Genomic DNA, 57,671 nt, shown 5'->3' with positions numbered 1-57,671 from the left:
GAGTTCACTGTTTAGTCGGTCTATGAATTCCCAACGTCGTTGGGGTTTCCCCCGCTGTGTTGGCAAATCTCTTGTTTGGCATTTATGGCAACCAGACACCATTCTAACCATCAGCAATTATGGCATTGCTGAACCAGATCCCTGTTCTCCTACCATAGACTCGACGGAAGCTGACCTCATCCTGGTTCCCAGTGTGGCCTGCGATCGCCAAGGATACCGTTTAGGTTATGGTGGTGGTTACTATGACCGATTTTTGAGTTCTCCCACCATATCCCACATACCCACTAGAGGGGTAGTTTTTGATTTTGCCTACTTACCAGAAATACCCTGGATTGATCCTTGGGACCAACCATTGGGAGGGGTTTTTACTGATCACCAGGGTTCTTAAAGAAACTGGAATCGGAGCGGCGGGATTCGAACCCACGACCTCCACTACCCCAAAGTGGCGCGCTACCAAGCTGCGCTACGCCCCGTTAACTAAATTAAATCACTTTCCTTAATATATCAAAGGTGAGAAAAAAAAGCAAGGGGTTTTCAAAAAACTTTCAGAGTTGCCACGGCCTTGACTAACTCTTGGACAGCATGGTCACTCAAGTATCCTTGAACCGATCTTCCATTAGTCAGGATAAATCGCATGCTATACAGATGAGCATCTCCTTCTACTTCCATCCACACTAGATCGGATTCAGCTTCACAGGTAATTTTTTCTTCATCCATGAGTTCCGATGTCAAAACCCTGATGGTCTCCACTAGTTGGGTTAGTAAACGGCAAAAATGTTCCAGCTCTAGTTGGGTTAGTTCGACGGCCCAATCGTCACTTCCTACCAGACCATTAAATTGGGTAGAGTCTGGTTTCCAACCTATTTGCCAACCAGTTCCCCGTTTAACTACCTTTTCCATTTTCCGTAGTATTACAGCCAATCACTAGGTAACTCACCAATAATTTCTGGCTGAGTTAACTCATCAGACATTTCAATGATTGCTCTAAGCACCGGTTTCATAATGCTATCTTCGTTATTCTCAAAGTCTTCATAACGGCGACGTTTAGCACGATTAGCCACCTGCACAGTGATTCTATAACGATTTGATGCGGCGTTAATCAAATCCTCTGAGCGCTGCATAACTTGAGATTGGGTGGTCTCGAACCTGGAACGTTTGAGCATAGTTGTTTTGGGTTGAATTTTTGACGTTCGATTCACTTACTCACCAAATACTAGCACAATTATCAAAAAACGACTAAACCCACAAGATAATTGTTGGATAATTTTAATGAATTTTTTGAACACTTGTGATACCCTATTTGTGTTACAATCCTTACTTGAACCTAGGAAAAGATCATGAACGAGCTAACAAAGTCCGATCTCAGGGAACGCTTAGGCAACATAGATCAGATCCGCGACATACTAATTGGACCTCATTTGAGAGAGTATAATAACCGTCTAGAACAGCTGGAACGTGGTTTGGCATCGGTTCAGTATGAATTGCGCAATCGAGGTGAGGAAACTCGTCAAACAATCTTAGTGGAGTTAAACGCTACTGCTGATCTATTAGAAAAAAAGATTCGCAATCTAATTATTAAGGATGAGGAGGAGAAATTTAACCTCAATCAGCAAATAGATAATATTAACAAGCGCATTCTCACGGCCACCCAGGAACTACAAGATTCCGTAACAGCTGAATTAGACGAACTAGCGGAAAATGCCGATAAGCGGTTTAAATCAATACAGACAAAAGACGAGGAGGAAAAGCTAGAAATTCGTCAGCAGATTGAGCTAGTGAACAAAAGGCTAGGGGGTAACATTGAAACGGTGAAGGAAACATTTCAACAGCAGACGAAGACCTTGCAGGAAAATTTGCAGGCCACTCGGAGTAAGTTGCAGGATGAAATCACCGAGCTACGTGCCCAAACCATTGAGGAGTTGGAAAGGTACTCCTCCATATTAACTCAAGAGAAGGTTTCTAAGGATGATATGGCGGAATTGCTGTTCGAGCTAGGTCTAAGACTCCAAGGAAAGGAATTTGTTCCCGAGCTCCAGCAGGTTGCCAATTTCACAGAAGAGCTGCAAACAATTATAACTGAGTCCCCAGACCAATCTGCAACGGACTTGATACCTGAAAATCCCCCAGAAGTAACGTCAGAATCAAAACCCACGGTTTCTAGTTCTTCCCCACGCCCTAAGGTAGAAGGTTCTACTCCCCGTCGGACTAGAACCAGTCGTCTTAAGGGAGGTAATTAGCTAGGTGGGTGGTGAGAATTCGGCTAGCATCAGAGATTGTTTAGCCAGTTTTCATTTTTAAAAACAATTCCTCGTACTGGTTTATACTTTCTAAGGATAAGGGTTTTAAGAACTCGCATTTTTCTAGTAATTCCTGCTCAATTAGGAGTAAGTTTTGTATGGAATCACTTATACCCTGAACCTTAGAAGTATTGATAAAAGTAGGGGTGTTGGTTTTACCCAACATCACAATTTGTCCAGCAATGTCTGGTTGCCAACAAAAGTCAATCCATTGTGATATTAAATTATCTGTTTCCTCAGTCATTAGTGTATTTGCTGGTTGCACCCATAAATCTGCCCAAATTGCTGTTCCTGACTGGGGTATAACTGCTCTCAATTGGGGATAACGACTTAAAATAGGGATAATGTCATTTGACCAACCTACTGCTAACCATGTGTCTCCAGTAATTAGGGGTTCTAGATAGTTAGTGGAGTCATAGAATTTCACCTGCTGATTTAAACTCTCCAGTTCTATGTTTAAGTTGGGAATTTCTAGTAGATTTACTGTGTTGTAAGATCTGCCCAGTTTCTTTAAAACCAATCCAATCACCTCTCTGGGGTGATTGGGTAAAGAAATTCGAGAGCGCAAATCACTTCGCCATAAGTCACTCCAATCTCGTGGTTGCCAATTAAGGGTCTGTAACTGTTTCTGATTATATACAAGCACCGTATTTCCCCAACGATAAGGTGCGCCCCATACTTTACCTTGAGAATCCCAATTACCCTGATCATCCCGTTTCACCAACTGCTGCCATTTTTCCTGTAAGGATGACCATTGTTTACTTTTTTTTATTGGTAAGGGTCGAATTAATTTCTGCTCAATAGCTGGTTTTAACCAATAGTCTCCCAAGGTTACTAGGTCACAATGGGGTGATTTTTTCTCTCCCGGACTTTTATCTCTTGTTTCTCGCCAAGTTTGTAACTGTTTAAACAAATCATATATCTGATTTTTTGGTACGAAACTTAGTTTGACATGGGGGAGTGTTTTATCTGATTGTAATCTTTTGTTAAATTGATTGACCACATAGCCTGGTATAGAATCCTTTAAAAGCAATACCTGGAATTCTGATTGATTTTTCCCGTTACATCCTATGAGTGTTTGACCAAGCAGAATTCCACCCACATTAAATAGAAAATTCCTTCGTTTCATTTTGTTTCCCCAATTCCTGTCCCCATTTTTGCATACCAATACCAATATGATATCAGCAGTTGAATTGTTGAATAATTGTGTCAGCAAATTCAGAGCATTTTAGTGGTTCCACTGGAGGTTCCATTAGCCGTGCTAGGTCATAAGTGACTTTACCATCAGCTATGGAAGCACCTAGCCCTCTTTTGATTAAATCCGCTGCTTCCTGCCATCCCATGTATTCTAGCATCATCACTCCTGAGAGGATAACAGAACCAGGATTAATTTTGTCTAATCCTGCATGTTTTGGTGCTGTGCCATGGGTAGCTTCAAAAATGGCACAGGAGTCTCCAATGTTTGCTCCTGGACCCATTCCTAAACCACCGACAATGGCCGCAGCAGCATCGGATAAATAATCTCCGTTTAAGTTCATCGTGGCTAAAATAGAATACTCATCTGGCCGTGTCTGAATCTGCTGAAAAATGCTGTCAGCAATCCGATCATTTACCATGACTTTATCTTTCCATTGTCCATCCCCGTGGGTAGACCATATTGAATTGATTACTGTTTCTACTTCTTTGACAATTTGTGCTTTTTTCTCTGGTGTCAAATTGTCAAATCCCGGGTCAATCATTCTGGCATTTTCTTCCAGGGAAATTTGGGGATTTTTCTCCTTATTGCCTAAAATCCATGATTCCCTTTCTGTAACACACTCTGCGCGAAATTCCTGGGTCGCTAACTCATAACCCCAATCTCTAAACGCTCCCTCGGTGTATTTCATTATATTCCCTTTATGCACCAAGGTTACCTGTTGTTTTTCTTTGGGTAGTTGTAAAGCATGCTTTAGGGCACGTCTCACCAGTCTTTGGGAACCACTCCTACTAATCGGTTTGATTCCTATTCCCGCATCCAGGGGAATCTGTTTTTTGCCATGCTCTGGTGTCGCTGGTATGAGATCTTTGTTCAGGATGTTGATCAATCGCTCTCCTATTTCACTACCTTGCTTCCATTCTATCCCCAAGTAAATATCTTCCGTATTTTCCCTATAAACAATTACATCTAGTTTATCTGGACTTTTATGGGGAGAAGGAGTTCCCGCATAGTAACGACAGGGACGCACACAGGCATATAAATCAAATATTTGACGCAATGCCACGTTCAACGAACGAATTCCACCACCTATGGGGGTAGTGAGTGGACCTTTAATGGCAATACCATATTCCTTAATAGCTGTAAGAGTATCCTGAGGTAAGTACTGGTAGGTTCCATATAAATCGCATGCTTCATCTCCAGCATAGACCTTGAACCAACTAATCTTTCTTTTGCCATTGTAAGCCTTAGCCACTGCTGCATCTAGCACTTTCTCCGTAGCTGGCCAAATATCTATACCTGTTCCATCACCGCGAATAAAAGGGACAATGGGATTATCCGGAACTATGGGTTCCCCGTTCTGGAAGGTGATTTTTTCGCCGGTCGGGGGAGGGGTAATTTTTTCGTACATGGTTAACACATTCCAAAATAAGGTGAAGCTAATTTAACGCAGGAACCCATTTGTTTTGGTAATTTCATGATAGCATGAATCCATCAACGGTAAACCTTAAAAGTATGGAGTCCCAAGGAATTCTACCCCTCAAATCGGCCTGTGGTATTAGTTATGATTCTTTGGCGCAGTTGCTCGTCAAGCAAGATTTTCAGGCTGCTGACCTATTGACAATTCAACAAATGTGTGAAGTGGCGGGAACCCAAGCAGTGCGCAGAAAATGGTTATATTTCACTGAAGTGGAAAATTTTCCCATCCAGGATCTGCAAACTATTAATAGTCTTTGGTTGGCTCACTCCCAAGGCAAATTTGGTTTTTCTGTGCAGCGGGAACTTTGGTTGGGAGTAGGTAGAAATTGGGATAGGTTATGGCCTAAAATCGGCTGGAAGCAGGGTGAAAAATGGACTCGCTATCCCCATGAGTTTACCTGGGATTTGACCGCCCCTAGGGGTCATTTACCCCTATCTAACCAACTACGGGGGGTGCGAGTTATGGCCTCTCTCCTATCTCACCCCGCATGGACTTCTTCTTAGTTTTCTCCAACTGTCCACCAAGCTAGGGCGTAGTCTTGTTTTGATCGGTTAACTTGGTTTTTAAAATCTACGCGTACCTTATACTTACCACCTTCACGGATGCTGCAAAAAATATGCTCCACGTTGTCAATTTGACTTGTGGAAGAGCAATTGGAAATTTTTATGTTCTTTTCATCGTCTTTTAAGAGGTAAATATCTAAGTTATTTATTCCTTTGTCTATAAATGTTTCGTCCGTATCATATAATTGGTTTTGGTTGGTATCCTCTAGTTCTACTAGTCTGTCCCAGGTCAAGGTAATAGCTACAAAACTATCTTTTTTTAAGGGTTTTCCCAGGCTATAGTCTATTGATGAGTTGGCACTAATCCTATGATAATCCCAACCAATGGTTGGTACTTCATTACCGGGCCCCCATTGTCCCCACATAAATTGTTGGTAAGCACGAAAAACATTTAAATGACCTGAACCCATTTGGGGATCCAAGGGAATTCCCGGATTTTGATAGGCCTGGGAAACTAGCCAATCTCTATTTTGTTTATCTACTAATGTCCTGGTCATTCCCAGTCTTAGTCCATTACCATTATCTAGGATTTTCTCCGCTGAGTTTAATAGTACGGCTTTCATGACTTGATGTCTCCTGGCATCAATTCTCCAATTTACAGCCTGCTTTCTTATTTGTCTATCAGCAAATTCTTGTAACAGACCTATGGCAGCCGTTACCTGGGGCGCTGCAAAACTTGAACCAGTAGATTTATTTAATTTACCATCCGGGTTAATTAACGGAATATTTGTCCCGGGCGCTACTAAACCTACAGAACTACGCCCATCAATGTTAAATTCCTTCCCTAATAGGCGATCGCTCACTTCTTGGTTATTTCCTGCTAAATTAGAAACATGGAGTTTATCAAAAATTCCTCTCCTTGCTGATGAAAAGGCCACGTTAATGGCGTTAAAATTGTCCGTAGGAATAGAAATTCCTCCTTTACCCTGATTTCCAGCAATTACATAGGTTACATCATGCACTCGACTTGACCAGTCAACACACAAAGTTAGTAGAGCTTTACCATCTAACACCGGTTCTGGTCTAGGATCGCGATTAAGGGGTTCGCCAAAACTAAAATTAATGGCTCGTACATCCCCACCATTTTGAAGGGCAACATGTTGTGCTGACAAGCACTCCTCTGATTGACCTAAGTTACGGCTAAATCCAACAGCAGAGGAGTATAATCTTGCTTGAGGTGCCACTCCTGGAAGAGACTTGTCTTGACTAGTCATCACTCCAGCTACATTGTAGGCGTGAGTATCAACACCAAAATTAGACTGAGCGGGTGCATTCAGTGAAAATACGGCAGTTGGGGTAACGGCGCGGTTTTTAGATACGGCTTTATCCAAGCCAAATAAACCGGGACGGCCGATTTCTACCTGACCCAGGGCAATTTTACGACCGGTTAATTTATAGGGTGGTTGGTGTAAAATCAGAGCATTAATACCATTAGTTCCCAGAAAACTGCTAGATTGGAAAGATGCAAGTGCTGGTATACCTAGTGAGTAAATACCCAACACGCATACAATCAAAGTTTTCTTCATAGCTTTCAATAACCCATAATCGTGTTCACACTTACACACTACAGTAGGAATGAAGAAGTTCTACTTTTCGCCAAGGAAAAAATTCCCAATTTGTAATTGAAAGGAATTGCACCATATTCTGTTACCATACTTACAGACGAAGACGATAAAAAACCCACTAGCCATGACTCAAAACCGATCTCAAAAGCCCATAGTTATTGCTCCATCCATCCTATCAGCAAACTTTAGTCGTTTAGGCGAAGACATTCGTGCGGTAGATGCAGCAGGAGCAGATTGGATTCACGTTGATGTAATGGATGGACGTTTTGTTCCCAATATTACCATTGGTCCTCTGGTTGTGGAGGCGATTCGTCCAGTTACAACCAAACCCCTGGATGTCCACTTGATGATTGTGGAACCAGAAAAATATGTAGAAGGCTTTGCTAAAGCTGGTGCGGATATTATTTCCGTCCATGCTGAGCATAATGCTTCACCTCATCTGCATCGGACTTTAGGACAAATCAAGGAGCTAGGTAAACAAGCCGGGGTTGTGCTCAATCCTGGGACACCTTTACAACTAATCGAGTATGTACTAGAACTGTGTGATTTAGTGCTGATCATGAGTGTTAACCCTGGTTTTGGTGGACAAAGTTTTATTCCTAGCGTGGTGCCCAAAATTCGTCAATTGCGTCAGATGTGTGATGAAAAGGGTTTGGATCCTTGGATTGAGGTTGATGGTGGTTTAAAAGCTAATAATACTTGGCAGGTATTAGAAGCTGGAGCTAATGCCATTGTAGCAGGTTCAGCTGTATTTAATGCTCCTGACTATGCTCAAGCCATTGAAAATATTCGTCATAGCAAACGTCCTGTCAAGGAACTGGCCGTTTCTCTATAACGATTTGCCATCAAAGGGGATATGGTCAATTATCTAGTTGTGTCTGGTTGTAAATCAACGGCATACTGTTTGAATCTTTCTAAGTCTGCTTGGAGTGTTGATTCCACCACCCGACCTAAAAACAAATTGTCCATCAACTTACCAAGGATTCCTGGTATAGCGTAGGCGACCGTCATCTTGACAATACTACCCTCTTGATGGCGGTCATAAAAGCGAATAGCTCCCTGATTTGGTAGGCCATCAACCGATTCCCACTGAATAATTTGCTGGGAGGTAATTCGGAGGATGCGGGATTTCCAGGTGAATTCCAGACCGCCCGTGCTCAGTTTCCAAAGGGAGATGGTGGGGTCATCGGTGGAGATATTCACCGAATCAATCCATTTCATCCATTTGGGCATTTGTTGTAAATCAGACCACAATTCCCATACTAGTTCTATGGGAACTGGAACTTCTATCTGTACACTATGCTCTAACCAGTCAGCCATGGGATTTGAGTTTTGTTTGAGACTTTACATCTTAAATTTTAGACTGCCCAGATGCTAAAATTGCCTTAGCTGCTCGTTTACCGGAAATAGTCGCCCCCTCCATACTATCAATATAGTCTTGTTGCGTATAACTACCAGCTAGGAAAAAATTGCCCACAGGTGTTTTCTGATCCGGACGGTATGGATCCATCCCTGGTGCTTCTCTGTAGAGAGATTGGGCCAACTTAACTACACTGTACCAGGTCATGTTTAACTCCCTAGAAGAAGGAAACAACTCATGAACTTGCTTGAGTACATGGTGAGCGATCGCCTCATTGCTTTGTTTAATGAAGGGATCACCAGGTGTGAGAACCAGCTGCATGAGGGAACCTTGTCCGGGGCGATAATAATCTGCGGGACTGGTTAGGGCCAAATCAGCAAAACAGGAGAAGTCAGCATCAGCGGTATATAATAAATTATCTATACCGACAGCTTGATGGAGCTGGTGACGTTTTTGAGAGTCTTGTAGTTCTGTGACCCATCCATCGAACCGGAGTTGCACAGTAGCAACGGGTACTGCGTCTAATTTGTAAATATTGTCAAATTCTGACCACTTGCGCCAGGATGGGGGAAGTACGCGCTGAATTCCTGGCACATCACAAGCAAAAACATAAGCATCTGCTGTGATTAGTTCTTCCTGCTCACCCTGAGCGACCAATATACCCGTAACCTCAGCTTGGGAGTCAGACTCGGTAAATTTAATTTCTCGCACTTGACGACGGGTGTGAATTTTGGTTCCCCTATCCGTCAAATAATTAACAATAGGTTGATGTAAATATTCTTGAGGTGAACCTTCCAGCATGCGTAGAATAGAGGCTTCGGTTTTAGCTGCAAAGAACTGGAAAATTGTCAACATGCAACGGGCAGAAATATGGTCACAATCGATAAAACCCAAAGCATAAGCAATAGGATTCCACATCCGTTTGATGCTCCCTTTACTCCCTCCATGACTGTAAAACCACTCAGAAAAGCTAATCTTATCCAGATTGCGGATATCCTTCATAGCTCCTTCAAAGTCAATTAGACCTCGAACGATAGGACTAGTGCCCAGAGCAAGAGCATTTTGTAACTTATCTTGTAATGAAAGTTGGGAAGTGGTAAAAAATGCCTTTAATCCATTAAAAGGCGCACCAGTAATAAATCGAAAGTCCAAAGCTCCCGTATTTCCACCCTTATTGACAAATACGTGAGTATGTTCCTTGAGACGTAAATTATTGCCTGCTCCCACCTTTGCCATCAGCTCAAATAGATTGTAGTAGCATCCAAAAAACACATGCAGTCCCATTTCTATGTGATTGCCATCAGCATCCACCCAACTGCTGACCTTACCACCGACAAACGGGCGAGCTTCAAAAATTTCCACCTCCCAACCCGCATCAGCTAAATCTACAGCAGTAGCTAATCCAGCCAATCCTGCTCCTACAATTACAACACGCATTCCCAAAAAATTCCTTTATTGCTTAGACCCAGTTATCAGTTTCCTTTATTTACAAATTGTAACTTGAATTGAGGTCAAAAATTTGCGAAGCTATAGCAAGCACTGCATCTAAGAATTTTTATTCTAAAATAAAGTTGTTAGGTCTATTCAGACAAATTTTTTTCATGTTTTGCCACTTACGGGAACAAGCTAAAACTCATTTAAACCTAACATATTTAAACTCACTAAGCTAATACTGAAATAATTTTATGACCGGTTTTAGTCCATCCACTATTCGTAGATTAAAGAAGTTGACCCAAGTACCCTGTGTATGGGAAGGAGATCGCCGTACACTTTTGTCACCAGTGGTCAGTGAAGAATTTGAATTACCAGCTGGGGAGTGCATTCTCTGGGTGGATGGTTCGGAGGGAGTGATTAGAAGTATGGAGGTAATAGGCTCAGTACAAGGAAGGGAAGCCATGGTACGTACTCTAATACAGGCGATGGAACATCCGCAAGGTGGAGATAAACGTGCCAGACCGCAAAAAATCCTCGTACGGGACAGAGAAGTTCAATTTTACCTGCGGGGGATTTTACAGGATTTGGACATTACAGTTGATTATTCACCGGAACTACCACTGATTGATCAAATTTTCCAGTCCTTTGGCGAAGCGATGGAAAGTTATGTGCCCCCTTTACCCCCAAAATACGCAGAAGACCTTACAAAGAAGGCTTACAAAATTTGGGAAATGGCCCCATGGGAATTCGTTCATCCAAATAAGATTATTTCCATAGAAATTAATAAATGGGATATAGAAAAACTCTATGTCTCAATTATGGGAGGTGCTAATTATACTTTATTGTTCTACCGTTCTGCGGAATCTCTGACAAGATTCTGGACAGATTTTTACCAGTCCTATGAAGAATCTGAGGACGATTCTTTGGAATCGGCTTTTCTCCAGCAGGATTGCCTATTTCTTACTTTTGATTCCATAGATGAGGATGATGAAGACTTGGACACAGAAGATGAAGATGATATAGATATAGGGTATTTACCATCCTCAGAAATTGAGCCCAATTTTGGCACCATCCATCCTCTGGAAGGATTAAGCCCCATTCTATACGAAGAAGAAGCGCAGATTATGTATGTTGCACTCGAAAGCGTCATCCGTTTTCTGCGTGACCATAAACGTCCCCTGTCCCAAAAGGATTTCCCAGTAATTACCCGACGCTATCGCATTTCTGTACCTGATTGTGATCAAGGCAATCAAAATGTATCTGTCAATATTTGTACTATGCCAGAAATATATTCACAGTTACATGGGATTGAAGATGCCAATTTAGTGGAAGGTGATTTCGAGCAGATAGATCAATTGCGGGATGACTTAATACCGAACGGTTGTTTACTGTCTATCGGAACCATAACCTGGAACAGCTTAACTTCCCTACCTCCTACCATTAGACATTTAGGAGGTCACCAAATTAAGACTAAATGTGACACGATACCTGTTGTCTTAGTACAAACTTCTCGTGCAAAAGCAAACACTATCATTAAAAATATTCGCGATGCAGGGGATATTACAGGGATTTGCTTTATTACTGTAGATAGTCACCAAGATGGAAAAAAATTTGACTTGAGTATCCTCCAAACACAAAATGAGGACCTGTTCTTAATTACGGAATTTTCACGCGACGATGAAAGTTATATTGCATCCCGAAAAAGATGGAACAGAGCATGTCGCCTAAATGGTGGCCATTGTGGATTAGTCATTACCAAGGGACTCTCCACCACCCGTGCTAATCCCGGAATCAATGATATTATGGCCTTCTTTGATGGAAAATGTATTACCCCTGAAGAATTAGGCATCGATTTTTCGGAAATATAAGTATTAGTTATTACTCAATACTACTGAGTCCAACAATTTTTATCCTAATCTGTGGTTTTCCGTAGTGCAGTTAGGCAACAATTGTTGTATGATTATGGTTTGGACAGTTTAACTTCATACAACCTTTATCTCCAAACTTCCAGGCGATAAAACCCGGAATTATGCAACTTTTTTGGGTATCATTTTCTACTCTTAACAAGCGGGAATTTGTGTCTGATGACTAACAAAAAATGGGCTGTTAAACGCATAACCGTCAATCTGGCAACACAAGAAGCCGAAAAACTGGAAAAATATTGTCAACAAACCGGAAGACCAGCTACAGATGTGATTCGTGAACTCATTAGGAGCTTACCCAATAATAATGAGTATAAGTCCTTAGCAATCGAAGGTCTATCCAGCTCTCACTTTTAGCCAGGTTTTGAGCAAAACAACCAAAATAATGGTACAGTTACATCAGAACTAGTTTAATTCTCAAAAAGGTCTATTTAGCTAAGGAGTTTAAATCAGATATGACACCAGTAGCTCAAACTCAACAACGCGGAATTATTCTCAGTGAAGCCGCATTACGTCAAGTAAAATCCCTCCAAGCTCAACAAGGCCAGGATCTATGCCTGAGGGTGGGAGTTCGTCAAGGCGGTTGTTCTGGAATGTCCTACATGATGGATTTTGAAGACCTCTCTAAAATTACCCCCCAGGATGACGTTTTTGATTACGATGGCTTTAAAATTGTTTGCGATCGCAAGAGTTTGTTGTATCTATATGGATTAATGCTTGACTACAGCAATGCCATGATTGGTGGAGGTTTCCAATTTACCAATCCCAATGCTTCCCAAACCTGTGGTTGTGGCAAATCCTTTGGAGTGTAATACAGGGACTCATAATTACTCATAATTACTCATAATTAATTCAACACCATGACCGTCACAGTTGAGGAACTATTTGATACGGGGTTACAGCGATATAAAGACGGTGAGTCTGCTGCAGATCTCATCCCTGTTTTTAAAGAGGTGTGCGATCGCTCACCGAAATCAGGTTCCGCATGGATATGTTTAGCCTGGTTGTATCTTTTAGAAGAGAAAGGGCAACTAGCCTACAAAGCGGCGAGTAAAGCCGTCAAGATCAACCCCCAAGATCCCCAAGGTAGGGTGAATTTAGCCCTAGCCATGTTAGAGACAGGTCAAAAGGGTTTAAGAGAACACATAATAGCTGCCCAGCAATTGATTTTCGTCAATAAAGAATGGGAAGAAGACCTGAGAAATAGTATTGAGGATGGTTTAGCTAGAAAGCCCAATTGGAACAATTTAGCTAAAGTGAAAACATGGTTATTTGACATCAGTTAAAGCATAATTCGATGAAAGAAAAAATATTAAACTGGGTCAACATAATACTAGTAGCCGACTTTTTCCTAGTGATTTTAGGATTTGGCTGGTTTACCATAGCCATTGTGGGTAATGCTTCAGGGGTGAACTTAGGATTAGACCTTTGGCACAGACTATGGATCCCCCTATTTAATCCAGCCATTGGCTTGCTAATGGGGGGAGCATTACTCAGTGGAATTAGCAGTTGGGTGAGTAAGAAATTTAGCAATTAGGGAATCAGGTCAAGATTTGCCGTAACGCGGAGGGAAGAAGGGGGTACTGATACTCAAAACCCAATGCTTGAGTACGTTGAGGTAGAACCCGTTGTCCTTCCAGAACCACCATGGCGCCCTCCCCCAAAAGTGCTTCCAGGGCGATTCCGGGTACTGGTAGCCAAGCAGGACGGTTCATGACCTGTGCCATTGTATTGCTAAGGTCTTTCATTTGCACAGGATGGGGAGCAGTGGCATTGTACACACCTTGTGCATTTGGATCAACCAAGGACTGAATGATTAGATTTACAATATCGTTGAGATGAATCCAAGAGAACCACTGATTACCACTACCAATGGGACCGCCCGCAAAAAGTTTGAAGGGAGTAATCATTTTACCTAAAGCACCACCATTACCCAGGACAATACCAAAGCGCAAAATGACCAACCGCACATCATAATTCTTCACCATTTGTGCTTGTTCTTCCCACTGTTGACAGACCTGAGCGAGAAAATCTGTACCTGTGGGGCTATTTTCATCAAAAGTAGCGGTTTGACTAGTGCCATAAAAACCAATAGCTGAAGCATTGATTAACACAGACGGTTTAGGGTTGGCTTCAGCTATCGCCTCGACAATTTTTTGGGTGCCCAACTTGCGACTATTAAGAATCTCCAGCTTGTGTTCTGGAGTCCAGCGTTGTTGTGCGATAGGTTCCCCTGCTAGGTTTACCACAGCATCACAACCAGCAATTCTATTTTGCCAGACTCCGGATACACCAGGTGTGTAAGCCAAAATTTCCACGTTGGGAAAAACCTCGGAAGGAAAAGTCCTAGCAGCGGATCTAGGATTACGACTCAACACTAATATTTGTTCACCTCTGTCATGTAGACATTGGACTAAACGACTACCGACAAATCCAGTTGCTCCAGTAACTGCTACTTTCATATAGTTTATTTTTCACATACCGATGGTGTTTTGGTTACTAATTGATTCCCATTCTACCACAATTACCTCCCCTTAATTAGCCAAACCAATTAGATGGTTCACAACCAGGATGAACTGGTTCATTCAAAATATGACTAATTACATCAGCTTTAGCTTGGATAATAGCAAAAACTCCCTGGTGGACTAAATTTTGCAGATGTAGTTGCTGCTCTAAAGAGTTACCTGATAAATGTCTATTAAATAATCTATTGTCACTATCTTCCTCTTCATTACCTACCGGCAAAATTTGGTCTTGATTAATCGTAGGATTAATACCTGGGAGATGATTCATCACGAAAACAATCAATTCCTGACGTAAATCACTAATTTGGAAAACTTGCTGATAGGGACTGTATGGGTACGTGCGCAAAATGCTTTCAATTTCCCCAATTACCAGTTCCTGTGTTAACTTAATCACAGTCTTCATAACTTTTGCACTCCATTTTATTAAAACGCCAAATTATCTATATTTATAATTATTTGTCATTTCACAAGAATATGCTAAGAAACTACACAAAACTAAGTATAAACATTAGGGATCAATTTTATAAAGGAAAAATAGGCAATAGGGGGGAGGGAATGGGCAGTTGATAGACAAACTTTTCGAGATATGTTACTATTGGTACAATCCGGTGGAAATCCATCAAGGAAGTAGAATATCAAAAAACCAAGTTAAACATGGGATAAGGAGGAAAAAAAATTGGATGAACTGAGGACAGTTCTGGAGTTGGCGACCCACGAAGAACTGCAAGACATCACCGCAATTCTGTTCAGTCGTAAATTTAACCCCTTAGATTACGTTCATACCCCGGAACCTGTTATGGTACAAAGCCAAAATCGTCAGGCCTGGTTAGATACTTTAGAGAGTAGATTTCGATTTTTAGCAGCTGATGGAATCACAGTATTGCGTAAGCGTACTGACAAAGTAACATATAGGCAAGCCCTAATCCAAGTTTGTAGACATTTAAAAATATCCTATTATGAAGAATTATCAACCGTTGATTTAGAAGCAGAAGTATTTTTGCATCTTCTAGGAAAAGTTTGGAGAAAATTACCACGACAACAACGGCAAAAAATCTCCTCTCGGATACAATCCCAACTACTAACATCAGATTTACCCAATTCGGTGTTACAATTGTTGCCTACAGATTCTCTAGGATTGATTTTCAAAGCTGGTAGTGCAGTAGCGGTTACTTCCGTGATTCAACCATATTTACTCAAACAAATTGCTTGTCAGTTTGCCACCCATTTAGCCACCTATCAGGTAGCCAAGCAAGCTACCATTGTTGGCACAGAAATGGCCAGTCGACAAATTAAAAACTATGTTACCGCCCAAATGGCCCGACGGGGAATGACCCTCAGTGCTGCTCGTTATGGTGCGGTACGCACGGTTTTTTCCATCGTAGGACCTGTAATGTGGGCCTGGTTTCTAGCAGACTTGGGTTGGCGGACAATTTCTACTAACTATGGTCGTATTATTCCCACTATTTTCACCCTTGCTCAAATTCGTCTCACTCGCACAGAATGTTGGCAGCCAACTTAAAACAAATTCAACAGTTTTTTGTCCATCCCCATTCTAGTCTACAACTACCATGGAATAGTTTGTTGCTGGGGTTACTGATTCTCCCCATTAATCCATTTTTTGGGGCCATAGCCATTTGTTGGGCATCCTATAAGACCTGGAGCAAAAAATACTCCAGTATTAAACACAAAACCTTGAATCATTTATTGGTAATTTTAAGTTTTTGGTTTTTAATTACTACGGGATTTACAGTATTTGCTAAGGATCAACCAGATACTCTTTTAGGATTATTCAATTTCTTGCCATATTTTGTGGTGTTCGCTGGATTAACTCCTTTAATCACCAGGGTTAGTGAATTACGTCAATTAACTTGGATTATTGTATGTAGTTCTTTACCTGTGGTGATGATTGGTTTCGCACAACTGTTTTTAGGTTGGCATGCAAGATGGCAATTTCTATCAGTGGTGATTAATTTGACAATTTACCCTGGGGGAGAACCCTTGGGAAGAATGTCCTCCGTATTCATGCACGCCAATACTCTAGCAGCTTATCTGATTACCGTATTGATTCTGGGCTTGGGTTTATGGTTAGAAAATTATCAAAAGATCCGCAAAAAAGCAGATCCCCTAGGGTTTATATTTTTAAGTGTAGTGATCATTGCTAACTTTTTAGCTTTGATTTTAACCAGCTCTCGCAATGGGTGGGGAATAGCAGTTGTGGCTTGTATTGCCTATTCTCTTTATAAACGTTGGCGACTAATTGTAGCTGGAATAACGGGGGTAACTGCCAGTATTATGTTAGCAGCCTTTGCAACTGAGAGAATCGCTTCCGTTTTTCGTAGTTTCATTCCCTATTTCATCTGGGCGCGATTAAATGATCAAATGTATCCTGACAGACCCCTGGCATTAATGCGTAAAACCCAGTGGCAGTTTGCTTGGGATTTGACCCTACAACAACCCTTAACCGGTTGGGGTCTACGCAGTTTTCCTCACCTTTATGAGCAAAAAATGGGTGTTGGTATTAACCATCCTCACAATCTGTTTTTAATGCTATCAGCAGAAACTGGTTTAATTACTACCTGCTTGTTTTTTGTCTTTTTGGCTTGGATACTAATTTCTGCTATTAAAATTTGGTATAAGTCCTCTTTACCAAAAGAAAATAGATTGGTCTTTTTGAGTTACCTATTAGCTTTTATAGGCTGGATAATTTTTAACATGGTAGATGTGACTACTTTTGACCTGATATTAAGTGCCCTATTCTGGGTAATTTTAGCAGCTTTATATGGTGTAGCTCATCGCTATGAAGGTTCCCATCATTAACTCCAACATGGAATTTTTGCGTAAATTCCAGATTTTATCCTATTCTATGGGATATCAGCAATTACAATTTTATGTTTAGTTTATGCCCACTACAGCAGACTTTCTTCAATACTCTCAATGGTCGGGAATCACGACCATAGCACTTGCAGCACTGACAATTTTAGCTCTTCTGTTTAAATGGGGGTTACGTTTTCGCTTGGTAGGTGCAACTGGTTTTATGCTTGTGCTTACAGCAGGACTCTTTTCACTATCCCTAGTTCCCCTGAGTCGTACAGTAATTCCTGGTGCTGCTAGATATACTTTAGTTTATGACAATGGTTCCAATCAGGCTGTAATTGCTACCAGTCCAGATATTACTCCTACCCAGCTGGAAGCAACCTTACGCCAAGCAGCCAGTAATCTATACTCCTACGGGCGCATGGGAGCTGGAGGTAACAACAGTTTGACAATTCGCGCTCGGACAGTTCTCCACCCAGAAACAGGTATATCAACACCTGTCTACTTGGGCAAAGTGGAAAGAACACTAGTTACCCGCGAAGACCCACAAATGTTGGTGGAAGTCTTCTTAGACAAATTTCGCCAGTTACCACCATCCTGAAATCATTTAGGTTTTGACCCATATAGTACATATTTATTATTAATATTTGTGATGGTTTTTGCCATACTATATCTATTATGTCTATCGTGTCTATCATGGCTAGTCTATTATCCACCCCCACCACTAGTTCTTTCTTGACATTAACTGTTGCTCCAGCAAAAGTAATCCGAGGTGCTGGTGTTCTCAGGTCAGCTGCTATTTCAGAAATTTCTACCTTAGGGAATCGTCCCCTAATTGTGACAGGAAAACATACTCTCAATATTTATCAGGAGAGTTTACAGACCATCTTCCAAAGTGGAGATTTGAATGCTTTTGCTACTTCCTATAGCCCAGATTGCTGTGAAGTCAGTTTGAAAGCGTTACGGAAAGCAGTTAAGGAACATAGAGCAGATGTGATTATTGGACTAGGTGGCGGCAAATCCATAGACACAGCTAAATTATTAGGACATCAATTACAGTTACCAGTAGTAACAATTCCTACATCTGCTGCTACCTGTGCAGCATGGACAGCTTTATCTAATGTGTATTCTGAATCGGGGGCATTTTTATATGATGTTCCCTTGTGTCGGTGTCCGGATTTGCTGATTTTAGATTATGATTTGATTAAAACCGCACCCCGGGAAACTCTGGTAGCTGGAATTGGAGATGGGATTGCCAAATGGTATGAAGCATCTGTTAGTAGTGGTAATATGCAGGATACACTGATTATTGCCGCAGTCCAACAAGCTAGAGTTTTACGCGATATACTATTACAAAAGTCCGCAGCAGCTTTAGACTCTCCTGGTAGTCAAATTTGGCAAGAGGTGGTAGATTGCAGTGTGATGTTAGCAGGTGTGATTGGTGGTTTAGGGGGAGCCCGCTGTCGTACAGTTGCTGCCCATGCAGTACATAATGGGTTAACTCACATTTGTGGACATGGTAGCATTCATGGAGAAAAGGTGGCATACGGAATTTTAGTGCAATTGCGATTAGAAGAAATGCTTCAGGGCAATCAATTAGCGGAAACCGCTAGACAGCAGTTATTAAAATTCTATACAGAAATTGGACTGCCACAAAAATTGGCGGATTTGGGACTGGGAAATATTTCTTTGACTCAATTGCAAACAGCAGCAGAAATAGCCCTAGCACCTAATTCTGATATCCATCGGTTACCCTTTTCCCTATCCTCGGAACAGTTAATGGCGGCGATGATTTCTACTACCGCTCCGGTTCTAAGACAAAGGGACTCATCATCGTTAACTACCCAAACGACTAGTTGACAATTGGCCATCATTAAAAATGCTTACAAAGAGTGACGAATTATTCCGAGGTTGAAGAATGAGTTTAAGTTGGATTACCCCCGCAGATAGGATAAAGAAACTACCACCCTATGTTTTTGCTAGATTGGATGAATTAAAGGCCAAGGCTAGAGAGCAAGGACTGGACTTAATTGATTTAGGAATGGGAAATCCTGATGGTGCAACTCCTCAACCAATTATAGAAGCAGCCAAAACAGCTTTGGCAAATCCTGCTAATCATGGTTATCCACCCTTTGAAGGTACTGCTAATTTTCGTAAGGCAATTACCGAATGGTATTATCGGCGCTATCATGTGCTGTTAGACCCTGACAGCGAAGCATTACCTCTATTAGGTTCTAAAGAAGGTTTGGCACATTTGGCGATCGCCTATATTAATCCGGGTGATATGGTTTTAGTGCCTTCTCCTTCCTACCCCGTGCATTTCCGAGGTCCAATTATTGCTGGGGGAGTAATTCATAATATCATTCTGCAGGAGAAGGATGATTGGTTAATTGATTTAGGGTCTATTTCCGATGAAGTAGCTCAAAAAGCAAAAATCCTCTATTTTAATTACCCTAGCAACCCCACAGGAGCAACTGCACCACGGGAGTTTTTTGAGGAAATAGTGGCTTTTGCTAAAAAGCATGAGATTCTACTGGTCCATGATTTGTGTTATGCTGAATTAGCTTTTGATGGTTATCAACCCACCAGTTTGCTAGAAATCCCCGGTGCCAAAGATATTGGTGTGGAATTTCATACCCTATCTAAAACCTATAATATGGCGGGTTGGCGAGTTGGTTTTGTAGTGGGTAATCGTCATGTTATCCAAGGTTTAAGAACTCTCAAAACCAATTTGGACTATGGGATTTTTTCCGCATTACAAACCGCCGCAGAAACTGCTTTACGCCTACCAGATTCTTACTTACATACAGTACAGCAACGTTATAGCATTAGGCGAGATTTTCTGATTGCTGGTTTAAGCAAGTTGGGTTGGAATATTAATCCTACTAAAGCAACCATGTATTTATGGGTTAAGTGCCCTCCAGGTATGGGTTCTACGGATTTTGCCCTCAACATCTTGCAAAAAACCGGTGTGGTGGTTACTCCTGGTAATGCTTTTGGGGTTGGTGGTGAAGGGTATGTGAGAATTAGTTTGATAGCAGATTGCGATCGCCTAGGTGAAGCTTTGGAGAGATTTAGGCAAGCGGGTATTTGTTATCAGTCGGATGTGGTTCCAGTATGTTTTTAAAAACTGGATAACACTCTTTCCAACCCCAAGAATTTTCCCCTTGGGGTTGACTAGTAGACTTGACCATGATATAATGAACTTTAAAATATGACCAAAATTAGTAAAAAAACCATATTAATTACAGGTGCAAGCAGTGGTATAGGTGCTGCTTGTGCGACAGTATTTGGGCGAGAACATTACAGACTAATTTTAGCTGCAAGAAGACTGGAAAATCTAGAATATCAAGCACACCAGCTATATGAATTATATAAAACAGAAACCCATTTGCTGCAATTAGATGTGAGAGATAGAGCAGCAGTAGAAGTGGCAATTAGTAGCTTACCTTCACCATGGTCGGAAGTGGATGTTTTGGTTAATAATGCTGGGCTGAGTAGGGGATTGGATAAGTTATATTTAGGCGATATTCAAGATTGGGAAGAAATGATTGATACTAATATAAAGGGGTTACTATACTTAACCCGTTATGTCTTACCGGGTATGGTAGACCGGGGTAGTGGTCATATTATAAATATTGGCTCGATCGCTGGTCATCAAACCTATCCTGGAGGGAATGTTTATTGTGGAAGCAAAGCAGCAGTAAAAGCTATTTCTGAGGGTTTAAAATTGGATTTATTAGGAACCCCTATAAGAGTAACCTCCATTGATCCTGGGATGGTGGAAACGGAATTTAGTCAGGTGCGATTTCATGGAGATCGGGAAAAAGCCAAGAAAGTTTATGAAGGAATAAAACCACTAACTGCTCAGGATGTAGCAGATGTAATATTTTTCTGTGCCACTAGACCTGCTCATGTTAATATTAACCAGGTGATATTAATGCCAGTAGATCAGGCCAGTGCAACTCTGGTAAATCGACAAAATTAGGGCTATTAAAACCTTTATCCCTTAAATATGTGTCAAAATCAAATCTAAAGTCTCAACTTGGAAACCTCTCACAATACCATGACAAACCTGACCCCTAATTCCAGTTTCAGTGTGACCCTACGTCTCAAAATTCCCAACCGGGTGGGAATGTTAGCATCTGTTACCCAGGCGATCGCTCTGACTGGTGGTAATATTGGACAAATAGATTTAATTGAACAAAATAGACATAACTCCATACGTGATATTACTGTAGATGCAGCAAGTGGTGAACATGGTGAAACTATTGTTAATTCAGTAAAAGAGCTGACGGATATTCAGGTGATTAATGTCTATGACCGAACTTTTAATTTACATGAAGGTGGAAAAATCAGCATTGCTAGTAGAATTCCCATCAAAACGGTCTCTGACTTGGCTATGGCCTATACTCCAGGAGTAGGAAGAATTTGTCAGGCGATCGCCCAAAAACCGGAGGAAGTTTACCGTTTGACTATTAAACAAAATACTGTTGCTATTGTCACCGATGGTAGTGCGGTTTTGGGGTTGGGTAATCTCGGTCCTGAAGCTGCTTTACCAGTAATGGAGGGTAAGGCAATGTTATTCAAGGAATTTGCCAATATAGATGCTTTCCCTATTTGTTTAGACACTCAAGACACTGAAGAAATTATCAGGGCTGTGAAAAATATTGCCCCCGTATTTGGCGGCGTCAATTTGGAAGACATCGCTGCACCTCGATGTTTTGAAATTGAACAGAGACTGCAATCGGAATTAGACATTCCTATTTTTCATGATGACCAAAATGGTACTGCTATTGTAACTCTGGCTGCTTTATTAAATGCCCTAAAACTAGTTAATAAGTCTATTAATCAAATTCGGATCGTGATTAATGGTGCTGGCGCTGCAGGAATAGCCGTGGCCCGCTTACTGCGCAAAGCTGGTGCAGAACAAATCTGGATGTGTGACTCTCAGGGAATCATATCTACTAATCGTACGGATTTGAACCCAGAAAAACTGGAATTCGCAGTTAAAGCTCAAGGAACCCTAGTTGGCGCTACCCAGGGTGCAGACGTGTTTATTGGTTTGAGTAAACCTGGGGTTTTAACACCGGAAATGGTCAAGTCCATGACCAAAGATGCTATCGTTTTTGCTATGGCTAATCCTATCCCGGAAATTCAACCGGAATTAGCGCCTAAAAACGTTGCGGTCATGGCCACAGGACGCAGTGATTATCCTAATCAAATTAATAATGTTCTAGCCTTTCCCGGAGTATTTCGTGGAGCTTTAGACTGTCGTTCTAAAGTTATTACTAGTAATATGTGCTTAGAAGCTGCTAAGGCGATCGCTTCTTTAGTGAATACCTCAGATTTAAACCGGGAATATATCATTCCCTCTGTGTTTGATAACCGCGTTGCTAGCGCTGTTGCTGCTGCTGTCAAACAAGCTGCACGAGCAGAGGGTAATGCCCAAGCTTAATCAAGACTTAACGTTTGTCCTTTTACATCCTTACAGGTTTTGTATAAACTGCATTCAATCTTGATTAAGGAACTTGGAATATGCTGTACTTAACTCTTCCACAGCCAAATCATAAAACTGCTTGCCATGTTCAGGAGTAGCTAAGTCAGGATGGGAACCCATGCGACCATCAGGATAACGTAAACGAAAATCGTTAGGTCCGTAAATTCTGTGACCACTTGCAACATCTGGTGCAAGAAAAGACTGTTTAATTGCTTGGGGATAAATATATTGGGTTAGTGCTACCTCACTGGGAGTAGCATGGGAACCCTCCTTATCTCCATACAACTCCTGGGCCAGTTTGTACACAGAAGTACATGTAAACCAATTACCAAGTTGACACTGCACTTTTTGGAAGTTTTTTACTTGTATATCTTCCAAATAGGCATAGGTTTCGGAAAAAGCTGTTTTTAAAGTGGCAATATTACCGCCATGTCCATTAATAAAATAAAACTTGGTAAAACCCGCTTTTGCTAAACTACTTATATAATCTCTCAACACTAAAATTAGGGTGCTAGGTCGTAAACTGATAGTACCGGGAAAAGCACTATGATGTAATGCCATACCAACATTAATGGTAGGTCCCACCATAGCTTGTGTTGCTTCCCCCACGCCATGGGATATGAACTCGGCGCATACTGCGTCGGTGCCAATTAAACCCGTTGGTCCATGTTGCTCTGTAGATCCAATGGGAATAATAATCCCCGAGGAAATTTGTAGATATTTTTCAACTTCTAACCATGTGCTTAGATGTAATAGCATTAATTAATTTACCTACTTCCTCATACTTAGCAGTAAAACCTAATGTCTTCCCCGCATTCATCAGCCAAATAACACAAAGCACGAAACCGCAACCCCACAAACTGATCATACAGCGGATTGAGTTTGCACAGAGGTGGAATGTGGCCGATTTTGCGATTAAACAATTTAATGTCTCGCTCAAAAGGACATTGAGCAGGAATCAATTTAGCTATCAAACGTGCAACTTGAGAGTTTTTTATTTCTATATCATCTAGCCATTGACGTATGGGCTTAAGTAAATCAAACTTATGTCTTGATTGTTTACCATTTACTTTATGGTCAACCAGGGTGGCAAAAATGATAGGTTGAGTATCTGTCGTGGTCATAGTTTTATATCCTCTTCTCCTGGGAATAACACAATTTCTTTGATTTAGTACCATAGAAATCTTTAGGGAATATTGTTATGCTGCTCTGGTTATTCTAGATAAGATGCTTAAAAGTTGAATCTGTCCAAAATATCCCGTATAACAGCTTAGGAACCCCCTAACTAATTGCCATTGAAACTCACGGTATGTGGAATAACTGTCCCGCTAAATACAAAATAACAAAGAAATAATAAAAATGGTATTACCTCAGCTTATCAATTACTCATATCTCATATTACTATCTCATATATCGACTCTAAATACTTGACAAAAAGACTATTATATGAACCAAATTTATGGAACGAAATGTGCATCCCCCAACAGAACATAGAATTAATATTCAGTCCAGGTAGAAAGCAGGTCTGGGTAGGTATTGGTTGTCAAAAGGGGGTTTCCTGTCTCTTGATTGAGCTAGGACTCAACAAAGTGTGCCAAAAATACAGAATAGATCCCCAGACTATAGATCGGATAGCCACTATTGAAACTAAAGCGTCAGAGCCAGGACTAGTCGAATTTTGCTTAAAAAACAATTTCAGATTACAAACCTTTAGCTCAACCACCCTATCAAGTATCAGTGTTCCCAATCCCAGTCAAATAATTACCAAAATTATGGGAACACCAAGCATAGCAGAAGCAGCAGCTCTTCTTTGTGCTGCTCAAAACAATTCCAGAGCCCAGTTGTTAGTTCCCAAAGAAATTTTCCGTCTACCGAACCAAGGATCTATGACTATAGCTGTTGCTACAAGAGCTTGAAATTCTCTCCTGCTCCCCCATACTAAACGATTAATCGCATAAAGTAGTTAATTAATGTGGAAGCAATTGACAAAACAATAGACCCTAAAAAAGCAGGTAAAAAACCATCAATCCGAAAACCAGAAGTAGCAGCTATCTTACTAGCTAACAAAAGACATAAAGCATTAATAACAAAACTGAATAGTCCAAAAGTGAGAAAGTTAACTGGGAATGCTAAAATATTCAAAATTGGACGAACAATAGCATTGACAAGCGCGATAATGACCGCCGCACTAAGCGCAGCTACCGGACTAGTAATCGTAAAGCCAGGAACAAATTTAGATGTGACTAACAGTGCCAAGGCAGTACCGATCCAAGTTAGTAAAAGGTGTTTCATGCTAGTTATTAGGTTGATGAGCGATCGCAACTTTCCAAATTCTACAACAAAAATCAAGGTAGTCTAGGTAATCGTTGGATAAAAACGTCCCAAGTCTGTCCACCTACTACACCATCTGCAGTCAAACCATAACGGAGTTGAGCTGCTTTAACTGCTCTCTCCAGAGTGACACTAAACTTACCATCTATGGGGGAAGGAAAAAATCCTAAAGCTCTGAGCAATCTTTGTAATTTTGTCACTTCTGCACCAGTATTACCCAAACGCAAAATGGCCCACCCAGATTGGGTATACTGAATTTTAGGATTTCGCTGACTAACAGGAGTAGGTTTAAAAACCATGATTGGTCGAGCAGGTGGCTGAGTAACAACTTGTTGAGGCTGAGTATTTTTCCTTATTATGTTGTTGTTACTGTTACCTTCTCTACCACTTCTTGTGGTAGGTTGTCTATTCTCAGGGTTATTACGGGGGGTAGTGATGCCAATATTTGGTACACTAGGAAAAAGTTTCTGCCAGGTTATGGTATCTACAATACCATCAGGAGCAAGACCAACTACTTGCTTGAACTGAGAAACTGCTTTGGCTGTGGAGTCTCGATAAACCCCATCCACGGGTCCTGAATAGAAACCCAAAAGTGCCAGTGTTGCTTGCAATTCTGATACCGATTCGCCTTGACTACCAATTTTTAGCATGGGACGGTTGATACTACCAACTCCAGTTACCTGGGCAATTGGCGTGTATGCTATGGATAGCATATTGCCACCCATTGGAACTAAAGGAGTTAAAATTAGTAATGGCCAGTGGTGAACCTTGGTGATGTGGGCGATCCAATTAGTCGAGTTGCTCAAGTTATATCGCATACAATTGATTGGGTTAGAAACTGATTCGGTAAAACTTACTAAAGGATTTAGCTCAAGAATTTGACATCACCATTTTATCTCATGCGGTAGTTAGGTCAATCGCCTCCCCAGGGCCAACCAAAGATAAGTAGGGTGTTTTTAAATAACTATTGGCTACTGTCATAGCTAATTCCGGACTGACCTGATTGATTAGCTGAGGAAACTCATGGTCGAATTCAATACCTAATCCCAAAATTTCATACCACCCATATATGTGGGCAATTTGTCCATTGGTTTGTTTCCCCAGGGCGTAGTGTCCTAAGATTTTATTTTTCGCGGTTTGTAATTCTTCCGGGGAAAGTTCAATCTGAGAAAGTCTTTCTACTTCTTGACCCAACTCTTTAATTGCCCTGCTAGTATTCTCTGGTGCAGTACCCATATACACTATAAATGATGCTGGATATGGTCTAGTAGAATAAATGGCTGAGATTTCGTAGGCTAAACCTCTTTTTTCTCGCAATTCTACAAATAGACGGCTAGAAAGTCCATTTCCTAGGTATGTGGATAACAATTTGAGGACGGGGTATGCGGGAGAATTTATGGAACTCCCCATATAACCCAGCATAATTATTGACTGTTGTGTATTTAAGGGTTGAAGACAAGATTTGGGAGCAATGGAAATTTTGGGTAAATCAAGTGCATGTCTTGCGGTGTTTGGTAGTGTCCAATCGCCAAAAACTTCTGTGACCATTTCTATGGCAGTTTTGGCTTTTGTCCTCCCAGCAATACTGATAACTATATTATCTGGACGAAAATGGTTTTGATGAAATTCAACCAAGTCTTTATAATTAATGCCATGTATGCTTGCTTCTGTACCCAGCACTGACCTACCATAGGGATGATTTTGGTACATTGCTTCGCGGATCTCTTTAAAAGCTAGGTTAAAGGGTTGTTCTTTCTGAGAACGAACATCCTGTATTGCTAATCGCTTTTCTAGTTCTATTTGTTTTTCAGGAAATGTGGGCGATTTTAACAATAAACCCGACAGAGCTAAAATTTCTGCAAAATCAGCACTGACTGTTTTTAAAGAGAGCAAAAAGTAATCTGTACTTGCATCCACGCTTAAATTTGCACCTACGGATTCAACTTTTTCAGCAATTTCTAGACTGGAAAAACCATCACAACCCTTGGTCATCACTGCTGATAATAAATTTGCCAACCCTGCTTTTTCTGGATTTTCATAACAGCTACCAGCACGAACAAAAATTTTGGCTGCTATAATATCCGCTATGGGGTTTTCAGCTATCAATAACACTATGCCATTTGCTAGTGTTGTACGATGGATGGAAAATTTACAATCATCTATATTGTTTCTGTTTTGCATTCTTACTCGTTAATACGGTTTCATTATAGTAACTGCATAATCTTGTAGCGAAAGATAATTTTGAGCCACTTTTTGCAGTTTTTTGGTATTGAAGGACTGAATCTGCTCCGGATAAGCAACAGACAATTGGGCTTTGGCAACTGTGTTATAGTAGCCATAAAGAGATGCTAGCTGATTTGGCGTTTCTGTGTTAAACGCATAGTCATTGCAAAGAGATCTTTGGGTTCGTTTAAGTTCTTGCTCGGTGACACCATGAATTTGCAACCTATGTAAATGTTCCAAAATCAGATTTTCTACTCTATCCAGATATTCAGGTTCTAAGTAGGCGGTAATTGTGAGCAAACTAGAGTCTTTTTGCACTGAAAAATTAGTGTAGATCTCCTGTACTAGTTGTTTCTCTTCCCTTAAATCATTGACTAAACGAGAAGTTCTTCCCTGTCCCAAAATGACTGATAGTATCTCTAAACCATTTGCTATGGCCAGTTCCTCCATTCCGGGCAAATTCCAGGCCATGATTAAACGCGCTTGCTCTATTCTAGGTAATATTAATTCTTGCCTTTTAACATCCCTAATTTGGGGTGGTGCTAGTTGATTAGATGTGGGAATAGATGTGGGAAAATCATCCTGGTTTTTAAAATTTTTAAATGTTTTATTGACAATTTCCCATGAAGTATCTCTTTCTATCCCTCCCACTATGACCACAGTCATATTTTCCGGTTGGTAATGACGACGATGAAAACATCGCATCGCTTCCGGTGAGTTTTCCATTAATTCCTTTTTTGTTCCCAAAATAGGTCTTCCGTAAGGGTGGTTCTCATAGACGGTTTTTAATAGTGCTTCAAATCCCATAGCATCAGGATCATCCGCACAACTACGAATTTCTTCCAAAACCACATCCCTTTCACGTATAAATTCATCTTCAAAAATAGCTGCATTGAGTAACAGTTCTCCCAAATGAGGAAGAGTATCTGCTAAATAGTGGTTAGCTGTGGCAAGATAGTAATGGGTATAGTCGTGGCTAGTAGCTGCATTGCTGATCCCACCCATACGCTCGATGTTATAGTCAAACTCCCCTGGACCCAAACTAGCTGTGCCCTTAAAAATCATGTGTTCTAAAAAGTGTGCCATGCCAAACAAGGGATCTGATTCCGAAGTTGCTCCTGCACGCACCCACACGTCCGCTACCACCACGGGGGTAGCTGCTATCTCCTGATGAATAAATGTCAAACCATTATCCAGTCGAAAAATCGAAGCTGGGAATAGGGTTTTGTTTTCGGTTATATGTGTTGTCAACTTTCCAGGGTTATATAACAATTTGACAGGTTTTTGTTATTTTAACTTTCAATTCCACCCGATTAGGAATCAAATAATACAGATTTAGTTTTTTATTCGCATTAATAGGTTTAATCGAATCCTTCTGCTGGGATATGAACAGCATTAACTTCAGCTTTTTCTTGAATCACAGCATATCCGTTATAAACAAGTCACAATCAGATAATTTTGTGGTTAGATATTTCAAGATCTGTAATAGAATAGTTTGTTGGGTTGAGTTATGTCTTAAGTCGTTTTCTAGCCAATCGGCGATCGCCCTAGAAAATGCTTAATACACATACACCAACAATGATAATAATACAACCTAAGAATCTATGTTTAAGGAAATAGCCATATCTTGCAGTCATCAATAAACACGGAATTTGCTGCTACTGTAGATGCGATCGCCATAACACTATTAACACTTCCTTCTTCAACCCAACCTACGTTAATCTTATATTTAATTCCACTGACCCACTTACTATCGTACCCGGTAACCTTAGGTGACTGGATTTTTTCAACGGTTATGGTGCGATCACTTATTCAGCGAATTCCCTGCAGCAGCGCTTGCACTATCCCCTATAGATAAATAGGTAATCTCAAAAATATAGTTCAAAACTCCGAATAACCGCTCTAAGTTAGATATACTATATTCTTCAATATTTTTGACAAAATTATCTTCTTCTAATTTGCTAAATTCCCAAATTTTACCATTAGAAACAATACCGTATAATGTTTGATTTAGTTGATTATTCAGTTTTTGTGCGGCAATTAATTCAGCTAAACATTGTCCCCAACCTTCTTCAAAGTTATCTTTTTTGGCTTCTACTAATATTAAATAAGGAGATTCAAAAATCACTTTTCCTCTCGAAGATCTTTTGGCAACAACATAGTCAGGTATTCCTGACAATTTTTCGTCATAGTTTAGGGGTTGATGACTCCAAATCAATAATTTATCTCGGTACTTTTGCCATATTTCTGTTAGAATGGGGAAAATAATACCTTCGCAAATTGCATATTCTGAGTTAAAAACAACTCCTTCTTTTAGCAGTAATTTAAAGCGATTAATGAAATAAACATCTGGGGAGAATGATTTTTCTTGTACAAAGTTTTCTTCTAGATAATTTAAGGGAAAATCATCCAAAACTTGAGCAATATTTTTATATTGATTAAAAGACATAACTAATTTTATCCTTCTGAGTCGGGTTTCAACTTTTGTGAAGGTAACCAACCGAAATCAAGCATTTGCTCCAGAGTATAGGGACAGATCTCTGGAAATATTGTCGGTGATAACCCGGATTTTTTGATTGCCAGTTTCCGAGCTTTGTCGTAGTCTTTTGGTAGGATTGCCAAGAAGTGGTTATGAAGAACCCGGGACTCCAGCAGAGCATCAAGTTCCAACCGGAAGTTATCAATTTCTTTTTCCCAACCTTTACCTGACCAAGGGCGTTCGGTTTGCCAATGCTCGTACAGTAGTAAATGGATGAGGAGTCGCAACAAATAACTTTCCACTTTATAACGTTGCTCTCTTCCCAATGCGTCTATTTCCTCAATTAAATTCCCCCAGTCAATGGCACTGAAATCTTGCTGCTTGAGTTGTGCTAGGGTTAAGTCTAACCAAGCAGGATAGTCCTGTTCGTAAAGCGAGGCGAGGTTTATTATTTGAACCATGGGGTTATCCGTTTGTTCTAGCTTTACTTAAAATAGTATATAGTCATAGGCCATCTAATGTCAATCAGGCAAGATATACAATACACTTAGATGCGGAATGTGGGATCTAACACACGGTCAGGTGGAATGATCTGTTAGACCTCAAATTCGATTACAGTAGCAATGGAGGCTACAATTTCCAGCATTGTAATTTCAGAAACGCTCCCTAATTTACGAATAAACCGTTGTAAATCCACCCCCCTTAGCTGGAGAGTATCAATTGCAGAATCTTTATTCAATCTATTGATACTGTTAGGTTCAATTTTAACATGCCAGAAATTTGATGAAAAATATGTTTTCCAGTCTGTAATAGGAGCAATAAGCTTGATAGGAAGCTTTCCTACTGAATCGGAACTGATGACGACAGCAGGACGCACTTTTTTGATTTCTGCACCAACAGTAGGATCGAAGTTGACTAACCAAATTTCTCCACGTTTTGGCAGATCAGGGTTAATACTCAATGATGTCACCTACCATTAATTCTTGCCATTCAGAATCTTGTTGATAGTGAGAGAGCATTATATCAGCTTGACTTTGGAGAATATTCCTACGTTCAGTCATTGGTAACTTCAGAAAAGCAAGACGCTGTTTTAAGGATGGAGAGATATCTTCGATGGTAGAAGAATCAGAACTAACTTCTTCAACCAAAATAACGACTTCAACAGTTTGTCCTACAGTCAGATCTGGAGATTGAATTTCAATTCTATTTCCTGGTAGGACTTTTGCTGTGGTGTACAAAGTTGATTTGACCATTTTCAGCCTTTTGCTTAAGTATTTTTATTGTACTTTATAATATTTGGCGCAAAATTAATTATAATCATCCGTAATGGAGTAGTTTGTTGGGTTTGGTATTAAACCCAACCTACGGTGAAATGCTTGCAGGAGCGCTTGTTAATCAACTTGCATTTTGCCAAAAACATCTATTAGGGTTTCCAACTGTTGTTCGGCCTTAAATATAGCCAAACCCCTAGCTGTAACCTTTCCAGGAGAATATACAAACCGATTTCTCATATTTTCCGTCAACCTCTGGGCCAATAAGTTCCAAGCGGGTTCTTCCATTGGTGTCTCCAATACTATATGTTGCTTATTCTCTGGTTTAATCCTACTAAAACCTAGATTTTTTGCCAGTTGTTTCAATTCCATAACTCTGAGCATTTGATTTGCTGGGGGGGGTACAATACCATATCTATCATTCCATTCTGCTGCTATTGCTCTTAATTCTTCCTTGGATTTGGCTGTCGCTACCGCACGATAGGCACTCATTTTTTGATCAATATCGGTAATATAGGTTGCAGGAATAAATGCGGTCAGGTTCAAATCAATTTGGGTGTCATCAACTTTGGGTATTTCTTGACCCCTAATCTCCCTAATTGCTTCTTCTAACATTTCCATATATAAGTCAAATCCAATGGTATCCATTTGACCTGATTGTTCCGCACCTAATAAATTTCCTACCCCACGAATTTCCATATCCCGCATGGCTAACTGATAACCAGAACCTAGTTGGGTAAATTCCTGAATGGCTCTTAATCTTTGTCTAGCAGCATCGGATAGTTCTCTTTGTTTAGGATAAAATAACCAAGCATGGGCTTGAATTCCTGCTCTTCCTACTCTTCCCCTTAATTGATATAATTGGGAAAGTCCAAATCGGTGGGCATCTTCAATTAAAATGGTATTAACTCGCGGAATGTCTAATCCAGATTCAATAATTGTTGTACATACTAAAATGTCTGCTTCATGGTTACTAAAAGTTAACATGGTTGATTCTAGTTGACTTTCATCCATTTGACCATGGGCTATGACAAATCTACCACTGGGAATCATTTCTCGGAGTCTGGTTGTGGTTTCTTCTATACCCTCAACTCTGGGGACAACGTAAAACACTTGTCCACCTCTATCTAATTCCTGTCTAATGGCACTACTGACAATTTGGGGGTTTAATGGGGCTAAATGGGTTTGAATCGGTCTTCTGGTCGGAGGTGGAGTGGTAATTAAACTCATTTCTCTAATCCCAGATAGGGACATATATAAGGTTCTGGGAATGGGTGTTGCTGATAGGGTCAATACGTCTAGGTGTGTTTTTAAAGTTTTGATTTTTTCTTTTTGATTGACTCCAAATCTCTGCTCTTCATCAATTACTAATAATCCTAAGTCTTTAAATTGTACTCCTTTACCTAACAATTGATGAGTTCCCACAACTATGTCTAACTCACCGGTTAATAGTCGTTTTTGAATATTGCGCTTTTCTTCATGAGAACGGAAACGATTTAATAATCCTACATGAATAGGATAGGGTGCAAAACGTTCTTTTATGGTGTGATAATGTTGCTGGGTTAAAATGGTGGTGGGGGCTAAAAGTGCTACTTGTTTACCTGCGGTAACAGCTTTAAAAATTGCCCTAATTGCTACTTCTGTTTTACCAAAACCCACGTCGCCACAAACTAGACGATCCATGGGTCTGGGACTTTCCATATCTCTCTTCACATCTTGCACTGCTTTTAATTGATCTATGGTGGGTTGGTAAGGAAAGGAATCTTCCATTTCTTCTTGCCAAGGCATGTCTTGTGGATAGGAAAAACCCTCTTGTTGGGAACGAGATGCATATAATTGTAGCAGATCAACTGCTAATTTTTTAATGGCTTTTTTGACTTTACTCTTGGTGTTATCCCAAGCTTTACCGGTCATTTTATGTAGTTGGGGTGGTCTATCTAAGTTGGTTCTGAATCTGGAGAGGGAACCTACTTGATCCGCTGCTACTCTTAACACGCCATCAGCATATTGAATGACTAAATAATCGCGTGTTTCGTCATTGATTGTCAAACTCTCTAATTTGACAAATTTGCCGATTCCATGGCTACGATGTACGACAAAATCACCCGCCCTTAATTTGTTAGGATCAACCTGTTTGGATGCTGCTTTACGTCGTTTACGCACGTAGCCAAAGTTAGCTAGGGCGTGTTGACCATAAAATTCCCGATCTGTAATAATTACTAAACGATAAGAAGGTAAAATTACTCCTTCTAATTCCGCTAAACCAGAATATTTAAGAGCAACTGGTGTTTGATTAATTTGCAGTTTATCAATGGCTTGATAATCTCGCGGATTAGGAATAAACTGAGCTGGACAATCATGTTCTTGTAATAGAGCAACTGAACGAGAAGGTTGGGCAGAAATAATCCAAACCGCAAATTTACGCTCTCTTTCTTGGCGGATGGTGTCTGCTAATTTCGCAAATTGGTGGGGATGGATGGGTAAGGGTCTACCCCCTAAATTATAGCTGGGAATAAAACTCTCAGAACTGGTTTGCTCCCTGGCATCTTTATAGGTTATATTACCACTATTTTCTTCTGCTATTTCCGATAAATATAGGGTACTAAAATTGCTGACTTTTTTCGCTAAACATTCCTCAAAATTTATATGTATTTTCGGGAAGGTGGTAGATAATTGATCGTTAATTAGTAACCATTGCTCATCCGCATTTTCTACCCAGCGATCGCCATGGGCATGACATTGTTCAATTTCATCAATTGCTACTAAGGTATTTGCTGGTAAATAATCTAGAATTGACGCGGGTTGGTCAAAGGCAAAACCCAGAAATCTTCTACTACCTTCTAATCCTGAATTTTCTATTACTTCTGAATTTAAATCAAGTTGGGAACTGAATTGCCAAAATAGAGCATTATCTTTTAAAGCAGATAAAACAATTGGTGCAAAACTGGTGGGGGTCAAGGTAATTTGATTGATTTTGTCTAACGCTGAACGCTGGGTACTAGGGTCAAATTCACGGATTTTTTCAATGTCATCCCCAAACCATTCCAAACGCACCGGTAATTCGCAAGCAACGGGAAATACATCCACAATGTCACCCCGTCTACTCCATTGACCTTCTGTTTCTACTAGGGAAACCCGCTCGTATCCCAAAGCAGTGATTTTTTCCCCAAATTGTTCTAAGCTATATCCCATATCCTTTTGTAAGGTTAAACAGAAGGATTTAAATGTTTCCCGAGGTGGTAAGTGTGGTTGTAATGCTCCTATAGTGGTAATAATGGCCATACTCTTATGATCACTATTACTAACTAAATCCGCTAATACCTGCATTTGACCCCAGCTTAACTCCGTTTCTGGATCAAAGGGTTGATAGGGAGAAGCTTCCGAGGTTGGGTAAAAGTGGACCGTATTCCATCCCATGGCTTCTAACTGGGCATAAAATCTACCAGCTTCCTCTAATGTGGCACAGATAATACACAAGTCACGACTCTCTTGGCTAGCAAGAGCAGAAGCGATGAGATTTTTGGGTAGGCGAGAAATGCCATTTAAACCCAATTGCTGGTGTTTTTTGAGTTGATTGTTGAGTTCCGTGGTCAGAGGCGATCGCATCAAACTACGTACAATAGAAGAAAAAGTCATAGTTGTTGCTCAGGTGAGAAGTCGAAAAAAGTGAAAAAATATAGATTGTATCTATATACCAATTATTTTACGGAAATGGAAAATGGGTAATATGGGTAATAAATTGGTCGGAAGGAAAAATCATTTTTTCCCTCTTGCTATCTCTTTCTCCCTCATTCCCTCACTCCCATGTCTCCCATTACTGTGGAAATTCTCATTATTTTGGCACTGATTTTGGCTAACGGAATATTTTCCATGTCGGAAATGGCTATAGTGTCTGCTCGTAAAGCTAGATTACAGCAATTAGCCAATCAAGGAAGTCTTAATGCCCAGGCTGCTTTAGAGCTAGCAGAAGCTCCTAATCACTTCCTGTCCATTGTTCAAGTGGGAATCACACTGATTAATATTCTAAACGGTGTTTTCGGTGGTGCTACCATTGCTCAAAGATTGGAAAAATATGTTGAGTTAGTACCCTTTTTGTCAGATTATAGTCAGACCATTGCTTTTGGAGTGGTAGTTTTAGTCATTACCTATTTATCCTTAATTGTTGGTGAATTAGTACCAAAACGTTTAGCATTAAATAATCCGGAAAAAATAGCTGCTTTTATAGCTATTCCTATGAGGGCTTTAGCCAGTTTGGCTTCTCCTATAGTATACATGTTGAGTATATCAACAGAGACCGTATTACAAATTTTGGGTATTAGACCTTCGGAGGAACCCCAGGTTACGGAAGAGGAAATCAAGATTTTAATAGAACAAGGTACCGAAGCAGGAACTTTTGAAGCAGCGGAGCAGGATATGGTCGAAAGGGTATTTCGTCTAGGCGATCGCCCGGTGACTTTTTTCATGACTCCTCGTCCGGATATTGTCTGGTTAGACCTGGATGATTCACCGGAGGAAAATCGCCAGAAAATGTCTGCGAGTAATTACTCTCGTTACCCCGTATGTCAAGAGGGACTAGACAATGTTTTAGGGGTAATTCCGGTAACTGATTTACTCTCCAGGAGTTTACGCAATGAACCTTTTGATTTAACCATAGGATTACGTCAACCGGTTTTTGTACCTGAAAGCACCAGAGGTTTAAAGGTTCTGGAGTTATTTAAACAAACTGTCACTCATATTGCTTTAGTTGTGGATGAGTATGGAGTAATTCAAGGCTTAGTGACCCTAAATGACATTATGAGTGAAATTGTGGGTGATGTTCCTGCACAACCGGGACAGGAAGAACCTCAAGCGGTACAAAGGGAAGATGGTTCTTGGTTAGTGGATGGTATGTTACCCGTAGAAGAGTTTTTTGAACTTTTTGACGTGGAAGAATTGGAAATGGAAGCAAGAGGAAACTATCAAACTCTGGGTGGGTTAGTCATCACTAATTTAGGACGTATTCCCACCGCTGCAGAGCATTTTGAATGGCAAGGAATGAGAATTGAAGTTATGGATATGGATGGCAATAGAGTTGATAAGGTTTTAGTCGTTCCTCATACAAATTAGTCTAGGGGGTGATGGAGGAATTTAACTTTGAGATAATCGTTTTACCTCTTCACCCTTAAATATGGTATGAGCTTTAGATAACATTAGGGGAATTTTTTCCCGGTGGGGACTATTACCTAAACATTCTTGCAAATCCAATTCTTCTAATTTGTCAGCTCTGTTTCCTGGGAACCAATGGTCAGCATTGCCTAATAGGTTATAGCGCATTTTTCCGTATTCTACCATATCATAGGCCAGGGCTAAATTTAACAACCAGAGAATCAATTTAATGTTAATATTACCTGGGGTATTTTCCCAAACTGGTAAATTGGTATCCCAGGTTTTTACCCAATCTTCACCCAAGGTGTCTATGGCTGCTTTTTCTAATTTGGCAATAATTGGTGGTAAAATTTCATCAGCTCTGTCTAACAATTCTAAGGTTTTTAAATGTTCATCAAAATCACTTGGCTGTGCTGCTCCGATGCTGAGAGTATGAACTTGAGAATGGCTCAAACAAAACAAATCATTAAAGACCATGGGACTTAATGGTTGACAAAGTTCAACCAATTTTGGAGAAGGTTGATATAAAATACCTCCTTTATTAGCAGGGCTGATAATAAACACACCCATATCTAACCTATTAGCAGCTTCTATGGCCGGCCAATTCCATTGATTTATATAGTACCAATGGAGATTGATATAGTCGAATTTATTACTGTTAACTGCTTGTAAAATTATTTCCAGAGGTGCGTGGGTAGAAAACCCAATAAATCTCACTTTACCTTGAGCTTGTAATTCTTTAGCTACCTGTAAGCAACCACCAATGCTATAGTCTAAAAGTTCTTGGTTGTTGATTCCATGCAACCCCAATAAATCAACATAGTCTAACTCTAGATAGGCCAGGGATTTGTCAAAGATTTGGCGAAATTCTTGGGGATCGGAACAGGGAGTTACTTTGGTTTGGACTATTAACTTTTCTCTGTCCAAATTGGGTAAAACTTGCCCCAATTGCATTTCAGAAGTGCCATAAAATCGGGCAGTTTCTAGGTGATTGATGCCCAAATCAACAGCTCGATGAATAATATTGGCTAGATTCTGTTGACTATCCACAGGTATTTCCTGGAGAGGAACATCTTGCCAATTAAACTGATAACGCATTCCCCCGCAGGAAAATACAGGCATTTGTAAGTTAGTGCGACCGAATCTTCTATATAGCATAAGTTGAGATTTATAAACTGAAACTATTTCCTAAATTTACTCCCAGAAATTAGAGTTTAGAAATGTTGCTAAGTCCCATGAATAATTCCATTGGCTGGGAAAATTGACGGATTTATACTCATTGGTTACATTTTTCAGGGCACGTCGCCAAGCTTCCTGAAAGGTCTCATTCCATAAGGACTTAAGACTTGGTACTTGACTAATTAATATATCTAACTCTGTTCTTTGAGTTCTAATTGTTCGCTCCCAACCATGATAATCATAGGGAGAGTTAACATATAGTCGTTTAAGCAGGTGCTCTATTAAGACAATTAAACGACTTAATAATTCTCTTTTTTGTGAACTTCCCAAAGCTTCTACTTCCTGAATTAGATTGACAATGTCTAAGTCGTGAAAATTCCCAGCTTTGAGTTTAGCAACCGTATCCTCAACCCAGAGTAAAATATCCTGATCATAAAGGGATAATGTCATTATTTACTCTCCTAAATTGGTTAATTTCCCCATTTCCCAACCCCCACCTACATTTGTCGGACAGAGGGCTTACCATCAATTACTTCGCCAATTAATACCAAATCCACACAGTTGACAAAGATGCCATTTTCCAGAACACCAGGGATATTATTCAGGGTTTTTTCCAAATTCACTGGATCTTCAATGGAGTCAAATCTGACATCAACTACCATATTACCTTGATCTGTAATCACAGGACCAGCCTTTTTCACACCCATGCGTAATTCCGGATTTCCCCCCAGTTTCTTAATAGCGTTGATTACAGGGGTGATAGCCATAGGTATCACTTCCACGGGCACAGCAAAGGTAGAACCCAAATGGTCCACTAACTTACCACTATCAACCACAACAATAAATTGACTTGCTAAATAGTCTACTACCTTTTCCCGAGTGTGTGCTGCACCACCACCCTTAATTAAGTTTTTATTAGGATCAACCTCATCAGCACCATCAATAGCGATGTCAATATGGTCAACAGCGTCTAAAGTAGTAAGAGGAACTCCATAGTGTTTTGCCAAAACTTCCGACTGGAAGGAAGTGGGTATACCAACAATATCCTTAAGCTCACCGGATTTCAGGCGATCGCCCAAAAACTGAATAGTGTAAGCAGTAGTTGATCCCGTACCTAAACCGACAATAGAACCCGATTTTACCAGGGATGCGGCGGCTTTACCGACTTCTTGCTTCATCAACTTAACTGGGTCTGCTGATACGGACATTGCTAAACTCCCAAAAATTTCACCACATCAAAAATGCTCTCACAAACCGAATATACTACAAAATATGGTCATTTTATTTATCAACCTCCATTTACCCCCTCCGTTGATAGCTAACCAAAGTTATAGTTATAAGACAGCGTTTTTGTGCCTACATCAAGTAGGAAAATCAATTAATGCCAATAATGTAGAGAGGGAAAGCTTATAATATGCTTCTGAGTGAAATCACCCATCCAAACCAGTTACACGGGTTATCTATTCGCCAACTACAGGAAATAGCTAAACAAATTAGGGATAAACACTTACAAACTGTAGCTGCAAGTGGTGGACACCTGGGTCCCGGGTTAGGAGTTGTGGAGTTAACTTTGGGACTCTACCAGACACTAGATTTAGATCGAGATAAGGTAATTTGGGATGTGGGACACCAAGCTTATCCCCATAAGTTAATCACAGGGCGTTACCATGATTTCCATACCCTCAGACAAAAGGACGGGGTTGCTGGTTATCTCAAGCGTTGTGAGAGTCAATTTGACCATTTTGGTGCGGGACACGCTTCCACCAGTATTTCTGCTGCTCTGGGTATGGCTTTAGCTAGGGATATGAAGGGGGAAAAATTCAAGGTAGCTGCTGTAATTGGTGATGGTGCTTTAACAGGAGGTATGGCTCTAGAGGCTATTAATCACGCTGGACACCTACCTAAGACTAATTTATTAGTGGTTCTTAATGACAATGAAATGTCTATCTCTCCTAATGTGGGCGCCATACCTCGTTATCTAAATAAAATGCGTCTCAGTCCTCCAGTACAGTTTATTGCTGATAATATTGAAGAACAACTCAAACATATTCCTTTTGTTGGTGATGAATTAGAACGTGTAACAGAGGGCATGAAGCGATTAGCCATGTCTAAGTTGGGTGCAGTATTTGAAGAATTGGGCTTTACTTACATGGGTCCGGTAGATGGTCACAATTTAGAAGAGCTGATTACTACCTTTCAGCAAGCACATCAAATACCTGGTCCAGTTTTAGTTCATGTTGCGACTATTAAGGGTAAGGGATATGAAGTAGCTGAAAAAGACCAGGTGGGTTATCATGCCCAAAATCCCTTCAATTTAGCTACTGGTAAAGCAATTCCTTCCAATAAGCCTAAACCCCCTGCGTATTCCAAGGTCTTTTCTCATACCTTGGTAAAACTAGCTGAACAAAACCCGAAAATTGTTGGCATTACAGCTGCAATGGCTACGGGTACTGGTTTAGATAAACTACAAGCTAAATTACCCCACCAATATATTGATGTGGGCATTGCGGAACAACATGCTGTTACTCTAGCTGCTGGTTTGGCTTGTGAAGGTATGCGTCCTGTAGCAGCTATTTATTCAACGTTTCTACAACGTGCTTACGATCAAATTATCCATGATGTCTGTATTCAAAACTTACCCGTCTTTTTCTGTTTAGATAGGGCAGGTATTGTAGGAGCTGATGGTCCCACCCACCAAGGTATGTATGATATTGCTTATCTTCGCTGTATTCCCAATATGGTGTTAATGGCCCCCAAGGATGAAGCGGAACTACAAAGAATGGTGGTTACTGGTGTGGAATATACAAGTGGACCTATTGCTATGCGTTTTCCCCGAGGTAATGGTTATGGTGTTCCCCTAATGGAAGAGGGTTGGGAACCTTTAGAAATTGGCAAGGGAGAAATTCTCTGTCAGGGGGATGACCTGTTAATTGTGGGGTATGGTACCATGGTTAATTCAGGAATGCAAGTTGCCCAAATTCTCAGGGAACATGGTATTGAAGCTAGTGTGATTAATGCGCGATTTGTCAAGCCTTTGGATATAGATTTAATTGTACCCCTAGCTGGAAAAATTGGTCGGGTCGTTACCTTGGAGGAAGGTTGTTTAATGGGTGGTTTTGGGTCTGCAGTAGCTGAAGCTTTGCTGGATGCTAATGTGGTTGTACCAGTGAAGAGAATTGGTATACCCGATGAATTAGTTGATCATGCTACTCCGGAGGAGTCTAAGGTTACTTTAGGTTTAACTAGTCAACAAATTGCTGATGATATTTTGCAAGCTTTTTTTAAAAAGCAGTTAGTTCCAGTTTAGAAATAGGAGCAGGTTTAAAACCTGCTCTTGTATTAACTACATTAACGATTTTGCCTTCATTACTGAACTTTTTCAGTTTTACCCAACTTTGTGAAACGGATTTCAATTCTTCTTCTTTTGGAATTACCCCTTTTATCTATGTCAGCTGGCAACCCATTTTCTAATAATAATTGTCCTGCGGAGTAGGTTCTAAACTTGAGTTTAGCAATTTCTCCTCCGGATTTTTTCAGTTCTTGAACAACAGCCAAAGCTCTCATAATTCCTAAGTCAGTATTAGAACCGGGACGTAATTGAGCAACAGGTAATTTGCCAAGATTAACTTTTTCCAAACTATAATCTAAATTGCTGTAGTTATTTTCTGTTGGTGAGTTAATACCACTAATTGGTTGTCCATCAGTATGACCAATTACTTCAATTACATCAATGGGATATTCTTTCGTGATTCTCAAAATTTCTGGTCTCAGTTCCCTGCGAATATACTTCTTGAAATCTGGCTTTAATTCAGCACGACCGGAATCAAATTTATACTCGGAAGTTTCATAAAGTTCAATGATTGGTGGTTTATCATGAGGTTTAGCTTCCTGCTGTGGTTTGTTAGATTCTGTAAATCCAAGAGCGATCAAGAAAAAGGAAGCAATGAAGACAAAAATCTCCGCTTGTTCCATATTACTTTTGATTTGCACTAACTTGTCCTCCGGTAAGAGCTAATTAAATTAAGTAAATTTTCCAGTTCCTCGATTAAAACTTTGCTATTATCCAAGTATCTAGACACATTTTTAGATGAGATTGCCACTTTTTCCATACTTTGGGATGCGAAATTTGTCTGTTCATTTAGGGATGCAAAACTGCTAGCGAAATAAGATATTTTTTCTCCGGATAAGATACTAGTAAAATAATTAATGGCACCTTCCATTTGAACATAGCATCTATTTTGGCTATCGACAAACCTTTGTTGAGAAGTTTCTAATTGATTATCTAGTTGATTATATAATTCCGAGTGTTTTGCAATCAATCTACTAAGTTGAGCTTCAATAGCATTCTCCATTTGCAGATAGTACCTATTCTGATTATCGATAAACCTTTGTTGAGAAGTTTCTAGTTGCTCGGATAATTCTGAGTGTTTTTGATAGTATCTACTCTGAGTATCAATGAATTTCTGTTGAGAAGTTTCTAGTTGCTCGGATAATTCTGAGTGTTTTTTATTCAATCTATTAAGTTGAAGTTCATAGGTATCCAGCATTCTTTCATAAGCTACTGCTACCCTTTGTAGATGATCTTGAAAAGATTCAGAAGCATTGCTTATTTCTTGGGCATATCTTCTGTGAATTACAGTCAAAGAATCTGCAAAATTTCTAAATTCTTGAGCAAGCTTTTCGGACTCATTAGTAATAGGATCTCCTGATTGTTCATGGAATTCATTTACCAATTCTCCACCCAAACACCAACCAACAATACTGGTAAATAGAGCATAACTTAAAGGAACCACAATTGTTGCTAGTAAATTTTCAGGATCTAGTTGAAATAAAGCAGCACTAAATCCTATCAGGGTATGAAGATAACCAGATGTTTGCACTCTTAAACCAGCTGCAGCTCTATCCTTGGACTTTTGAATTCTAAACCCCATAATAGCCAAGATTAAAACATGTCCAACACCAAACACAAGTATTAATGGACTCAGCTCATTGTTCTGATTAACATGAGCGAATACTGTCAACACTATTGACAAAACTATTCCGCCCAAATACCAGATTTTAAAGTTTTTCATTGAAGTCATAGTTGAGGTCATAATTGAAGTTTCAGTTAATTTCTAATTTTTGCTAGGAGGAAGCTGCTGAATAAATTTTTTCACGCTGGGAGATAAACTGGATCCATAGGAATTTAGGTACTTACCTAAGGATTTTTGTCCCCCAATTTGATCTATCACGGTAACTGCAATTAAGTCCACAATATCTTCGTGGTTTTCTAGATTAAAACAAACCCCACTAGAAAGCTCGGAAATCTCCCCAAAGGTTCTTTGTGTATCGGGATGATTGCCAACTACAAAGCTGAACACGGGTCTATTTAGTTTTCCTAGTTCAATTGCTTGACCTCGATAATCTTTATCCTCATGAGGAGGTGCATCCCCAATAAGAATAACTCTAGAAACATCAAATTCTTCAATAGCAACTTCTAATGCTTTTTCCACTGCTTCTGGGAAATCTCCACCACCATTACAACTAATTTTGTCCATGAAGGTTTTGAAGTATTCCACTGAGCTACTCCAATCACTCTGCTCAATAATTCTGTGATGATCACAGTAATCTCGATAAGCAACCCAAGATAGCTCCATCCTTCCTGCTTCTAAGATTCGACGGATTAATTCTTGTATGCTCTCCAGGGTTTTATCCCACACGGGTTTCATGGAACCTGTTGCATCTACCAAACCCATAATCCGTATGGGTTTGGCATATTTTGCAATTAGCTGGTCATAGGTTCTCGGTTCCCGTGTAAGTGACTGTTTATCTCTAGTCTTGATGTGATCCAGAGAACTTTTAAAAGGATCTTGAGACATTTTAAGTAGTAGCAGATAATACGTCTTTTTTTATTCTAATCAATTTGAACACCTGTTAAGAAGTAAAGTATGTTAAGATTTGTTAAGACAGTTTCATCAAGAAGTAACCAGTATAAACTAGACTTTATAAATATTGAGCAATCTGACCACCACGATGAAAGGTAGCGTTATCAACAATCACCCACGTAGCAATAGATTTTTGTAGCATTGTAACTCATGGGAAGACCCACGAGTTAGCGAGGAAACTAATTAATCACAAAAGGAATGCGATTGCGAAGCACTCGCGAGATAGCTCTTTTTGTTTAAATGATTGACGTTGGGTTTCTCGATGTCAACCTAACCTACAAAAGGCGCTCAATCTTATCTATCTACATTCATGTATATATATATAGGAATAAATAATAAGAAAAAATTATATTTATGGGGGGATGAGATAAGTTTTTTTGTGGCCGAGGGGATAAAAATGTGGTATTATGAGGGTTAAGTATAATGGAGTGTAAGCAGTTGTAAAAAAAATGCACAAATTTCCATTATCAGGGTATCACGTCCAAGGGTCAATAGTCAACCCCCACCATTGAAAAAAATTGGTGCGCAGCAGATCTCCTCACCAAAAGCGCTTTTTGACCGTGATTTACAAATCACAATAAATACTGAGCAATCTGACTACCACAATGAAAGGTAGGGTTATCAACAATCAACAGCAATAGATTTTCGTAGATTGGGCTTAAGTATGTCGATTTTCTAGGTAATCTTTTAATATTTCGTAAGCTTCATTAATTCTTTTCATCATGTTTACATCCCCACCCATGTCAGGGTGGTAGTCTCTTGCACATTTGTTGCGTGCTGTTTTGAGTAATTTCATTGATATTGTTTCACGAGTTAAATTTAGTAACCTGAATGCTTCATCAAGAGATAATGTGTTGCTTGTATATGCAAAATCCTCTTTTCTTGAACTGTTAGTTTCTTGGTTACGATGCAAAACTTCATCAACAAACCCCTTGATTTCACTCGCTAAGGTTCCCAGTTCACCTAGTCCTTCGTTTATGGAAATTGATCCAATTTTCAGTTTCTGTTTAAGTTGTTCTACTTCTTCTAATAAATTCTCAATGACATTGATTATCTCTTGTGGTATTACAGCCATAGTACTTCTGAGTCTAAAGCAGTTTTGGTCAATTACTTCAGAAAAATACTGATAGTCCCTAAATTGTGATTTGTAGTCATTGAGTGAATTTGTCCATTGATCGAAAGTTGTGTCTGACAAAGTATGCCAAGATTTTAAACTTGAGTTGACTGTTTGAGAAAACTTTCTAAATGAGTCGAAGGGAATTTGCCCGGCAATTCTTTGTAGTTGGTGAATCAAAATTGCCAATTTCTCTATTCGACTTAGCAGGTTGATAAAACTCTCCAAATTATAATCAACATTTGCAGCAGTTTCTCTTAAATGTTGATATAAAGGCTCGGTACTAATTCCAGTATCCCAACAGTTAATATCAGCTTCGTAGAGACCTAGTATGATATCTTTAATAAAGGTAGCTGTTTTAGGGTTTTTAAAAACTTCATCAGGTGTTCTGCCAATATCATTGAGAAATCGTCGGAAGGCTGAAAAACAATCTTGTTTCTCAATATAATAAAGTAAACGGGAGGGAAAGTAAGCTACATAAATGTCATCCTCTTTTATCGATAAGTTAAATACAGAAAATAAGATTTCTAGGACTTTTTTTTGCAAGGAATTTATTTCAGGTTGGGGATCCTCAAATAAAACTCCCTTGGTAAAAAGAATATTTTGGCCACGAGCATTGGCAAATGGATCTCTTACCCTCTTTTTATTGGGAGGCTTTGAGGATGGAGGTTCTGAACTACTTTCTGGGCCTTTGGTGGCAGTATATTCACTAACTTTTGGACGTTCTTTTTTTTCTGCAGGCGGTTTGTTTTTAAAAAGCAAGTTTTTAATTTTGGTCAACCACTTGGTCAAAGCATTGATCATTCGTTGCCACATTTGTTAAACTCCCAACTACATTCTTATTTTTTATGGCTTTCTGTTATGGGTTACTGGGGAATTAACCCTCCCTACTCTTCTACCCTATATCCTAGTTCTGCTAACCTTAACCGCGAATGTCGCCACTTTGGTTGGACTTTGACAAATAATTCCAAATGAACTTTACCAGCAATCAATTTTTGAATCTGTTGACGGGCCACAGTACCAATTGATTTTAACATTGTCCCCCCTTTACCAATTAATATCCCTTTTTGGGAGTCCCTTTCTACATTAATTGTGGCCACAACACGGGTAATTGTTGGGTTCTCTTCCACTAAATCAATGGCGATCGCCACTGAGTGAGGAACTTCTTCTCGGGTCAATAATAAAATCTGTTCCCGGATTAATTCCCCCATAATAAATCTTTCTGGTTGATCGGTGACTAAATCTGGTGGATAATACAAAGGTCCAGTTTCCAGATATCCAATTAATAAGGTCTCTAATTCTAATATTCCTTGGTTCTCTAAGGCTGAAAATTTAACAATTTCCCACCCGTTCCCTTGAGCTAATTCCCTATAACTTTCATCTATTTTCTCAGCTTCTGCTGGTTGTTGATCTATTTTATTAATACCCATAATAACGGGAATTTCACATTTGGTTAATAAGTCAACAATAAAGCGATCGCCTCCTCCACAGACTGCTGTGCCATCTACCACAAACAACACCACATCCACCGATGTAATGGCGATTTTAGCATTTTGTACTAGCACCTCTCCCAAGGGATGATGGGGTTTATGAATCCCGGGGGTATCAACAAAAATCAACTGGGCTTTCTCCCTAGTTAAAATTCCCCTCAAGCGATTTCTAGTAGTTTGCGCTACTGGTGATGTGATAGCTATTTTTTGTCCTATTAACTGGTTCATTAAGGTTGACTTACCCACATTAGGACGACCAATAATGCCAATAAATCCAGACTTAAAGTTAGCGGGTGCTTGAGGGATAATAAATTCTTCGTCCATGGGGAAACTATAATTTGATGGTTTATAATGGGTAAACTGTGTCTAAATTCATAAAGTTTGGAGGTTTTGAATGTCTCGTCGTTGCGAACTCACAGGTAAAAAGGCTAATAATGCCATGTCCGTTTCCCACTCTCACCGTCGTACCAGACGTTTACAGCAACCTAATTTACAAACTAAGAGGGTTTGGTGGCCCGCTGGTAACCGTTGGGTAAAGTTGAAACTTTCTACCAAAGCAATTAAAACTCTTGATACCAAAGGTTTGGAAGCAATGGCCAAGGAAGCTGGTATTAATTTAAACACTTACTAAGTGGGATGAGGGAAAGGGGGACAGGGAACGGTTAGACTATTTCAGAGGTTTGGACTGCGGGTTGTTGCTGCGGTTGGAACATAAACAGGGAGTAAACCACATCCCTGCGAATATTCACCATCATGTCTAAGAACAACTCGTATCCCTCGCTCTTGTACTCAATAAGTGGATCTTTTTGTCCGTAACCACGTAACCCTACAGATTCACGCAGGGCATCCATCTGCTGTAAATGTTCTCGCCATAAGGTATCTATCCGCTGTAAAATGAAGAATCGTTCTGCTTGTCGCATCAGACCCGGTTGAATTTGGTCTATTTCTGCTTCTTTCATATCATAGGCAATACGCGATTGTTCATGAAGGAAAGCCTTAATTTCTCCTACCCCCATATCCTCTAGTTGGGTGGGTTGCATATCAGCTAATAAGTAAACAAACTCCTTAACCTTGCCCACCAACTTTTCTAAATCCCATTCTTCTGAGGGTAATTCTGGGTTAATATAATAATTCACGATGTCATCCATGGTCTTTTCTGCATATTTGATGACCTGTTCTTTTAAATCTTCTCCTTCTAAAACTCGTCTACGTTCAGCATAAATAGCACGACGTTGATTATTCATGACTTCGTCATATTCAAACACTTGCTTACGAATGTCATAGTAATAGGTTTCCACCTTTTTCTGAGCACCTTCCAAACTACGAGTTAATAAACCCGATTCAATGGGCATATCTTCCTCTACTTGGAACGCATTCATTAACCCAGCTACCCGATCTCCACCAAATATTCTCAGTAAATTATCTTCCAGACTCAGGAAAAATCTGGTTGTCCCCGGGTCACCTTGTCTACCCGATCTTCCTCTTAATTGGTTATCAATCCGCCGTGATTCATGCCTTTCTGTACCTATGACATGGAGTCCACCATTGTTTACTACTTCTACATGTTCAGCGTCAGTAAATTTTTCATATTCTTGTTTAATAGTCTGGTAAGCATCTCTTAACTTTTGCACTACTGCATCATCCGTAGGTGCTTTTTCAGCAGCTATAGCTACTTTATCTTCTGCTTCTAATTCCGATAAGGCGCGACTACCGTAGGCATTAACTGCTACCTCAACCGCTTCCTTTAATAGTTTTTCAGTTACCTGGGATAACTCAGTGGGAAAAATCCCCCTAGATACGCGCCAATTTTTGCTTTTTTTGCCGGGAACAAAACCCTGACCACTACCATTACTACCATTTCCACTAGGAAGTCCTGAAGCTCTTTGAATGCTGAATTGATCATCTTCTGGTCTCACAATCCTAGGCATAAAATATTCCCGTAACTTCAACCGAGCCATATATTCGGAGTTACCGCCTAAAATAATATCCGTGCCTCGTCCCGCCATATTAGTAGCTATGGTTACTGCACCCCTGCGTCCAGCTTGGGCGACAATTTCCGCTTCCCGTTCTACGTTTTCCGGTCTAGCATTTAGTAATTCGTGAGGAATACCCTTTTCTTGCAGTAATCTGCTCAACAGTTCGGATTTTTCCACACTAGTGGTTCCTACTAGTACCGGTCTGCCACCTTTGTGCATTTCTTCACATTCCCGTGCAATGGCTCCCCATTTACCCGGTTCTGTTTTAAACACCATGTCGGATAGGTCTTGACGTTTTCTGGTGCGGTGAGTGGGAATAACACTTACTTCTAATTTATAAATCTTTTCAAATTCCGCTTCTTCCGTTTTGGCCGTCCCTGTCATTCCAGCTAATTTCGGATAAAGCAAAAATAGGTTTTGGTAGGTAATGGTTGCCAGGGTTTGGGTTTCAGGCTGAATTTCCACTCTTTCTTTGGCTTCTATAGCTTGGTGCAAACCATCGCTCCACCGTCTTCCTGGTAGTACCCGACCAGTAAATTCATCAACAATTACCACTTCCCCATTGCGCACGATATAATTCACGTCTTTGAGGAATAGTTCTTTCGCCTTAATAGCATTAAAGACAAAATGGGCCCAGGGATTTTCTGGATCAAATAAATCGGTTACGCCTAAAAGATTCTCAGCTTCGGCAAACCCATCATCTGTTAAAAGAACATTCCGCGCTTTTTCATCCACTTCGTAGTGATCGTCTTTTTTAAGGGTAAATGCAATTTCTGCTGCTTGTAAGTATTTTTCTGTTGGTCTTTCTACTTGTCCAGAAATAATTAGGGGAGTTCGCGCTTCATCAATGAGAATGGAATCCACTTCGTCGATTACACAATAATTAAATGGACGTTGCACCACTTCTTCCATGGATGTGGCCATATTATCTCGCAGGTAGTCAAAACCTACTTCACTGTTGGTTACATAAGTAATATCACAGTCGTAATTTTTTTTCCTTTCTATGGGGATCATGGTCGACTGAATCAGTCCCACACTCATTCCCAAGAAGCGGTGTATCTGACCCATCCATTCCGCATCTCGTCGAGCTAGATAATCATTTACAGTAACAACATGAACACCTTTATTACTTAAAGCATTTAAATAACTGGGTAAGGTAGCTACTAGGGTTTTACCTTCACCGGTTTTCATTTCTGCTATTTGTCCTGTGTGGAGAATTACTCCCCCTACCAGCTGAACATCAAAATGTCTTAACCCTAATACTCTGGAAGAAGCTTCTCTTACTACTGCAAAAGCTTCTGCTAGAATCTCCTCTAAGCTTTCACCTTTGTTTAATCTTTGTTTAAACTCAGCAGTTTTCCCCCTTAACTCATCATCAGAGAGTAATTTAACATCTTCTTCTAAGAGATTAATTTCTGTAATGTAGTGTTGGTACTTTTTTAGTTTACGAGCGTTGGGATCGCCCAACAATAGTTTTAGCATGGCAAGTTATCAAATATTAAGTGTTAATTGTTGACTGATGAGTTTTGACAGGTGAGCTACTTAGTGTAGCCTTTACATTCTACCAGCAACATACTCCTATAGAGATTCTATCTCATAAACAAAATGTATGCTCCTGGAACTCATTAAATTAGGTAATATTATCGATTTCCAGCTGGTTAGGTCACGGGTTGAATACCGGTGAGCAGACCCATTATAAATCCTAGGACTACACTCCCGCCAAAAATGATTAACATTAGTATGAGTAACTGACGTTGAATTCGAGTATGTTTGGGCTTGGTCTTGAATAAGTTTGACACAATGATAAAACTCTACTATATCAAGTTGGAGATTCAGGAGAAGATGGCAATTACAGGTAGTCAAAAAATATTTCTGGCACTAATCTGAGTTCTCCTGATTTAAATTTACTAATTTCTACCCAGAGGGCGCGATGTTTTTTCTGGGGTGTTTCTGAAAAGGTGAGACTTTCTATTTGATAAAATCTGGGGTCAGCAAAGTCACATTGGTAAAGTTGAATGATTTCATGTCCCTGGTTACCATCAAAAATAAATAGGTTTTCTATACAACCTAAATAGCTAATATTGGTTAGTTCGGCTTGAATTTCTTCTTGAAATTCCCTCGCTAATGCCATTCGACTGCTTTCCCCGAATTCTATCCCTCCACCTAAAGCTCGATAAAATGTTGATTGCTTGGTTGGATCATATCCCTCGGAAACAAATATTCTTTCCCCATCTCTGATTAGGGCTAGAACTATAACACGAATCTCACCTGGTTTGTTCATCTTTCTTTTAGTTCTCGTAAATTGAGTAAGCACGCATCTCCTCATTCTCTACTGGCCAATCTTCGTTTTCTCCCCCAATATATAGGATTTCTATCACAACATACTCTTCATTTAACTGCAACAGTGCATTCAAAAGAATGTCTAATGCGATCGCATCGCTTGTGCCTAGGTCGAACCAGCATCTTCCCCATTCTCCCTCATATTCAAATTCCCCCATGTTGTGCATGAGAGCTACCATGGAACGACTATAACCTTCCCTATCATAATCTATGTAGTTTAGGTCTACACCAGTTTCTTGTATTTGCAAGTTCTCGGCGTTAAATCCTCCTAGTTTCCCTAAATAAAACCAGGAGTTAAAAACCTCTTCCACATATTGTTTTTCCTGCGGGGAGGGAATTGTCCCAAACTTAAACCAAATCCAGACATCAAAGGGGTTAAATTCTCGAAATTGAATGTGCATTTTAGTGGTTTCTTCAGTAGTTTCTTTAATCTCTAATTGCTTTTAAGTCTAGCTTGAGCCTGGCTACGCTCATACTCAATTTGTTTAACTAAACTAGAAGGAAGTTGGGATTTCTTGGCTAGGGCTAAATCAAAATTGGCGATCGCCTGTTGAACCAAATTCTGGTCTTGTTCTCTTTTGGCTTGCTCATGAAGAATTTGAGCTTTGAGATAATAAATTTCTGGATTGTCACTAGTGCTATTTAAAGCTCGATTGACATACTCTAGGGCTTCCGGATATTGTTTTAAATCTCGATATGCCAAAGCAATCCCTCTATCTACCAAGTAACGAGGTGCGGCATTTTGTTGCCATTGTTCAATTGCCTTTTCTGGACTAGTAAAGGGTAAGTTTACCGCTAATATCAGATTCATATAACCCCTAATTAAACTTAACTCAGGATCATTAGCATCAATAGCCTCTGCCTGGTCTAAATATTCATAAACCTTTTTTAACTGTAAAAAAGCCTGGGAAGCACCTTTCCAAACCCCTTGACGAGTGAGAGTTGTCGCTCCAATTAAAAAGTTACCCACTCCAGTATATAAATTACCACGCAAGGGATTAGTCGCAGTCAACTTTTCACCAGTTTCTAAGGTTTTTCGACTATACTTCTCCAAAGCAACCCAATCTTGATTAACATAGGACAGGGACGCTTTCAAAGCATAGACCAAAGGTTCCCCCGGTTCCTCGACCATGGCTTTTTTCAGATGATCTTCACCAGCTCCATAATTCCCCTGTTCAAAAATTGCTCTAAAAGCCGCTTCAGTGCGATCGCCAATTTTATGAGGTTGATTAGCACGAAATGGATCTCCGGCAAAAGCCGTATTAATGCTCAAACCAAGAGCTAGGGTAGCCATAGAAACCACCTGAACAACGGATAAATTTCTGGGGAGAGTGAGGAAAGCAATTAAAAAACCTTTGGATATCATAATTTACAGAGTAGTTACAGCACTTAAACTCAAGTTATTTGTACGTAGGAGAAACCAAACAGACCTAATATAATATACAAAAAAGCCAGAAAAACTTCATTTCTAAAACCTATCTTATCAAATGCTCTATCTTCAAAATCTAACTTATCACCCCACAGCTTGTCCCACTCCAATTCTCCAAGCTATTAATTTGGAACTACCACCTCAAAAACTAGGACTAGTAATTGGACCCAGTGGATCTGGCAAAAGTACCCTACTAGAGATTTTATCAGGACTTGCAGAACCCACTAGTGGTGGTATATTTTGGAGGGAACAAGGACTAGTAGCAGAACACCTGCAACAACTAGCGGGGATAGTATTTCAATTTCCAGAAAGACACTTTTGTGGGGGCACAATTTTGGAAGAGTTGCGTTTGGGTCATCCAGAACTAGGACTAGAGAGGGTCAAGAATGCATTAAAGGAGGTAGGACTAGAGAGCTTATCCTTATCTACATCGCCTAATGCTCTCAGTGGTGGACAACAAAGACGTTTAGCTCTAGCTGTACAGTTGATTCGCCAACCAAACCTATTACTACTAGATGAGCCTACAGCAGGTCTGGACTGGTCAATGCGTCGTCAACTAGTCACTTTACTAGAGAGACTCAAGAAAAACTGGACAATACTGGTAGTCACCCATGATGCGGGGGATCTATTACCAATAGCAGATTGTTGTTGGAATCTCCACCATGGTATTTTGAGTCCCATTGCTCCCAGTTTAGAGTCAATTGCGAAGTAACTATGATAATCATGGATAGGGAAAGTGGCGGTACTTTACCGGAGATGGCAGAAATTTGGCAGGAAACATTAAATTGGCAACCGACAATTGAACAGGGGAATCAACTGCAAAAGCTGTACGATTTGATTGTACTTGCTAATCGTCAAATCAACTTAACTCGAATTACCGAACCCAAAGAATTTTGGGAAAAACATCTTTGGGATTCTTTAAGAGGAGTTGCACCACAGCAGCATTTTCTACCAGAATTGAATGCAGCTGGGTCAATAATTGACATTGGTAGCGGTGCGGGATTTCCCGGTCTACCAATTGGCATAGTTTTTCCTCATTACCAGGTAACTCTACTAGATTCTACTCGCAAGAAAGTTAACTTTATCAACAGTGCTATAGAAAAACTACCCCTGAGTAATGCAACAACAATTCTAGGAAGAGCGGAGGAAATTGGACAAGACACCCCATACAGGGAGAAATATAATTTAGCAGTCATTCGCGCTGTAGCTAGTGCTTCTATATGTAGTGAATATGCATTACCCTTAATCAAAAAAGGCGGTTTGGCAATCATTTATCGGGGAACCTGGACACAGGAAGAAAATCAAAATTTAGAACATACTGCCAATATTTTGGGAGCTAGGATAGATCTGATAGATAGATTTACCACTCCCCTGACTAAAAGTGTTCGTCACTGTGTATATTTAAGGAAGGTGCTACACACACCTATCAGTTTTCCTCGTCCTGTGGGCGTACCCACCCAAAATCCATTATGAGGGATATTAACAGACTCCGACCCCCCACAATTGGGGGGAGTGTCAGTCAATTAAGGATCTATCCAACGACCATCAGCTTTAATTAAATTAATTAATTCTTCCACCCCTTGGTCTTCTGGAACCTTTTTAATCTCCTCTCTACCCCTATACAAAGAGATAAAACCGGGATTTTTGCCCACATATCCATAGTCCGCATCAGCCATTTCCCCTGGACCGTTGACAATACAACCCATAACAGCAATATCTAACCCGGTTAAATGTTTCGTTGCTTCCCGAACTTTATGGAGCACCTCCTCTAGATTAAATAAAGTCCTACCACAAGAAGGACAAGCGACGTATTCAACCATTGTTTTCCGCAAACCCAGAGCTTGAAGAATGCTGTAACAAACGGGAATCTCCTTTTCCGGTGATTCTGTTAAAGACACGCGAATGGTATCACCAATACCATCTGCTAACAAGGTGGCAATCCCCGCAGTGGATTTAATTCTACCATATTCACCATCTCCTGCTTCCGTCACCCCTAAATGTAAGGGATAATCCATACCCAAATCATCCATCCGTTTGGACATGAGTCGGTATGCAGCTACCATCACCGGAACCCGCGATGCTTTCATGGAAATAACAATGTTGTAAAAATTCAGAGATTCACAAATACGGATAAATTCTAAAGCTGATTCTACCATACCCTCGGGCGTATCACCATAGGTAAATAACATTCTTTCTGCTAGAGAACCATGGTTCACTCCAATACGCATAGCTTTACCTTGATCTCGCAGTGACACTACCAGTGGAGCTAGGGTCTCACGAATTTTTTCCCCTATTTCGTCAAACTCAGTTTTTGTATATTCAGTGCGATTGGTGTTCGGTTTCTCAAATACGTATAATCCTGGATTGATTCGGACTTTTTCGATGTGTTTAGCCACCTCTAAGGCAATTTTCATCCCGTTGTGGTGAACATCAGCTACAATGGGAACATCCCTGTAAGTTTGTTGTAACTTTTGTTTAATTTCCGCTAATGCTTTGGCATGGGCCATACTGGGAACAGTTACTCTAACTATTTCGCAGCCAATTTCATGGAGACGACGAATAGCGCTGACAGAGCCATCAATATCTAAGGTGTCTTCATTAATCATTGACTGTACTACCACGGGGTAGCCACCACCAATAATCACATCCCCCACCTTAACAGCACGGGTTTTACGACGTTTAATAGTGGTGTCAAAAGTAGGTTGGCTGGTGATGATTTTACCAGTCTCAAGGGATGGTAGGGTTTGCATAGCCTCAATAAGTAGATTCTGTAGCTACCATACCAGATTCTTAGGACTGTTAGCTACAGGCCACTTTTTATCACAAGAAAATCGCCGGCACGGAAGCCACTTGGCTTTAGACAGGAAGTGCCAACGGCGAATTTATTCGCCTTGATATTTAACCGTGACGCGGATCTTCAATATACCTTTTAATAACATCTGCTGAAACCTGTCCAGCAGTGGAATAAAAATAACTATTAGTCCATAGGCTAGGAAGTTTAAGTAATTCAGGAAATTTTCGTCTTAACAAGCTAGATGACCGTCCTTTAAAAGCTTTAACCACTTGATTTATAGCAACATCTGGTTGATGTTCTACAAATAAATGAACATGGTCTGGAGCAACCTCAAGAGAGAGGATATCCCAGTCTTTTTCTTTGGCTAGTTCGTAAATTATCTGTCTAAGGCATTTAGCTATCTCTCCAGATAATACCTTTTTTCGGCGTTTAGGTATCCATACAAGATGCACTACTGCATTACCTTTTGAGTGATTTCCTATTCTGTATTCCAGTGTTGTCTTCATATTGTTTCGTGGCTGCTATTGACAAGTAAATCATATCTCAACTATACTTTTGAAATCAACAAACATTGAAGGTCGAACAATGTACGGATGCCAACAAGTTCTTATCAAGTCCGATAAATCAATAACAGCGATATTGGAGTACGTCATACCTAAATTCGGTGAAAAACCCGAAGGGTGGAAAGCAAGCGGGAAACGAGTTAGTCGTGGAGTATATCAAACTTCTGATGGGTTCAAAATTAATGCGGACTGTAATGGTGCTGCTAATATTTTGAAAAAAGTAGCGGTGATGCTAGGAATTGATCTTAGCGGAATCAGTAGAGGCTGTTTAAGCCAGCCTCAGAAAGTTCGTTTATGGACTCTTCAGAAATCTCCGTGTCTTTAGACCGGAGAAGCTTAATTAAACAGTTCCAGGGAACCTTGATAACCGGTCACAATTCGTGCTCCATCTTTCAGAATGTGAACTTCTATTTGATCGCTGGCCCAGGTGATCTTATCATTAAACTCTGGGTTAAACACATAGACTTTTTGGTTCCGGGAGGATACGGGGGAGGTGGGGGAGTTAATAGCTAAGGAATCTACAAATGGACCATCAATTAAAATGTCCAATTCTCCTAATAATTCCCGAGAACCGGGGGGTGCTGATTCCGACTGTAATTCCTGGAGGGTAAAACCGCTGAAGGACATTACATTTAAACCCCTAGCTTTGAGTTTTCTTGCCAAAATCGCTAGGGACTTGGCTTGCAGAAATGGTTCTCCTCCTGAAAAAGTAACCCCTGTATTTTCAGAATTTCTCAGGATATCTTCCGCTAGGTCATCAATAGCAACTAACTTGTTAACTTCAAAACTCCAAGACTGGGGATTAAAACAACTGGAACAATGGCGAGGACAACCCTGCATCCATACCACAGCACGACGACCGGGTCCGTTAACCTCGGATTTGTCAACATACCCCATGATGTTTAGATACCCGTTGGGAATCTCTTCCATGGGAGATAGTATCACTAATTCGTTTAAAGCTGCTGTCATTTTATTACTCCTAACTTATAGTGAATCCCTCCACCATCTTAACCACGGTGTGGGTGGGTTCTGGTTGTCATACAGTATTCCCAATTCTATGCCCATCTCTATCTTGTCCTATGCAATAGTCTCCATTGGGATGGATTTCTTTTAGTAAGGGTTCAATGGATGTGGTTAATATTATGCTTTGTGGGTGTTCTTGGAAATTCTTCACGAAATTATCATCAGAGTCCGGTAGCTGGGTGTGATCTGGGAGATTGAGGGATTCCCCAGCAAGGGGAGTGGTTCCATTTTGGGTGGTGGTTAAAGGTTGGCGCACGGTTGATAAGAGGGGGTGCAGGGTTGGAAAGTAGTCTCATCTGCTCAATTTTAGCATTTGTTTTTGGTTTTGTGTTGGTTTTTAAAAATATCTGTGTTCTTATTTAGTAGTATATAATAAGGGCGACAAGGGAGTGCTTCGCAATCGCTCTTCTCTTTAGTATAAACTCCAGGTTTTAAAAACCCCCAAGGGTATTCTGGTGCAGGTAATAGTTTATTCGAGTGCAGTAATATCAATACCCTTAGCTTTTAATTGTGATAGCAAGGTTTGATACTTTATTTGTTCCTGCTCTTTGAGAAATCTTTCTTGTTCTTTAAGCAATTTTTCACGTTCTGCACGTTGAGTTTCCTGCTCTTTGAGAAATCTTTCTTGTTCTTTAAGCAATTTTTCACGTTCTGCACGTTGAGTTTCCTGCTCTTTGAGAAATCTTTCTTGTTCTTTAAGCAATTTTTCACGTTCTGCACGTTGAGTTTCTTGTTCTGCATAATTACTCAATTCTACAGGACTAAGAAACTTACTCCCATCTGGATAATAGATGACTAATTCATCTTGGCTCATGTCAAATCTTATTTTCAATCTTGGACTGGTCCAAGTGGTAAAATTCTCAATCTCCTTAAATGAGTTATTTTCTCTAATGGATACTTCTAGACTAATCCTATCTGGATCATATACATAATACTCCTCCACTCCATGTTCCAGATAAAAGAGCTTTTTTCTATCCATCTCAGTATTATTATTACCAGGAGATAAAATTTCAAACACCACCTGGGGAGGAATATTATCCTCCTCCCACTGTAGATAAGACCCCCGGTGCCCCTTGGGTCTCCCAAACACTACCATGGTGTCAGGGGCTAGTTTAATTTTGTTACTACCCTCCACTGGATACCAAAATAAGTCCCCAGCCACAAACACATCTGCATTGGACTTAAATAGTATTTCTAAATTTTCCTTAATTTTGACAATCCATGTAAATTGTCTAGTGTTATCCGCCATAGGTTTATTATCACTTTCTGGGTAGACAATTTTAGGCGTGTCCACACCCTGATTAGTGTTAGATTTTATCACCCCCAGTTGAGTTTTTGATGGAATTTGCCTCACCATGTCTATACCTCCCACTTTGGTACTGACTTAATCGGTTTAATTTAATATAACATAGTTTGTTTAGGGATGTTGAGTTATTGAACTCAACTTACAATATCACAAAACTAGTCGGTTTAAAACCGACTTTCGCTTTGAGACCCAGAATTGATTCCCGGTCTCCCTAACAGACAGTCTCCAGGTATGGATTAATTTAAACAATAACGGGTAATTGGCGATTTCCTGTATGGAGTGTTTTGCAATCGCATTTATATATATCCGGTTGGTTTGTTGGGTTTCGTTCCTCAACCCAACCTACGATTACCCACGACAAGACCAGAGCTCCTGTATGGAGTGCTGCACAAGCTTCCGTAGGGAGTGCTTCGCAATCGCTCTTCTCTT

General features: G+C 40.2%; 58 protein-coding genes, 1 tRNA gene and 2 pseudogenes (1 of these 61 only partly in view). 23 read left to right on the top strand and 38 right to left on the bottom strand.

All coding sequences use genetic code 11. From position 1 onward, the window contains the following. Positions 1–388: the 3' portion of a 5-formyltetrahydrofolate cyclo-ligase gene (locus C6N34_RS15660; RefSeq protein WP_006276643.1), read on the top strand. It extends 182 nt beyond the left edge of the window; only the last 388 of its 570 coding nucleotides appear in the window; its start codon lies beyond the left edge, outside the window; it ends in the stop codon at positions 386–388. An 11-nt stretch (positions 389–399) separates the two neighbouring features. Here the strand turns inward: C6N34_RS15660 and C6N34_RS15655 are convergent. From C6N34_RS15655 to C6N34_RS15645, 3 genes are all read right to left on the bottom strand, one after another. Then, a tRNA-Pro gene (locus C6N34_RS15655) sits at positions 400–473 on the bottom strand. Positions 474–534: 61 nt separating this feature from the next. Beyond that, positions 535–900 (bottom strand): DUF1818 family protein, encoded by a 366-nt coding sequence (locus C6N34_RS15650; RefSeq protein WP_006276642.1) that lies wholly within the window; start codon positions 898–900, stop codon positions 535–537. Positions 901–911: 11 nt separating this feature from the next. Further along, positions 912–1,163, bottom strand: coding sequence for a DNA-directed RNA polymerase subunit omega (locus tag C6N34_RS15645; protein ID WP_040008574.1), 252 nt, complete (start codon positions 1,161–1,163; stop codon positions 912–914). Positions 1,164–1,337: 174 nt separating this feature from the next. On the opposite strand from C6N34_RS15645, the gene C6N34_RS15640 reads away from it, so the two are divergent. Then, positions 1,338–2,237 carry a hypothetical protein gene (locus C6N34_RS15640; protein WP_057178189.1) on the top strand — a complete coding sequence of 300 codons (900 nt, stop codon included), beginning with the start codon at positions 1,338–1,340 and terminating at the stop codon, positions 2,235–2,237. Positions 2,238–2,277: 40 nt separating this feature from the next. Here C6N34_RS15640 and C6N34_RS15635 read toward each other — a convergent pair whose 3' ends face one another. Then, positions 2,278–3,426, bottom strand: a complete 1,149-nt coding sequence (locus C6N34_RS15635) for an extracellular solute-binding protein (RefSeq protein WP_115538522.1) — start codon at positions 3,424–3,426, stop codon at positions 2,278–2,280. A 52-nt stretch (positions 3,427–3,478) separates the two neighbouring features. Continuing rightward, entirely contained in the window at positions 3,479–4,903 is a 1,425-nt protein-coding gene (locus C6N34_RS15630; protein ID WP_057178187.1) for an NADP-dependent isocitrate dehydrogenase, read from the bottom strand. 113 nt (positions 4,904–5,016) lie between these two features. Between C6N34_RS15630 and C6N34_RS15625 the strand changes: the two are divergent. After that, positions 5,017–5,475, top strand: a pseudogene (locus tag C6N34_RS15625) (GUN4 domain-containing protein); the annotation flags it as partial. Here C6N34_RS15625 and C6N34_RS15620 read toward each other — a convergent pair. Beyond that, a complete protein-coding gene (locus tag C6N34_RS15620; protein WP_057178186.1) occupies positions 5,472–7,061 on the bottom strand; it encodes a S8 family serine peptidase in 1,590 nt (529 codons plus the stop codon). The pseudogene C6N34_RS15625 and the gene C6N34_RS15620 overlap by 4 nt on opposite strands. Before the next feature lie 163 nt (positions 7,062–7,224). On the opposite strand from C6N34_RS15620, the gene rpe reads away from it, so the two are divergent. Then, positions 7,225–7,935 carry a ribulose-phosphate 3-epimerase gene (gene rpe, locus C6N34_RS15615; protein WP_006276635.1) on the top strand — a complete coding sequence of 237 codons (711 nt, stop codon included), beginning with the start codon at positions 7,225–7,227 and terminating at the stop codon, positions 7,933–7,935. A 29-nt stretch (positions 7,936–7,964) separates the two neighbouring features. Here the strand turns inward: rpe and C6N34_RS15610 are convergent, their stop codons facing one another. After that, on the bottom strand, positions 7,965–8,420 hold the full coding sequence (locus C6N34_RS15610) for an SRPBCC family protein (RefSeq protein ID WP_006276634.1): 456 nt from the start codon (positions 8,418–8,420) through the stop codon (positions 7,965–7,967). A gap of 31 nt (positions 8,421–8,451) precedes the next feature. Further along, positions 8,452–9,897: a 9,9'-di-cis-zeta-carotene desaturase gene (gene zds / locus C6N34_RS15605; protein ID WP_115538521.1), complete on the bottom strand. Its 1,446-nt coding sequence runs from the start codon at positions 9,895–9,897 to the stop codon at positions 8,452–8,454. Between the two features lie 248 nt (positions 9,898–10,145). On the opposite strand from zds, the gene C6N34_RS15600 reads away from it, so the two are divergent. The 5 genes from C6N34_RS15600 (at position 10,146) to C6N34_RS15580 (ending at position 13,353) form a co-directional block, all read left to right on the top strand. Next, the gene (locus C6N34_RS15600; protein WP_115538520.1) at positions 10,146–11,762 is read left to right on the top strand and encodes a DUF6930 domain-containing protein; all 1,617 of its coding nucleotides are present in this window, start codon (positions 10,146–10,148) and stop codon (positions 11,760–11,762) included. A gap of 216 nt (positions 11,763–11,978) precedes the next feature. After that, positions 11,979–12,173: a ribbon-helix-helix domain-containing protein gene (locus tag C6N34_RS15595; protein WP_115538519.1), complete on the top strand. Its 195-nt coding sequence runs from the start codon at positions 11,979–11,981 to the stop codon at positions 12,171–12,173. A gap of 98 nt (positions 12,174–12,271) precedes the next feature. After that, positions 12,272–12,628: an iron-sulfur cluster assembly accessory protein gene (locus C6N34_RS15590; protein ID WP_115538518.1), complete on the top strand. Its 357-nt coding sequence runs from the start codon at positions 12,272–12,274 to the stop codon at positions 12,626–12,628. A 48-nt stretch (positions 12,629–12,676) separates the two neighbouring features. Continuing rightward, positions 12,677–13,102: a tetratricopeptide repeat protein gene (locus C6N34_RS15585; RefSeq protein WP_057178182.1), complete on the top strand. Its 426-nt coding sequence runs from the start codon at positions 12,677–12,679 to the stop codon at positions 13,100–13,102. 11 nt (positions 13,103–13,113) lie between these two features. Continuing rightward, complete coding sequence (locus C6N34_RS15580; protein ID WP_057178181.1) at positions 13,114–13,353, top strand: hypothetical protein; 240 nt, start codon at positions 13,114–13,116, stop codon at positions 13,351–13,353. Between the two features lie 4 nt (positions 13,354–13,357). Here C6N34_RS15580 and thyD read toward each other — a convergent pair whose 3' ends face one another. Then, a complete protein-coding gene (gene thyD / locus C6N34_RS15575; RefSeq protein WP_006276627.1) occupies positions 13,358–14,278 on the bottom strand; it encodes a thylakoid membrane protein ThyD in 921 nt (306 codons plus the stop codon). A gap of 76 nt (positions 14,279–14,354) precedes the next feature. Further along, positions 14,355–14,744 carry a hypothetical protein gene (locus tag C6N34_RS15570; RefSeq protein ID WP_006276626.1) on the bottom strand — a complete coding sequence of 130 codons (390 nt, stop codon included), beginning with the start codon at positions 14,742–14,744 and terminating at the stop codon, positions 14,355–14,357. Between the two features lie 273 nt (positions 14,745–15,017). On the opposite strand from C6N34_RS15570, the gene C6N34_RS15565 reads away from it, so the two are divergent. The 7 genes from C6N34_RS15565 to C6N34_RS15535 all read left to right on the top strand — a co-directional run bounded on the left by C6N34_RS15565 (position 15,018) and on the right by C6N34_RS15535 (position 22,613). Beyond that, on the top strand, positions 15,018–15,860 hold the full coding sequence (locus C6N34_RS15565; protein ID WP_115538517.1) for a YaaW family protein: 843 nt from the start codon (positions 15,018–15,020) through the stop codon (positions 15,858–15,860). Continuing rightward, positions 15,842–17,158, top strand: coding sequence for an O-antigen ligase family protein (locus tag C6N34_RS15560; protein WP_057178179.1), 1,317 nt, complete (start codon positions 15,842–15,844; stop codon positions 17,156–17,158). Before C6N34_RS15565 ends, C6N34_RS15560 begins: the two co-directional genes overlap by 19 nt. 82 nt (positions 17,159–17,240) lie before the next feature. Beyond that, positions 17,241–17,756, top strand: a complete 516-nt coding sequence (locus C6N34_RS15555) for a Ycf51 family protein (RefSeq protein ID WP_006276623.1) — start codon at positions 17,241–17,243, stop codon at positions 17,754–17,756. 95 nt (positions 17,757–17,851) lie between these two features. Beyond that, on the top strand, positions 17,852–19,015 hold the full coding sequence (locus C6N34_RS15550; protein ID WP_071242065.1) for an iron-containing alcohol dehydrogenase family protein: 1,164 nt from the start codon (positions 17,852–17,854) through the stop codon (positions 19,013–19,015). 58 nt (positions 19,016–19,073) lie between these two features. Further along, positions 19,074–20,282, top strand: a complete 1,209-nt coding sequence (locus C6N34_RS15545) for an aspartate aminotransferase (protein WP_057178178.1) — start codon at positions 19,074–19,076, stop codon at positions 20,280–20,282. Between the two features lie 87 nt (positions 20,283–20,369). Next, a complete protein-coding gene (locus tag C6N34_RS15540) occupies positions 20,370–21,143 on the top strand; it encodes an SDR family oxidoreductase (protein ID WP_115538516.1) in 774 nt (257 codons plus the stop codon). 78 nt (positions 21,144–21,221) lie between these two features. After that, positions 21,222–22,613, top strand: coding sequence for a malic enzyme-like NAD(P)-binding protein (locus C6N34_RS15535; RefSeq protein ID WP_057178176.1), 1,392 nt, complete (start codon positions 21,222–21,224; stop codon positions 22,611–22,613). Positions 22,614–22,667: 54 nt separating this feature from the next. On the opposite strand, the gene C6N34_RS15530 is transcribed toward C6N34_RS15535, so the two are convergent. Further along, the gene (locus tag C6N34_RS15530) at positions 22,668–23,414 is read right to left on the bottom strand and encodes a creatininase family protein (RefSeq protein WP_057178175.1); all 747 of its coding nucleotides are present in this window, start codon (positions 23,412–23,414) and stop codon (positions 22,668–22,670) included. Positions 23,415–23,440: 26 nt separating this feature from the next. After that, positions 23,441–23,779: a Mo-dependent nitrogenase C-terminal domain-containing protein gene (locus C6N34_RS15525; RefSeq protein WP_057178174.1), complete on the bottom strand. Its 339-nt coding sequence runs from the start codon at positions 23,777–23,779 to the stop codon at positions 23,441–23,443. Between the two features lie 345 nt (positions 23,780–24,124). Between C6N34_RS15525 and C6N34_RS15520 the strand changes: the two genes are divergently transcribed. Continuing rightward, the gene (locus C6N34_RS15520; RefSeq protein ID WP_006277492.1) at positions 24,125–24,571 is read left to right on the top strand and encodes a cobalamin biosynthesis protein; all 447 of its coding nucleotides are present in this window, start codon (positions 24,125–24,127) and stop codon (positions 24,569–24,571) included. Positions 24,572–24,593: 22 nt separating this feature from the next. Here C6N34_RS15520 and C6N34_RS15515 read toward each other — a convergent pair whose 3' ends face one another. From C6N34_RS15515 to mfd, 9 genes are all read right to left on the bottom strand, one after another. Continuing rightward, positions 24,594–24,947 (bottom strand): phage holin family protein, encoded by a 354-nt coding sequence (locus tag C6N34_RS15515; RefSeq protein WP_115538515.1) that lies wholly within the window; start codon positions 24,945–24,947, stop codon positions 24,594–24,596. Between the two features lie 53 nt (positions 24,948–25,000). Next, positions 25,001–25,699, bottom strand: a complete 699-nt coding sequence (locus C6N34_RS15510; protein ID WP_057178172.1) for a peptidoglycan-binding domain-containing protein — start codon at positions 25,697–25,699, stop codon at positions 25,001–25,003. Between the two features lie 184 nt (positions 25,700–25,883). After that, positions 25,884–27,167 (bottom strand): M16 family metallopeptidase, encoded by a 1,284-nt coding sequence (locus tag C6N34_RS15505; RefSeq protein ID WP_057178171.1) that lies wholly within the window; start codon positions 27,165–27,167, stop codon positions 25,884–25,886. A gap of 9 nt (positions 27,168–27,176) precedes the next feature. Continuing rightward, positions 27,177–28,460, bottom strand: coding sequence for a M16 family metallopeptidase (locus C6N34_RS15500; RefSeq protein WP_115538543.1), 1,284 nt, complete (start codon positions 28,458–28,460; stop codon positions 27,177–27,179). 553 nt (positions 28,461–29,013) lie between these two features. After that, positions 29,014–29,658, bottom strand: coding sequence for a hypothetical protein (locus C6N34_RS15495; RefSeq protein WP_115538514.1), 645 nt, complete (start codon positions 29,656–29,658; stop codon positions 29,014–29,016). Between the two features lie 8 nt (positions 29,659–29,666). Then, positions 29,667–30,149, bottom strand: a complete 483-nt coding sequence (locus C6N34_RS15490; RefSeq protein WP_006277498.1) for a DUF29 domain-containing protein — start codon at positions 30,147–30,149, stop codon at positions 29,667–29,669. A gap of 134 nt (positions 30,150–30,283) precedes the next feature. Then, complete coding sequence (locus C6N34_RS15485; protein WP_181884027.1) at positions 30,284–30,658, bottom strand: type II toxin-antitoxin system PemK/MazF family toxin; 375 nt, start codon at positions 30,656–30,658, stop codon at positions 30,284–30,286. Beyond that, a complete protein-coding gene (locus tag C6N34_RS15480) occupies positions 30,639–30,941 on the bottom strand; it encodes a hypothetical protein (RefSeq protein WP_115538512.1) in 303 nt (100 codons plus the stop codon). The genes C6N34_RS15485 and C6N34_RS15480 overlap by 20 nt, the downstream gene beginning before the upstream one ends. Positions 30,942–31,079: 138 nt before the next feature. Beyond that, positions 31,080–34,595, bottom strand: coding sequence for a transcription-repair coupling factor (gene mfd, locus C6N34_RS15475; protein ID WP_115538511.1), 3,516 nt, complete (start codon positions 34,593–34,595; stop codon positions 31,080–31,082). Between the two features lie 168 nt (positions 34,596–34,763). Here mfd and C6N34_RS15470 point away from each other — a divergent pair, with 168 nt between their 5' ends. Further along, the gene (locus C6N34_RS15470; RefSeq protein ID WP_071985351.1) at positions 34,764–36,065 is read left to right on the top strand and encodes a hemolysin family protein; all 1,302 of its coding nucleotides are present in this window, start codon (positions 34,764–34,766) and stop codon (positions 36,063–36,065) included. 21 nt (positions 36,066–36,086) lie between these two features. Here C6N34_RS15470 and C6N34_RS15465 read toward each other — a convergent pair whose 3' ends face one another. Genes C6N34_RS15465 through rpiA form a run of 3 tightly spaced genes read right to left on the bottom strand, consistent with a single transcriptional unit; the run spans position 36,087 to position 38,491 of the window. Next, complete coding sequence (locus C6N34_RS15465; RefSeq protein WP_057177361.1) at positions 36,087–37,262, bottom strand: aldo/keto reductase; 1,176 nt, start codon at positions 37,260–37,262, stop codon at positions 36,087–36,089. Positions 37,263–37,298: 36 nt separating this feature from the next. Continuing rightward, a complete protein-coding gene (locus C6N34_RS15460) occupies positions 37,299–37,733 on the bottom strand; it encodes a DUF29 domain-containing protein (protein WP_057177360.1) in 435 nt (144 codons plus the stop codon). 47 nt (positions 37,734–37,780) lie between these two features. After that, complete coding sequence (rpiA, locus tag C6N34_RS15455; protein ID WP_006277502.1) at positions 37,781–38,491, bottom strand: ribose-5-phosphate isomerase RpiA; 711 nt, start codon at positions 38,489–38,491, stop codon at positions 37,781–37,783. A 206-nt stretch (positions 38,492–38,697) separates the two neighbouring features. Between rpiA and dxs the strand changes: the two genes are divergently transcribed. After that, positions 38,698–40,590, top strand: coding sequence for a 1-deoxy-D-xylulose-5-phosphate synthase (gene dxs, locus C6N34_RS15450; RefSeq protein ID WP_115538510.1), 1,893 nt, complete (start codon positions 38,698–38,700; stop codon positions 40,588–40,590). Positions 40,591–40,649: 59 nt separating this feature from the next. Here the strand turns inward: dxs and C6N34_RS15445 are convergent, their stop codons facing one another. The 5 genes from C6N34_RS15445 to era form a co-directional block, all read right to left on the bottom strand. Then, positions 40,650–41,273 (bottom strand): OmpA/MotB family protein, encoded by a 624-nt coding sequence (locus C6N34_RS15445; RefSeq protein ID WP_057177358.1) that lies wholly within the window; start codon positions 41,271–41,273, stop codon positions 40,650–40,652. After that, positions 41,273–42,376, bottom strand: a complete 1,104-nt coding sequence (locus C6N34_RS15440) for a hypothetical protein (RefSeq protein ID WP_147290746.1) — start codon at positions 42,374–42,376, stop codon at positions 41,273–41,275. The genes C6N34_RS15445 and C6N34_RS15440 overlap by 1 nt, the downstream gene beginning before the upstream one ends. 21 nt (positions 42,377–42,397) lie before the next feature. Continuing rightward, a complete protein-coding gene (locus tag C6N34_RS15435; protein WP_115538508.1) occupies positions 42,398–43,141 on the bottom strand; it encodes a vWA domain-containing protein in 744 nt (247 codons plus the stop codon). A 724-nt stretch (positions 43,142–43,865) separates the two neighbouring features. Continuing rightward, complete coding sequence (locus C6N34_RS15430; RefSeq protein WP_147290745.1) at positions 43,866–45,101, bottom strand: J domain-containing protein; 1,236 nt, start codon at positions 45,099–45,101, stop codon at positions 43,866–43,868. 107 nt (positions 45,102–45,208) lie between these two features. Then, positions 45,209–46,135 carry a GTPase Era gene (gene era / locus C6N34_RS15425; protein WP_057177354.1) on the bottom strand — a complete coding sequence of 309 codons (927 nt, stop codon included), beginning with the start codon at positions 46,133–46,135 and terminating at the stop codon, positions 45,209–45,211. A 70-nt stretch (positions 46,136–46,205) separates the two neighbouring features. On the opposite strand from era, the gene rpmB reads away from it, so the two are divergent. Continuing rightward, entirely contained in the window at positions 46,206–46,442 is a 237-nt protein-coding gene (gene rpmB, locus C6N34_RS15420) for a 50S ribosomal protein L28 (protein ID WP_006277509.1), read from the top strand. A gap of 31 nt (positions 46,443–46,473) precedes the next feature. On the opposite strand, the gene secA is transcribed toward rpmB, so the two are convergent. From secA to C6N34_RS15400, 4 genes are all read right to left on the bottom strand, one after another. Beyond that, positions 46,474–49,269 (bottom strand): preprotein translocase subunit SecA, encoded by a 2,796-nt coding sequence (gene secA, locus C6N34_RS15415; RefSeq protein WP_115538506.1) that lies wholly within the window; start codon positions 49,267–49,269, stop codon positions 46,474–46,476. 367 nt (positions 49,270–49,636) lie between these two features. Beyond that, positions 49,637–50,068 carry an NUDIX hydrolase gene (locus C6N34_RS15410; protein ID WP_057177352.1) on the bottom strand — a complete coding sequence of 144 codons (432 nt, stop codon included), beginning with the start codon at positions 50,066–50,068 and terminating at the stop codon, positions 49,637–49,639. Between the two features lie 7 nt (positions 50,069–50,075). Continuing rightward, positions 50,076–50,528: a DUF3531 family protein gene (locus tag C6N34_RS15405; protein ID WP_115538505.1), complete on the bottom strand. Its 453-nt coding sequence runs from the start codon at positions 50,526–50,528 to the stop codon at positions 50,076–50,078. A gap of 32 nt (positions 50,529–50,560) precedes the next feature. Continuing rightward, positions 50,561–51,493, bottom strand: coding sequence for a Sll0314/Alr1548 family TPR repeat-containing protein (locus C6N34_RS15400; protein WP_115538504.1), 933 nt, complete (start codon positions 51,491–51,493; stop codon positions 50,561–50,563). Positions 51,494–51,614: 121 nt separating this feature from the next. On the opposite strand from C6N34_RS15400, the gene C6N34_RS15395 reads away from it, so the two are divergent. After that, entirely contained in the window at positions 51,615–52,268 is a 654-nt protein-coding gene (locus C6N34_RS15395) for an ABC transporter ATP-binding protein (protein WP_057177350.1), read from the top strand. 11 nt (positions 52,269–52,279) lie between these two features. Next, the gene (rsmG, locus tag C6N34_RS15390) at positions 52,280–53,029 is read left to right on the top strand and encodes a 16S rRNA (guanine(527)-N(7))-methyltransferase RsmG (protein WP_115538542.1); all 750 of its coding nucleotides are present in this window, start codon (positions 52,280–52,282) and stop codon (positions 53,027–53,029) included. 50 nt (positions 53,030–53,079) lie between these two features. Here the strand turns inward: rsmG and ispG are convergent, their stop codons facing one another. Together ispG and tnpA are read right to left on the bottom strand one after the other, a co-directional pair. Then, positions 53,080–54,306, bottom strand: a complete 1,227-nt coding sequence (ispG, locus tag C6N34_RS15385; protein WP_006277516.1) for a (E)-4-hydroxy-3-methylbut-2-enyl-diphosphate synthase — start codon at positions 54,304–54,306, stop codon at positions 53,080–53,082. A gap of 148 nt (positions 54,307–54,454) precedes the next feature. Beyond that, positions 54,455–54,856: an IS200/IS605 family transposase gene (tnpA, locus tag C6N34_RS15380; RefSeq protein ID WP_057177349.1), complete on the bottom strand. Its 402-nt coding sequence runs from the start codon at positions 54,854–54,856 to the stop codon at positions 54,455–54,457. Between the two features lie 49 nt (positions 54,857–54,905). Between tnpA and C6N34_RS15375 the strand changes: the two genes are divergently transcribed. Further along, positions 54,906–55,238 (top strand): hypothetical protein, encoded by a 333-nt coding sequence (locus tag C6N34_RS15375; RefSeq protein WP_181407035.1) that lies wholly within the window; start codon positions 54,906–54,908, stop codon positions 55,236–55,238. Between the two features lie 11 nt (positions 55,239–55,249). Here C6N34_RS15375 and C6N34_RS15370 read toward each other — a convergent pair whose 3' ends face one another. From C6N34_RS15370 to C6N34_RS15360, 3 genes and pseudogenes are all read right to left on the bottom strand, one after another. Continuing rightward, the gene (locus tag C6N34_RS15370; RefSeq protein ID WP_057177347.1) at positions 55,250–55,882 is read right to left on the bottom strand and encodes a 4Fe-4S single cluster domain-containing protein; all 633 of its coding nucleotides are present in this window, start codon (positions 55,880–55,882) and stop codon (positions 55,250–55,252) included. 100 nt (positions 55,883–55,982) lie between these two features. Continuing rightward, positions 55,983–56,192 (bottom strand): annotated as a pseudogene (locus tag C6N34_RS15365) (hypothetical protein); the annotation flags it as partial. 213 nt (positions 56,193–56,405) lie between these two features. Further along, positions 56,406–57,293: a Uma2 family endonuclease gene (locus tag C6N34_RS15360; RefSeq protein ID WP_236107218.1), complete on the bottom strand. Its 888-nt coding sequence runs from the start codon at positions 57,291–57,293 to the stop codon at positions 56,406–56,408. Positions 57,294–57,671: the final 378 nt, after the last annotated feature.

It is taken from the genome of Cylindrospermopsis raciborskii Cr2010 (genome assembly GCF_003367075.2).
GTDB lineage: Bacteria > Cyanobacteriota > Cyanobacteriia > Cyanobacteriales > Nostocaceae > Raphidiopsis > Raphidiopsis raciborskii.
This window is presented reverse-complemented; position numbering and strand designations above follow the sequence as displayed.

Excerpts from the sequence above, each read along its gene's own strand:
- C6N34_RS15640 (WP_057178189.1), top strand. The coding sequence starts at position 1,338 with ATGAACGAGCTAACAAAGTCCGATCTCAGGGAACGCTTAGGCAACATA.
- C6N34_RS15590 (WP_115538518.1), top strand. The coding sequence starts at position 12,272 with ATGACACCAGTAGCTCAAACTCAACAACGCGGAATTATTCTCAGTGAA.
- C6N34_RS15570 (WP_006276626.1), bottom strand. The coding sequence starts at position 14,744 with ATGAAGACTGTGATTAAGTTAACACAGGAACTGGTAATTGGGGAAATT.
- C6N34_RS15540 (WP_115538516.1), top strand. The coding sequence starts at position 20,370 with ATGACCAAAATTAGTAAAAAAACCATATTAATTACAGGTGCAAGCAGT.
- ispG (WP_006277516.1), bottom strand. The coding sequence starts at position 54,306 with ATGCAAACCCTACCATCCCTTGAGACTGGTAAAATCATCACCAGCCAA.
- secA (WP_115538506.1), bottom strand. The coding sequence starts at position 49,269 with ATGCTAAAACTATTGTTGGGCGATCCCAACGCTCGTAAACTAAAAAAG.
- C6N34_RS15620 (WP_057178186.1), bottom strand. The coding sequence starts at position 7,061 with ATGAAGAAAACTTTGATTGTATGCGTGTTGGGTATTTACTCACTAGGT.
- C6N34_RS15395 (WP_057177350.1), top strand. The coding sequence starts at position 51,615 with ATGCTCTATCTTCAAAATCTAACTTATCACCCCACAGCTTGTCCCACT.
- C6N34_RS15600 (WP_115538520.1), top strand. The coding sequence starts at position 10,146 with ATGACCGGTTTTAGTCCATCCACTATTCGTAGATTAAAGAAGTTGACC.
- C6N34_RS15555 (WP_006276623.1), top strand. The coding sequence starts at position 17,241 with ATGCCCACTACAGCAGACTTTCTTCAATACTCTCAATGGTCGGGAATC.
- era (WP_057177354.1), bottom strand. The coding sequence starts at position 46,135 with ATGGACGAAGAATTTATTATCCCTCAAGCACCCGCTAACTTTAAGTCT.
- C6N34_RS15610 (WP_006276634.1), bottom strand. The coding sequence starts at position 8,420 with ATGGCTGACTGGTTAGAGCATAGTGTACAGATAGAAGTTCCAGTTCCC.
- C6N34_RS15645 (WP_040008574.1), bottom strand. The coding sequence starts at position 1,163 with ATGCTCAAACGTTCCAGGTTCGAGACCACCCAATCTCAAGTTATGCAG.
- rpiA (WP_006277502.1), bottom strand. The coding sequence starts at position 38,491 with ATGTCCGTATCAGCAGACCCAGTTAAGTTGATGAAGCAAGAAGTCGGT.
- mfd (WP_115538511.1), bottom strand. The coding sequence starts at position 34,595 with ATGACTTTTTCTTCTATTGTACGTAGTTTGATGCGATCGCCTCTGACC.
- C6N34_RS15635 (WP_115538522.1), bottom strand. The coding sequence starts at position 3,426 with ATGAAACGAAGGAATTTTCTATTTAATGTGGGTGGAATTCTGCTTGGT.
- C6N34_RS15470 (WP_071985351.1), top strand. The coding sequence starts at position 34,764 with ATGTCTCCCATTACTGTGGAAATTCTCATTATTTTGGCACTGATTTTG.
- rpmB (WP_006277509.1), top strand. The coding sequence starts at position 46,206 with ATGTCTCGTCGTTGCGAACTCACAGGTAAAAAGGCTAATAATGCCATG.
- rsmG (WP_115538542.1), top strand. The coding sequence starts at position 52,280 with ATGGATAGGGAAAGTGGCGGTACTTTACCGGAGATGGCAGAAATTTGG.
- dxs (WP_115538510.1), top strand. The coding sequence starts at position 38,698 with ATGCTTCTGAGTGAAATCACCCATCCAAACCAGTTACACGGGTTATCT.
- C6N34_RS15465 (WP_057177361.1), bottom strand. The coding sequence starts at position 37,262 with ATGCTATATAGAAGATTCGGTCGCACTAACTTACAAATGCCTGTATTT.
- rpe (WP_006276635.1), top strand. The coding sequence starts at position 7,225 with ATGACTCAAAACCGATCTCAAAAGCCCATAGTTATTGCTCCATCCATC.
- C6N34_RS15630 (WP_057178187.1), bottom strand. The coding sequence starts at position 4,903 with ATGTACGAAAAAATTACCCCTCCCCCGACCGGCGAAAAAATCACCTTC.
- C6N34_RS15560 (WP_057178179.1), top strand. The coding sequence starts at position 15,842 with ATGTTGGCAGCCAACTTAAAACAAATTCAACAGTTTTTTGTCCATCCC.
- C6N34_RS15545 (WP_057178178.1), top strand. The coding sequence starts at position 19,074 with ATGAGTTTAAGTTGGATTACCCCCGCAGATAGGATAAAGAAACTACCA.
- C6N34_RS15410 (WP_057177352.1), bottom strand. The coding sequence starts at position 50,068 with ATGAACAAACCAGGTGAGATTCGTGTTATAGTTCTAGCCCTAATCAGA.
- C6N34_RS15510 (WP_057178172.1), bottom strand. The coding sequence starts at position 25,699 with ATGCTATCCATAGCATACACGCCAATTGCCCAGGTAACTGGAGTTGGT.
- C6N34_RS15370 (WP_057177347.1), bottom strand. The coding sequence starts at position 55,882 with ATGACAGCAGCTTTAAACGAATTAGTGATACTATCTCCCATGGAAGAG.
- C6N34_RS15435 (WP_115538508.1), bottom strand. The coding sequence starts at position 43,141 with ATGTCTCAAGATCCTTTTAAAAGTTCTCTGGATCACATCAAGACTAGA.
- C6N34_RS15480 (WP_115538512.1), bottom strand. The coding sequence starts at position 30,941 with ATGGTCAAATCAACTTTGTACACCACAGCAAAAGTCCTACCAGGAAAT.
- C6N34_RS15515 (WP_115538515.1), bottom strand. The coding sequence starts at position 24,947 with ATGAAACACCTTTTACTAACTTGGATCGGTACTGCCTTGGCACTGTTA.
- C6N34_RS15650 (WP_006276642.1), bottom strand. The coding sequence starts at position 900 with ATGGAAAAGGTAGTTAAACGGGGAACTGGTTGGCAAATAGGTTGGAAA.
- C6N34_RS15550 (WP_071242065.1), top strand. The coding sequence starts at position 17,852 with ATGGCTAGTCTATTATCCACCCCCACCACTAGTTCTTTCTTGACATTA.
- C6N34_RS15535 (WP_057178176.1), top strand. The coding sequence starts at position 21,222 with ATGACAAACCTGACCCCTAATTCCAGTTTCAGTGTGACCCTACGTCTC.
- C6N34_RS15580 (WP_057178181.1), top strand. The coding sequence starts at position 13,114 with ATGAAAGAAAAAATATTAAACTGGGTCAACATAATACTAGTAGCCGAC.
- C6N34_RS15595 (WP_115538519.1), top strand. The coding sequence starts at position 11,979 with ATGACTAACAAAAAATGGGCTGTTAAACGCATAACCGTCAATCTGGCA.
- C6N34_RS15520 (WP_006277492.1), top strand. The coding sequence starts at position 24,125 with ATGTGCATCCCCCAACAGAACATAGAATTAATATTCAGTCCAGGTAGA.
- C6N34_RS15440 (WP_147290746.1), bottom strand. The coding sequence starts at position 42,376 with ATGACCTCAACTATGACTTCAATGAAAAACTTTAAAATCTGGTATTTG.
- C6N34_RS15495 (WP_115538514.1), bottom strand. The coding sequence starts at position 29,658 with ATGTCTTTTAATCAATATAAAAATATTGCTCAAGTTTTGGATGATTTT.
- C6N34_RS15405 (WP_115538505.1), bottom strand. The coding sequence starts at position 50,528 with ATGCACATTCAATTTCGAGAATTTAACCCCTTTGATGTCTGGATTTGG.
- C6N34_RS15585 (WP_057178182.1), top strand. The coding sequence starts at position 12,677 with ATGACCGTCACAGTTGAGGAACTATTTGATACGGGGTTACAGCGATAT.
- C6N34_RS15400 (WP_115538504.1), bottom strand. The coding sequence starts at position 51,493 with ATGATATCCAAAGGTTTTTTAATTGCTTTCCTCACTCTCCCCAGAAAT.
- tnpA (WP_057177349.1), bottom strand. The coding sequence starts at position 54,856 with ATGAAGACAACACTGGAATACAGAATAGGAAATCACTCAAAAGGTAAT.
- C6N34_RS15360 (WP_236107218.1), bottom strand. The coding sequence starts at position 57,293 with ATGGTGAGGCAAATTCCATCAAAAACTCAACTGGGGGTGATAAAATCT.
- zds (WP_115538521.1), bottom strand. The coding sequence starts at position 9,897 with ATGCGTGTTGTAATTGTAGGAGCAGGATTGGCTGGATTAGCTACTGCT.
- C6N34_RS15525 (WP_057178174.1), bottom strand. The coding sequence starts at position 23,779 with ATGACCACGACAGATACTCAACCTATCATTTTTGCCACCCTGGTTGAC.
- C6N34_RS15460 (WP_057177360.1), bottom strand. The coding sequence starts at position 37,733 with ATGACATTATCCCTTTATGATCAGGATATTTTACTCTGGGTTGAGGAT.
- thyD (WP_006276627.1), bottom strand. The coding sequence starts at position 14,278 with ATGAAAGTAGCAGTTACTGGAGCAACTGGATTTGTCGGTAGTCGTTTA.
- C6N34_RS15530 (WP_057178175.1), bottom strand. The coding sequence starts at position 23,414 with ATGCTATTACATCTAAGCACATGGTTAGAAGTTGAAAAATATCTACAA.
- C6N34_RS15505 (WP_057178171.1), bottom strand. The coding sequence starts at position 27,167 with ATGCAAAACAGAAACAATATAGATGATTGTAAATTTTCCATCCATCGT.
- C6N34_RS15490 (WP_006277498.1), bottom strand. The coding sequence starts at position 30,149 with ATGGTTCAAATAATAAACCTCGCCTCGCTTTACGAACAGGACTATCCT.